The sequence below is a fragment of the Pedobacter sp. WC2423 genome (assembly GCF_040822065.1).
GTDB lineage: Bacteria > Bacteroidota > Bacteroidia > Sphingobacteriales > Sphingobacteriaceae > Pedobacter.
This window is the reverse complement of the sequence record NZ_CP162005.1, coordinates 3,055,307-3,112,977: the sequence shown is the minus strand read 5'-3', so window position 1 is coordinate 3,112,977 and position 57,671 is coordinate 3,055,307. Positions and strand designations below refer to the sequence as shown.

Annotated in this window: 56 protein-coding genes and 1 tRNA gene (2 of these 57 running past the window's edge); 34 read left to right on the top strand and 23 right to left on the bottom strand. The window is 38.6% G+C overall.

The window, feature by feature from the left end; translation table 11 throughout:
• The 6 genes from leuC to AB3G38_RS12760 all read right to left on the bottom strand — a co-directional run.
• A protein-coding gene (leuC, locus tag AB3G38_RS12785; RefSeq protein ID WP_367864294.1) for a 3-isopropylmalate dehydratase large subunit crosses the window boundary here: on the bottom strand, positions 1-465 show its 5' end (the start). 942 nt of this gene lie to the left of the window's left edge; the window shows 465 of its 1,407 coding nt (coding positions 1-465); it begins with the start codon at positions 463-465; its stop codon lies beyond the left edge, outside the window.
• Positions 466-522: 57 nt separating this feature from the next.
• Complete coding sequence (gene ilvC / locus AB3G38_RS12780) at positions 523-2,004, bottom strand: ketol-acid reductoisomerase (protein ID WP_367864293.1); 1,482 nt, start codon at positions 2,002-2,004, stop codon at positions 523-525.
• A 69-nt stretch (positions 2,005-2,073) separates the two neighbouring features.
• A complete protein-coding gene (gene ilvN, locus AB3G38_RS12775) occupies positions 2,074-2,694 on the bottom strand; it encodes an acetolactate synthase small subunit (RefSeq protein ID WP_068406727.1) in 621 nt (206 codons plus the stop codon).
• A gap of 9 nt (positions 2,695-2,703) precedes the next feature.
• A complete protein-coding gene (ilvB, locus tag AB3G38_RS12770; RefSeq protein WP_367864292.1) occupies positions 2,704-4,443 on the bottom strand; it encodes a biosynthetic-type acetolactate synthase large subunit in 1,740 nt (579 codons plus the stop codon).
• Positions 4,444-4,475: 32 nt separating this feature from the next.
• A complete protein-coding gene (gene ilvD, locus AB3G38_RS12765) occupies positions 4,476-6,176 on the bottom strand; it encodes a dihydroxy-acid dehydratase (protein ID WP_367864291.1) in 1,701 nt (566 codons plus the stop codon).
• Positions 6,177-6,193: 17 nt separating this feature from the next.
• Positions 6,194-7,084: a branched-chain amino acid transaminase gene (locus tag AB3G38_RS12760; protein WP_367864290.1), complete on the bottom strand. Its 891-nt coding sequence runs from the start codon at positions 7,082-7,084 to the stop codon at positions 6,194-6,196.
• 697 nt (positions 7,085-7,781) lie between these two features.
• Between AB3G38_RS12760 and AB3G38_RS12755 the strand changes: the two genes are divergently transcribed.
• Complete coding sequence (locus AB3G38_RS12755) at positions 7,782-10,160, top strand: ABC transporter permease (RefSeq protein WP_367864289.1); 2,379 nt, start codon at positions 7,782-7,784, stop codon at positions 10,158-10,160.
• 60 nt (positions 10,161-10,220) lie between these two features.
• Here AB3G38_RS12755 and atpC read toward each other — a convergent pair whose 3' ends face one another.
• Both atpC and atpD read right to left on the bottom strand, forming a co-directional pair.
• Positions 10,221-10,463: an ATP synthase F1 subunit epsilon gene (gene atpC / locus AB3G38_RS12750; protein ID WP_367864288.1), complete on the bottom strand. Its 243-nt coding sequence runs from the start codon at positions 10,461-10,463 to the stop codon at positions 10,221-10,223.
• A gap of 22 nt (positions 10,464-10,485) precedes the next feature.
• A complete protein-coding gene (atpD, locus tag AB3G38_RS12745; protein WP_183884431.1) occupies positions 10,486-11,991 on the bottom strand; it encodes a F0F1 ATP synthase subunit beta in 1,506 nt (501 codons plus the stop codon).
• Positions 11,992-12,141: 150 nt separating this feature from the next.
• Between atpD and AB3G38_RS12740 the strand changes: the two genes are divergently transcribed.
• The 3 genes from AB3G38_RS12740 to AB3G38_RS12730 all read left to right on the top strand — a co-directional run bounded on the left by AB3G38_RS12740 (position 12,142) and on the right by AB3G38_RS12730 (position 13,750).
• Positions 12,142-13,074, top strand: coding sequence for an NAD(P)-dependent oxidoreductase (locus AB3G38_RS12740; RefSeq protein WP_367864287.1), 933 nt, complete (start codon positions 12,142-12,144; stop codon positions 13,072-13,074).
• A 32-nt stretch (positions 13,075-13,106) separates the two neighbouring features.
• Positions 13,107-13,571 (top strand): redoxin domain-containing protein, encoded by a 465-nt coding sequence (locus AB3G38_RS12735; protein WP_068406752.1) that lies wholly within the window; start codon positions 13,107-13,109, stop codon positions 13,569-13,571.
• A 105-nt stretch (positions 13,572-13,676) separates the two neighbouring features.
• Positions 13,677-13,750 (top strand) — tRNA-Arg (locus AB3G38_RS12730).
• 162 nt (positions 13,751-13,912) lie between these two features.
• Here the strand turns inward: AB3G38_RS12730 and AB3G38_RS12725 are convergent.
• Positions 13,913-14,125 (bottom strand): hypothetical protein, encoded by a 213-nt coding sequence (locus AB3G38_RS12725; RefSeq protein ID WP_367864286.1) that lies wholly within the window; start codon positions 14,123-14,125, stop codon positions 13,913-13,915.
• Between the two features lie 737 nt (positions 14,126-14,862).
• Between AB3G38_RS12725 and AB3G38_RS12720 the strand changes: the two genes are divergently transcribed.
• The 4 genes from AB3G38_RS12720 to AB3G38_RS12705 all read left to right on the top strand — a co-directional run bounded on the left by AB3G38_RS12720 (position 14,863) and on the right by AB3G38_RS12705 (position 19,240).
• Entirely contained in the window at positions 14,863-16,311 is a 1,449-nt protein-coding gene (locus AB3G38_RS12720) for an ATP-binding protein (RefSeq protein WP_367864285.1), read from the top strand.
• Positions 16,312-16,791: 480 nt separating this feature from the next.
• Entirely contained in the window at positions 16,792-17,193 is a 402-nt protein-coding gene (locus AB3G38_RS12715; RefSeq protein WP_367864284.1) for a hypothetical protein, read from the top strand.
• 68 nt (positions 17,194-17,261) lie between these two features.
• Positions 17,262-17,426 (top strand): hypothetical protein, encoded by a 165-nt coding sequence (locus AB3G38_RS12710; RefSeq protein ID WP_367864283.1) that lies wholly within the window; start codon positions 17,262-17,264, stop codon positions 17,424-17,426.
• 107 nt (positions 17,427-17,533) lie between these two features.
• Positions 17,534-19,240, top strand: coding sequence for a hypothetical protein (locus AB3G38_RS12705; protein ID WP_367864282.1), 1,707 nt, complete (start codon positions 17,534-17,536; stop codon positions 19,238-19,240).
• A gap of 312 nt (positions 19,241-19,552) precedes the next feature.
• Here the strand turns inward: AB3G38_RS12705 and AB3G38_RS12700 are convergent, their stop codons facing one another.
• Complete coding sequence (locus AB3G38_RS12700; protein WP_367864281.1) at positions 19,553-19,966, bottom strand: DUF1348 family protein; 414 nt, start codon at positions 19,964-19,966, stop codon at positions 19,553-19,555.
• A gap of 115 nt (positions 19,967-20,081) precedes the next feature.
• Complete coding sequence (locus AB3G38_RS12695; protein ID WP_367864280.1) at positions 20,082-20,624, bottom strand: TetR/AcrR family transcriptional regulator; 543 nt, start codon at positions 20,622-20,624, stop codon at positions 20,082-20,084.
• A 138-nt stretch (positions 20,625-20,762) separates the two neighbouring features.
• On the opposite strand from AB3G38_RS12695, the gene AB3G38_RS12690 reads away from it, so the two are divergent.
• The 6 genes from AB3G38_RS12690 to AB3G38_RS12665 all read left to right on the top strand — a co-directional run bounded on the left by AB3G38_RS12690 (position 20,763) and on the right by AB3G38_RS12665 (position 27,579).
• Positions 20,763-21,320, top strand: coding sequence for a TetR/AcrR family transcriptional regulator (locus tag AB3G38_RS12690; protein WP_367864279.1), 558 nt, complete (start codon positions 20,763-20,765; stop codon positions 21,318-21,320).
• A gap of 46 nt (positions 21,321-21,366) precedes the next feature.
• Positions 21,367-22,602, top strand: a complete 1,236-nt coding sequence (locus AB3G38_RS12685) for an MFS transporter (protein WP_367864278.1) — start codon at positions 21,367-21,369, stop codon at positions 22,600-22,602.
• Between the two features lie 348 nt (positions 22,603-22,950).
• Positions 22,951-23,520, top strand: coding sequence for an adenylate kinase (locus AB3G38_RS12680; protein ID WP_367864277.1), 570 nt, complete (start codon positions 22,951-22,953; stop codon positions 23,518-23,520).
• 77 nt (positions 23,521-23,597) lie between these two features.
• Positions 23,598-24,620, top strand: a complete 1,023-nt coding sequence (gene obgE, locus AB3G38_RS12675) for a GTPase ObgE (protein ID WP_183868759.1) — start codon at positions 23,598-23,600, stop codon at positions 24,618-24,620.
• 486 nt (positions 24,621-25,106) lie between these two features.
• Complete coding sequence (locus AB3G38_RS12670) at positions 25,107-26,645, top strand: SulP family inorganic anion transporter (protein WP_367864276.1); 1,539 nt, start codon at positions 25,107-25,109, stop codon at positions 26,643-26,645.
• 19 nt (positions 26,646-26,664) lie between these two features.
• The gene (locus AB3G38_RS12665; protein ID WP_367864275.1) at positions 26,665-27,579 is read left to right on the top strand and encodes a bestrophin family protein; all 915 of its coding nucleotides are present in this window, start codon (positions 26,665-26,667) and stop codon (positions 27,577-27,579) included.
• 1,028 nt (positions 27,580-28,607) lie between these two features.
• On the opposite strand, the gene AB3G38_RS12660 is transcribed toward AB3G38_RS12665, so the two are convergent.
• From AB3G38_RS12660 to AB3G38_RS12650, 3 genes are all read right to left on the bottom strand, one after another.
• Positions 28,608-29,057, bottom strand: a complete 450-nt coding sequence (locus tag AB3G38_RS12660; protein WP_367864274.1) for a hypothetical protein — start codon at positions 29,055-29,057, stop codon at positions 28,608-28,610.
• A 137-nt stretch (positions 29,058-29,194) separates the two neighbouring features.
• On the bottom strand, positions 29,195-29,953 hold the full coding sequence (gene map, locus AB3G38_RS12655; RefSeq protein WP_367864273.1) for a type I methionyl aminopeptidase: 759 nt from the start codon (positions 29,951-29,953) through the stop codon (positions 29,195-29,197).
• A 112-nt stretch (positions 29,954-30,065) separates the two neighbouring features.
• Positions 30,066-30,752 carry an XRE family transcriptional regulator gene (locus tag AB3G38_RS12650; protein WP_367864272.1) on the bottom strand — a complete coding sequence of 229 codons (687 nt, stop codon included), beginning with the start codon at positions 30,750-30,752 and terminating at the stop codon, positions 30,066-30,068.
• Positions 30,753-31,017: 265 nt separating this feature from the next.
• Here AB3G38_RS12650 and kbl point away from each other — a divergent pair, with 265 nt between their 5' ends.
• The 7 genes from kbl to AB3G38_RS12615 all read left to right on the top strand — a co-directional run bounded on the left by kbl (position 31,018) and on the right by AB3G38_RS12615 (position 36,573).
• Positions 31,018-32,208: a glycine C-acetyltransferase gene (gene kbl, locus AB3G38_RS12645; RefSeq protein ID WP_367864271.1), complete on the top strand. Its 1,191-nt coding sequence runs from the start codon at positions 31,018-31,020 to the stop codon at positions 32,206-32,208.
• Positions 32,209-32,339: 131 nt separating this feature from the next.
• Positions 32,340-33,377 (top strand): phenylalanine--tRNA ligase subunit alpha, encoded by a 1,038-nt coding sequence (gene pheS, locus AB3G38_RS12640; RefSeq protein WP_367864270.1) that lies wholly within the window; start codon positions 32,340-32,342, stop codon positions 33,375-33,377.
• Positions 33,378-33,386: 9 nt separating this feature from the next.
• The gene (locus AB3G38_RS12635) at positions 33,387-33,812 is read left to right on the top strand and encodes a hypothetical protein (protein ID WP_367864269.1); all 426 of its coding nucleotides are present in this window, start codon (positions 33,387-33,389) and stop codon (positions 33,810-33,812) included.
• A complete protein-coding gene (locus tag AB3G38_RS12630; RefSeq protein WP_068406893.1) occupies positions 33,812-34,387 on the top strand; it encodes a TetR/AcrR family transcriptional regulator in 576 nt (191 codons plus the stop codon). The genes AB3G38_RS12635 and AB3G38_RS12630 overlap by 1 nt, the downstream gene beginning before the upstream one ends.
• Before the next feature lie 102 nt (positions 34,388-34,489).
• Positions 34,490-34,606: a phenylalanyl-tRNA synthetase subunit alpha gene (locus AB3G38_RS12625; RefSeq protein ID WP_354302931.1), complete on the top strand. Its 117-nt coding sequence runs from the start codon at positions 34,490-34,492 to the stop codon at positions 34,604-34,606.
• Positions 34,607-34,753: 147 nt separating this feature from the next.
• The gene (gene rlmD, locus AB3G38_RS12620; RefSeq protein ID WP_367864268.1) at positions 34,754-36,169 is read left to right on the top strand and encodes a 23S rRNA (uracil(1939)-C(5))-methyltransferase RlmD; all 1,416 of its coding nucleotides are present in this window, start codon (positions 34,754-34,756) and stop codon (positions 36,167-36,169) included.
• Positions 36,170-36,174: 5 nt separating this feature from the next.
• Positions 36,175-36,573, top strand: coding sequence for a hypothetical protein (locus AB3G38_RS12615; RefSeq protein ID WP_367864267.1), 399 nt, complete (start codon positions 36,175-36,177; stop codon positions 36,571-36,573).
• A 58-nt stretch (positions 36,574-36,631) separates the two neighbouring features.
• Here AB3G38_RS12615 and AB3G38_RS12610 read toward each other — a convergent pair whose 3' ends face one another.
• Positions 36,632-37,345, bottom strand: coding sequence for a head GIN domain-containing protein (locus AB3G38_RS12610; protein WP_367864266.1), 714 nt, complete (start codon positions 37,343-37,345; stop codon positions 36,632-36,634).
• Between the two features lie 132 nt (positions 37,346-37,477).
• On the opposite strand from AB3G38_RS12610, the gene AB3G38_RS12605 reads away from it, so the two are divergent.
• The 4 genes from AB3G38_RS12605 to hemH all read left to right on the top strand — a co-directional run bounded on the left by AB3G38_RS12605 (position 37,478) and on the right by hemH (position 41,088).
• Positions 37,478-37,987, top strand: a complete 510-nt coding sequence (locus tag AB3G38_RS12605) for a phosphoribosyltransferase family protein (protein ID WP_367864265.1) — start codon at positions 37,478-37,480, stop codon at positions 37,985-37,987.
• 1 nt (position 37,988) lies between these two features.
• The gene (locus AB3G38_RS12600) at positions 37,989-39,029 is read left to right on the top strand and encodes a glycosyltransferase family 2 protein (RefSeq protein WP_367864264.1); all 1,041 of its coding nucleotides are present in this window, start codon (positions 37,989-37,991) and stop codon (positions 39,027-39,029) included.
• Between the two features lie 60 nt (positions 39,030-39,089).
• Positions 39,090-39,938: a 4-hydroxy-3-methylbut-2-enyl diphosphate reductase gene (locus tag AB3G38_RS12595; protein ID WP_367864263.1), complete on the top strand. Its 849-nt coding sequence runs from the start codon at positions 39,090-39,092 to the stop codon at positions 39,936-39,938.
• A gap of 124 nt (positions 39,939-40,062) precedes the next feature.
• Positions 40,063-41,088, top strand: a complete 1,026-nt coding sequence (hemH, locus tag AB3G38_RS12590; RefSeq protein WP_367864262.1) for a ferrochelatase — start codon at positions 40,063-40,065, stop codon at positions 41,086-41,088.
• A gap of 1 nt (position 41,089) precedes the next feature.
• Here hemH and AB3G38_RS12585 read toward each other — a convergent pair whose 3' ends face one another.
• Entirely contained in the window at positions 41,090-42,310 is a 1,221-nt protein-coding gene (locus AB3G38_RS12585; protein WP_367864261.1) for a 3-deoxy-D-manno-octulosonic acid transferase, read from the bottom strand.
• A 179-nt stretch (positions 42,311-42,489) separates the two neighbouring features.
• Here AB3G38_RS12585 and AB3G38_RS12580 point away from each other — a divergent pair, with 179 nt between their 5' ends.
• The 6 genes from AB3G38_RS12580 (at position 42,490) to AB3G38_RS12555 (ending at position 48,891) form a co-directional block, all read left to right on the top strand.
• Positions 42,490-43,800 carry a UDP-glucose/GDP-mannose dehydrogenase family protein gene (locus tag AB3G38_RS12580; protein ID WP_367864260.1) on the top strand — a complete coding sequence of 437 codons (1,311 nt, stop codon included), beginning with the start codon at positions 42,490-42,492 and terminating at the stop codon, positions 43,798-43,800.
• A complete protein-coding gene (locus AB3G38_RS12575; RefSeq protein WP_367864259.1) occupies positions 43,800-44,789 on the top strand; it encodes a UDP-glucuronic acid decarboxylase family protein in 990 nt (329 codons plus the stop codon). The genes AB3G38_RS12580 and AB3G38_RS12575 overlap by 1 nt, the downstream gene beginning before the upstream one ends.
• Before the next feature lie 6 nt (positions 44,790-44,795).
• Positions 44,796-45,818 carry a UDP-glucose 4-epimerase GalE gene (gene galE, locus AB3G38_RS12570; protein ID WP_367864258.1) on the top strand — a complete coding sequence of 341 codons (1,023 nt, stop codon included), beginning with the start codon at positions 44,796-44,798 and terminating at the stop codon, positions 45,816-45,818.
• Positions 45,819-46,385 carry a hypothetical protein gene (locus tag AB3G38_RS12565; RefSeq protein ID WP_367864257.1) on the top strand — a complete coding sequence of 189 codons (567 nt, stop codon included), beginning with the start codon at positions 45,819-45,821 and terminating at the stop codon, positions 46,383-46,385.
• Positions 46,386-46,421: 36 nt separating this feature from the next.
• Entirely contained in the window at positions 46,422-47,471 is a 1,050-nt protein-coding gene (rfbB, locus tag AB3G38_RS12560) for a dTDP-glucose 4,6-dehydratase (RefSeq protein WP_367864256.1), read from the top strand.
• Positions 47,472-48,105: 634 nt separating this feature from the next.
• Positions 48,106-48,891 (top strand): DUF1963 domain-containing protein, encoded by a 786-nt coding sequence (locus AB3G38_RS12555; RefSeq protein WP_367864255.1) that lies wholly within the window; start codon positions 48,106-48,108, stop codon positions 48,889-48,891.
• A 565-nt stretch (positions 48,892-49,456) separates the two neighbouring features.
• On the opposite strand, the gene AB3G38_RS12550 is transcribed toward AB3G38_RS12555, so the two are convergent.
• Together AB3G38_RS12550 and AB3G38_RS12545 are read right to left on the bottom strand one after the other, a co-directional pair.
• Positions 49,457-50,689 carry an ABC transporter permease gene (locus AB3G38_RS12550; RefSeq protein WP_367864254.1) on the bottom strand — a complete coding sequence of 411 codons (1,233 nt, stop codon included), beginning with the start codon at positions 50,687-50,689 and terminating at the stop codon, positions 49,457-49,459.
• A 93-nt stretch (positions 50,690-50,782) separates the two neighbouring features.
• Complete coding sequence (locus AB3G38_RS12545) at positions 50,783-51,133, bottom strand: iron-sulfur cluster assembly accessory protein (RefSeq protein ID WP_068406949.1); 351 nt, start codon at positions 51,131-51,133, stop codon at positions 50,783-50,785.
• A 233-nt stretch (positions 51,134-51,366) separates the two neighbouring features.
• On the opposite strand from AB3G38_RS12545, the gene AB3G38_RS12540 reads away from it, so the two are divergent.
• The 3 genes from AB3G38_RS12540 (at position 51,367) to dnaA (ending at position 55,070) form a co-directional block, all read left to right on the top strand.
• On the top strand, positions 51,367-51,897 hold the full coding sequence (locus tag AB3G38_RS12540; protein ID WP_367864253.1) for a hypothetical protein: 531 nt from the start codon (positions 51,367-51,369) through the stop codon (positions 51,895-51,897).
• Position 51,898: 1 nt separating this feature from the next.
• Positions 51,899-53,446 (top strand): methylmalonyl-CoA mutase, encoded by a 1,548-nt coding sequence (locus AB3G38_RS12535; RefSeq protein ID WP_367864252.1) that lies wholly within the window; start codon positions 51,899-51,901, stop codon positions 53,444-53,446.
• Positions 53,447-53,639: 193 nt separating this feature from the next.
• Positions 53,640-55,070 (top strand): chromosomal replication initiator protein DnaA, encoded by a 1,431-nt coding sequence (gene dnaA / locus AB3G38_RS12530; protein ID WP_367864251.1) that lies wholly within the window; start codon positions 53,640-53,642, stop codon positions 55,068-55,070.
• Positions 55,071-55,152: 82 nt separating this feature from the next.
• Here the strand turns inward: dnaA and AB3G38_RS12525 are convergent, their stop codons facing one another.
• The 5 genes from AB3G38_RS12525 to AB3G38_RS12505 all read right to left on the bottom strand — a co-directional run.
• Entirely contained in the window at positions 55,153-55,704 is a 552-nt protein-coding gene (locus tag AB3G38_RS12525; RefSeq protein ID WP_367864250.1) for an NUDIX hydrolase, read from the bottom strand.
• Positions 55,705-55,718: 14 nt separating this feature from the next.
• Positions 55,719-56,123 (bottom strand): hypothetical protein, encoded by a 405-nt coding sequence (locus AB3G38_RS12520; protein ID WP_367864249.1) that lies wholly within the window; start codon positions 56,121-56,123, stop codon positions 55,719-55,721.
• Between the two features lie 15 nt (positions 56,124-56,138).
• Complete coding sequence (locus AB3G38_RS12515; RefSeq protein WP_367864248.1) at positions 56,139-56,912, bottom strand: YgcG family protein; 774 nt, start codon at positions 56,910-56,912, stop codon at positions 56,139-56,141.
• Positions 56,913-56,922: 10 nt separating this feature from the next.
• Positions 56,923-57,366 (bottom strand): TPM domain-containing protein, encoded by a 444-nt coding sequence (locus AB3G38_RS12510; protein WP_367864247.1) that lies wholly within the window; start codon positions 57,364-57,366, stop codon positions 56,923-56,925.
• Positions 57,367-57,447: 81 nt separating this feature from the next.
• Positions 57,448-57,671: the end of a LemA family protein gene (locus AB3G38_RS12505; protein WP_068406961.1), read on the bottom strand. Its footprint extends 358 nt past the window's final position; 224 of the gene's 582 nt are visible here — the last part of the coding sequence; the start codon falls outside the window, past its right edge; the stop codon is at positions 57,448-57,450.

The following is a 57,671-nucleotide window of genomic DNA, read 5'->3' as shown; positions in this document are numbered from 1 at the left end:
TGTTGCAAAAACCTGTTCTACTTGTGAGGTACCTATACCGAATGCAATGGCACCAAAAGCACCGTGTGTAGAAGTATGACTATCCCCGCAAACCATTGTTTTTCCTGGAAGCGTAATTCCAAGTTCAGGGCCGATTACGTGAACGATTCCCTGAAATGGGTGTCCCAGACCATACAGTTCGATACCGAATTCTGCACAGTTTTTGGTCAGCATATCAACCTGGTAACGTGATAATTCTTCTTTGATTGGCAGCAGCTGATCGATAGTGGGTACATTATGGTCGGCAGTAGCCACAGTTTGCTGCGGACGGAAAACGGGTAAGCCTCTTTTGCGTAAGCCATCAAAAGCTTGCGGCGAGGTTACTTCATGGATTAAGTGCGTATCAATATATAGAATATCGGGAAATCCTGATTCGCTTTTTACAACGTGTGCATCCCATATTTTTTCTACTAATGTTTTTGACATCTTTTGCTTGTTTTATAAACCTCTCAGGCTATTAACCTGAGAGATCTTCTATTATTCTTATGCTGTTTTAATTGATTTCATTGCCGTCATTGCTTTTCTCAGTTCTGCACCGATAGTTTCAACCTGATGTGAACGGATAACTTCGTTCACTGCAATCAGTGCTCTGTTATCTACTGAACCGTCTTTGCCTTCGTTAAAGTTTTTACCAATCAGATCAGTATCTACTTGTTTCATGAAATCTGCCAGCAAAGGTTTACAGGCATGGTCAAATAAATAACAACCATATTCTGCGGTATCAGAGATTACCCTGTTCATTTCAAATAATTTTTTACGCGCAATGGTATTGGCAATCAGCGGAGTTTCATGTAAAGACTCATAGTAGGCAGATTCATGCTTAATTCCTGCTTCTACCATAGTTTCAAAGGCTAATTCAACACCTGCTCTGATAAAAGCAACCATTAATAAAGCGTTGTCAAAGTATTCTTGTTCTCCGATTTTAACGTTACCAGCTGGTGTTTTTTCAAATGCTGTTTCGCCAGTAGCTGCACGCCATGCCAATAAGTTTTTGTCTCCTGCTGCCCAGTCTTCCATCATGGTACGGCTAAATTCCCCACTCATGATATCATCCTGATGCTTTTGGAACAATGGACGCATAATTGTTTTCAATTCTTCTGAGATTTCAAAAGCTTTGATTTTTGCCACGTTACTTAATCTGTCCATCATGGCAGTGATTCCACCTTGTTTTAAGGCTTCAGTGATCACTTCAACACCGTATTGAACAAGTTTAGAAGCGTAACCTGCATCTACTCCTTTTTCAACCATTTTATCGAAAGAGAGGATAGAGCCTGTTTGCAATAATCCGCAAAGGATAGTTTGCTCACCCATTAAATCTGATTTTACTTCGGCAACGAAAGATGATTTTAATACACCAGCTCTGTGTCCGCCTGTTCCAACGCAGTATGCTTTTGCCTGTACCAGGCCTTTTCCTTCAGGGTCATTTTCAGGGTGTACAGCGATCAGGGTCGGAACACCGAAACCTCTTACATATTCTGCTCTTACTTCACTTCCCGGACATTTAGGGGCTACCATGATTACCGTAATATCTTTACGGATCTGCATGCCTTCTTCTACAATGTTAAAACCGTGTGAGTATAATAAAGTAGCACCTTTTTTCATTAATGGCATAATTGCAGTAACTACCGCAGTATGTTGTTTATCCGGAGTCAGGTTGATGACAACATCAGCTTCAGGAATTAATTCTTCGTAAGTGCCTACAGTGAAATTGTTCTCTGTCGCATTTTTCCAGGAATCTCTTTTACCTTCAATAGCTTCTTTACGCAAGGTATAAGAAACATTTAAACCACTATCTCTTAAGTTTAAACCCTGGTTTAGTCCTTGTGCGCCACAGCCTACAATAACTAGTTTTTTCCCTTTTAATGCGTTTACATCATCCAGGAATTCTGAACTGTCCATGAAATCGCAAACACCTAATTGGTTTAATTTTTCTCTAAGAGGAAGTGTGTTAAAATAATTTGACATCGTTTATTGTTTTTGATTTTTAAGGTTCTTTGAATTGTTTATTGGTTAATTTTTCAGGTTCACAATGGATTACATTGTAAATACGTTCTTTTCTTTGTCAAGGAATTCGTTTTCTATGACCTCCTGACCTGGTTCACGACGTTCAAATTCTCTCAGCTTGCTATTGAAGCCTTCGCTGTCTTTGATAATGGCAACGCGTGCACTGCGGACAAATTCAATCAGTCCGTAAGGTTGCAATACTTCGATTAGTTTATCTGTTTCGGTACGGTGACCTGTAGTTTCAAATACCGTGTAATCTTTACGGATCACCACAGCTCTTGCACCATTTTCACGAAGTAAACGTTCTACGACTACTTTCTCTACAATGGTATCAGTAGGTACTTTATACAAGGCTAATTCCTGCCAGATAATATCCTCATTTGTATTAAAGTATACTTTGAGGACTTCTACTTGTTTTTCAATCTGTCTGGCCAGTTTACTAACGACCTCTTCAGTTTCAGTAATTAAAATATTGAAACGGTGGATGTGTTCAATTTCAGAAGGGGAAACATTCAAACTTTCAATATTGATCTTCCGTCTTGAAAATATAATCGCAATACGGTTAAGTATACCGATCTGATTTTCAGTATATACCGTAATGGTAAATTCTTGTTTAGCATTGGCTAACTCTATGTCCTGAGAATTGCTCATAATCGTTAATTATTTAAGTCTGATTTCACTTACACTACAGCCCTGAGGAACCATAGGGAATACATTATGTTCTTTACTTACCATTACTTCTAAAAGGAATGATCCCGGATGCTGCAGCATTTGTTCTAATGAACCAACCAGATCAGCACGTTCAGTAACTTTTTTGCCGGCGATATAATAGGATTCAGCAAGTTTGACGAAATCAGGACTGGTAATGTCTACGAATGAGTAACGTTTCTCATTAAATAATTGCTGCCATTGACGAACCATACCCAGGAACTGGTTATTCAGGATCAGAATTTTCACATCTACACCGAATTGCATAATCGTGCCTAATTCCTGTAGTGTCATTTGAAATCCTCCGTCACCAATTACCGCAACAACTGTACGGTTTGGCGCGCCGAATTTAGCACCTATAGCTGCTGGTAAACCAAAGCCCATAGTGCCTAACCCACCACTGGTTACGGTAAGGCGGGTTGCATTCAGTTTCCCGTATCTGCAAGCTACCATCTGGTGCTGGCCTACATCACTTACAATGACTGCTTCGCCTTTAGTGAGCAGGTTCAATTGATGAATAACTTCACCCATAGTCAACTCTCCGCTTTGCGGATTTAATTCTGGCTGGATCAGTTCTTCTTTTTCAATTTTTTCGTAAGCCTTGAATTCTGCTAACCAGCCTGCATGTGTTTTTTCAGTAATCAGCTTTGTTAATAAAGGAAGGGTCTCTTTACAATCTCCCCAAACAGGTACATCTGCTTTTACATTTTTATCAATTTCTGCAGGGTCAATATCTAAATGGACAACTTTTGCCTGTTTTGCATATTTATCCAGACGGCCGGTTACACGGTCATCAAAACGCATTCCGATGGCAATTAATACATCACATGAATTGGTTTGTACGTTAGGACCATAATTACCGTGCATGCCCAGCATTCCTACGTTCAGCGGGTGATCTGTTGGAATGGCTCCGGCGCCCAAAATAGTCCAGGCAGCCGGGATGCCACTTTTTTCTACAAAAGCTTTAAATTCTTCTTCTGCATTACCTAGTGATACGCCTTGTCCAAAAAGGATAAATGGTTTTTTAGCACTGTTGATTAAAGCAGCTGCCTGCTCAATGTATTCATTTCTGATAATTGGTTTCGGACGATAGCTGCGGATATGATTACAAGGAACATAACCTTCGTAATCAAATAATTGCATCTGCGCATTTTTGGTGATATCAATTAATACCGGTCCTGGTCTTCCGCTTCTGGCAATGTAAAATGCTTTGGCCAGTGCAGCAGGAATTTCACTGGCATCTGTTACCTGGTAGTTCCATTTGGTAACGGGCGTAGTAATATTGATTACATCAGTTTCCTGAAATGCGTCAGTTCCTAAAAGGTGTGCAAACACTTGTCCTGTAATACAAACTAAAGGCGTACTGTCTATTTGTGCATCGGCTAATCCGGTAACCAGGTTGGTAGCCCCCGGGCCGCTGGTGGCAAAAACTACGCCGACTTTACCCGAAGTACGGGCAAAACCCTGAGCGGCGTGTGTAGCGCCTTGCTCATGTCTTACTAATATGTGGTTTAACTTTTCTTTATAATCATAAATTGCATCATAGATAGGCATGATTGCTCCGCCTGGATAACCGAAAATAGTTTCGGTTCCTTCAGCAATTAATCCTTCGAGTAAGGCTACCGAGCCTGTTACCTGCGTGGTCTTTTTAGGTTCTGCCAGCTTGGTCGTTGCCTCTTGTGTAGTGTCCATTTTGTTCGCGTTTAAATTGGGGCTTAGGTTAATTAATCAGTGTAAGCATCTGTAACACAGCCTTCGCTCGCATTACTTACTTGTTTCAGGTATTTGTAAAGGACGCCGCTTTTGACGGGTGGTGGTAACTGTTTCCATTCGGACCTTCTTTGTGCAAGCTCCTCATCAGATATATTTAATTGCAGCGTATTGTTTACTGCATCTATAGTGATCATATCGTTATCTCTGACTAGTCCGATGTTTCCTCCATCCCAGGCTTCTGGTGTAATATGGCCAACTACAAAGCCATGTGTACCCCCCGAAAAACGTCCGTCTGTAATTAATGCCACTGATTTACCTAAACCTGCACCAATAATTGCAGAAGTTGGTTTGAGCATTTCCGGCATTCCCGGAGCTCCTTTTGGACCAACATTGGTAATGACAACAACATCACCGCGTTGTACTTTGCCACTTTGTATTCCTGCGATCAGTTTCTGCTCTCCTTCGAATACACGGGCAGGGCCTTCAAATTTCTCTCCTTCTTTACCGCTGATTTTGGCTACTGCACCTTTTTCGGCCAGGTTTCCATAAAGCATTTGTAAGTGACCAGTAGCTTTTAACGGACTGGTTACCGGAAAAATGATTTTCTGCTTGTCGAAATCAAGGTCTGCTGCTCCGGCCACATTTTCTGCTATGGTCTGACCCGTAACAGTTATACAATCTCCGTGGATCAACCCAACTTTTAACAGATATTTTAAAACTGCTGGTATGCCGCCTATTTCATGGACATCTTCCATTAAATACTGACCGCTGGGTTTTAGATCGGCTAAAACAGGTGTATTGTCACTGATATGCTGGAAGTCTTCTAATTTTAAGCTTAAGCCTACAGATTTTGCCATAGCGATTAAATGCAGTACTGCATTTGTAGATCCGCCTAACACCATTACAGTTACAATGGCATTGTGAAATGCTTTGTCAGTCATAATATCTGAAGGAAGAATGTTGCGCTCCAACAGGACTCTGATTGCTTTTCCTGCGCGGAAACATTCATCTTTCTTCTCGTCACTTAGTGCCGGGTAAGATGAACTGTAAGGCAAGCTCATTCCTAAAGCTTCAATTGCCGAGGCCATTGTATTTGCGGTATACATCCCGCCACAAGCCCCCGCACCGGGACAGGTATGGCGGATGATACCCTGATAATCTTCTTCTGATAAGTTACCGGCTAATTTTTCTCCTAATGCTTCAAAAGCAGAGACTATATTTAGTGATTTCCCTTTGTATTTTCCTGAATGAATACTACCACCATAAACCATAATAGAAGGTCTGTTCAAGCGTCCCATAGCCATGATTGAACCTGGCATGTTTTTATCACAGCCGGGAATAGTAATCAGGCCGTCGTAGTATTGTCCGCCACAGATTGTTTCAATAGAGTCTGCAATCACATCTCTGGAAACCAGTGAGTAGCGCATGCCATCTGTACCGTTTGACATCCCGTCACTGACACCAATTGTACCGAAAGTTAAGCCGACCATATCATTTTTCCACACGCCGTCTTTAACAATTTTAGCCAAATCGTTTAAGTGCATATTACAGGTGTTTCCATCATATCCCATGCTGGCAATACCCACCTGTGCTTTTTGCATATCTTCTGTGGTCAAACCAATACCATACAACATTGCTTGTGCGCCTGGTTGGGTAGGATCTTGTGTGAAAACTTTGCTGTAGCGGTTCAATTCTGGTGATTCTTGTGACATCTTATCTTTTTATAGGTTTATATGATTACTTCGTAGTTTTGTTTTTCTAATACTAATGCTTTATAGGTGCGCTGTATAGTTGCGCCCAGGGTTTCTGTCCATGTTGCAGTGAAAGCTGCTTCATCCACAGAGGCGATACCAATAACTTCAGCTGCTGTTCCGCAGAAGAAAGCACTATCTGCATTTTTCAGGTCATCCACCGATAAGTGTTTTTCAATACATTCGATATCAAGTGTTTTACATAACCGGATAACGGTTGCCCTGGTAATTCCTGCAAGGATATTTCCCAGTGGAGGAGTATATAGTCTGCCATTTTTCTCAATGAAAATATTTGCTCCCGGTGCCTCAGCGATGTTGTTGTTCATATCCAGTAAAATAGCCTCATCAAAGCCTTTGCTTTTTGCTTCGGTAGTGGCCAATATTGAATTGATGTAGTGTCCGCTGGCTTTAGCTTCTACGTGTGTAGATTTAGGATTTGGTCGCTGGTAGCTGGAAATGCAAACTTTTTGTAATTGTGTTCCAAGATATGCTCCCCATTCCCAGGCACAGATCATGATTGAAACTTCTGTTGCCGGTGATAAGGTCATGTTGGGCGCGCAATACACTAAAGGACGGATGTAAGCGTCTTTTAATTTATTCTTTTCCAGTAGTTTGTAGGTTTGTTTGATCAGGTCGTTGACATCAAACGGAAATGGAATATGCATCAGTTCGGCAGAGCGCTTTAAGCGTTCATAGTGTTCTTTAGCTTTAAATATTCTGGTTCCATTGTGTGTATTGTACGCACGGATCCCTTCAAACACTGCATAGCCATAATGTAAAGATTGACTATACAAGCTCGTTTTGGCCTCCGGGGCTTTGATAAACTTCCCGTTTAGGTAAAGTACTGTGGCTGAATCGTAGTATTGCATTTTTTCTTGGTTTCGGTGGTTTGGTTTTGCTCTTACTAAAAAAGCGCCTCTGTTGGGAGGCGCTTTCGGATATTTTTTTAGGTTAAATATTCATTTACAGCGCCTTACTCTCCTGAAGAATCAGCAGAACAATCAGGTTAATAATGACATTAATTTGCGCTTTGAATAAACCTTGCATTTTCTTGTATTTTATGTTTGCTTTATATAAATACAATTTAGTTTTTGGTTTACATACTGTCAATAGCAGAATGAAAATAAATGAAAAAAAATATAATATATAAAAACTGTAATTATTCAATATAAAATTTGGTGTAAAATAGGATTAGCATTTCTAAAACTGGTGTGTACTATACCAAATATGATATCGGTATTCGGTATAAGTTTTATGCTTGCATTATAATTTTGGAGAAATTCTGCTTAAAATCTGAAAAAGTGCTGAGGAATTTATAAAAATGTACCAGATTACCGGGGTTGAAAAATGGATTTATGATGGTTTCACAGGAAGAATAATCTGGTGTTGTCAAGGCTGGATTTTAAAATACCGTTCGTTTCCGTACAGCAGGTTGTTCAATATCGTACTCATATTAAATGTATAGGCACTAAATCGGTGTCTGATAGCATGTTTTGCTTGTTTTTGTTATGGCATAAAGTTAGTGTCTGTGGTTTTTAACTGGTATCTTAACCCTGACAAACCGACATGTATAAACTTACGCTAAAAATCGCCTGGCGGAATCTTTGGAAGAACAAAGTCTTTTCGCTGATCAATATTGGCGGACTGGCCATCGGGCTCGCCAGTTGTTTGCTGTTATTGCTGTATGTGAATTACGAATGGAGCTTCGATAAGCAGTTTAAGAATATTGACAGGATATATTCTGTGTATGAAAATGACCGGATGAGTGATAAGGTGACCACGAATCGTGCATATGGTACACCCAGCCAGCTTGCGGCTACTGCAATGCAAACCATACCAGGAATTGAATATACGTGTCGTTTAGCTGAGAGCGGCGGGCTTTTCAGGTATAAGGAGAACAGCTTCAATAAAAAAATCATCTATACTGATGCTTCTTTTCTCCAGCTATTCAATTACGAATTTATCAAAGGAAATCCTGCAACCGCTTTAACAGTACCTTCTTCTGTAGTGATTACGGAAGAGACGGCAAGAATATTTTTCGGAGATGACGAGCCTGTAGGCAAGACTTTAAAATTCGATAACCGTATTCCGCTAGTTGTTACTGCGGTCATTAAGAAATCAGCGAATCAAAGCTATCAGTTTGATATGCTGATGACCTGGTCTTTGCTCGAAAAGGAACAGCCTTACTTTACACGCATGGATTGGAGTGATGGTGCTTTAAATACGCTGATCCAGCTGAAAGATGCAAGTTCTTTTGCAGCAGCAGATGCGCAAATGCGAAAGATTTTTATGCAAAAACAAAATGGGGAGAAATACATTGAGTTTTTTCTTTTCCCGTTCAGGAAAAATCATTTATATACCTCATTTGAAAATGGAAAGCTGGTAGGAGGGGGAATTGATCAGGTGAGGCTGTATCTGATGCTGGCTGGCTGCGTTTTATTTATTGGCTGTATAAATTACATGAACCTTTCTACTGCACGTTCTGAAAAAAGGGCCAGAGAGGTGGGCGTTCGTAAAACTCTGGGGTCATCCAGGAAGGCAATAGTATGGCAGTTTTTAACGGAATCCTTATTGTTATCTTTCCTGGCGATGCTATTTGCATTTATACTGCTGGAAGTTTCATTGCCCTGGTTTAATGATCTTTTGGGTATTCATATCGTCATCGATTACCATTCCTATGGTATCTGGGTGACACTGTTGCTGCTGATTATCATTACAGGCTTGCTTGCAGGAAGCTATCCTTCATTTTATTTGTCTTCATTTATTCCTGTTAAAGTATTGAAAGGATTCAGAGGAGCAGGTAAGACTTCCTTACCTATACGTAAAGTATTGGTAGTTCTTCAGTTTGTGTTTTCTATAGGGATGATTATATGTGCAATAGTTGTTTACAATCAGATGCAGTACATGAACACCAAACCTTTAGGTTTTAATAAAGATAACCTGGTTCAGTTGTGGAGATCCGGATCTTTGAGGGATAAATATAAACTGGATCTTTTTAAAGCTGAATTAATGAAATCAGGCGCCATAGTCGCGGCGACAGAAACAGCAAACGGAGTAACAAATAATTCGGTAAGCACGGAGAAAATAGGATGGCCTGGTCAACAGAAAAACGAACAGATAAAGATGCAGCTTCATTTTTCTGGTTATGATTTTACGTATACTATTGGTTCTAAAATGCTTTTGGGGCGTGATTTTAACCGTGCTTTTGCTACTGATTCTTTAGCTGTTGTACTGAATGAGACCGCGGTGAAAACAATGAATCTTAAAAATCCAATTGGTGCTCAAATCAGGAATGGTGACTGGGGGCAGACTTTTACAGTTATTGGTGTAATTAAGGATTATATCTATTCCTCTTTAGGAGCAAAGGTAGAGCCTGTATTATATTTTTATACAGAAAAAGATAATGCTAATGTGCTTGTGCTCCGTCTTAATCCAGCGGTCAATATAACTCAGTCTATAGAAAAGATAAAGGCATTGAGTCAGAAACTTAATCCTGACTATCCTTTTGAAATGACTTTTGTGAGTCAGCAGATGGCGGAAAAGGTTCATGAGGAAAAAGTTTTAAGTACGCTTTCTAATATATTCGGTGGTTTTGCCATCTTCATTTCCTGTCTTGGCTTACTTGGCTTAGCATTATATATGGCAGAACAGCGAAGTAAAGAAATCAGTATCCGTAAAGTGCTGGGGGCAGATATGAAAAGTATACTGGTTCTTTTGAATAAGGATTTTATTAAACTGGTGATGATCTCCAATTTAATTTCTATTCCTGTGGCCTATATTTTAGCTTTCAAATGGCTGCAGAAATATGATTATAAGATAGAGATTAGCTGCTGGCCATTTTTAGCAGCATTGTTGTTATCTGTATTCATTGCCATAGTTTCTGTTAGCCTGCAAACTTTTAAGGTGGCGAGAGCAAATCCTGTGGATGCTTTAAAGTATGAATAGCGCATAAAAAAAGAGAGTATCCTTTTGGAGTACTCTCTTTTAATAATTTAGGATTAAATATTAAGCTACACCCTCAGCTAAAACAATAATCTTGTTTTTTAAAACTTCTACAACACCACCTTTAATAATAAAGATTTGTTCGTCAGCTTTGCTTTTAATAATTACTGGTCCATCTTCTAAAGTTGAAATAATAGGAGCATGGTCTCTCAAAATCTGAAAAGATCCCATCGTACCTGGTACAGTAACTGCTGTAACTTCGCCTTCGAAGACTTTTTTATCTGGTGTTAATATTTCTAATGTCATATGTTGAGTGTATACGCTTTAATTAAGCGTTTGCTTCAGCTAATAGTTTCTTTCCTTTTTCAATTGCATCATCGATGCCACCTACTAAGTTAAATGCAGCTTCAGGGTATTCATCAACTTCACCATCCATAATCATATTGAATGCTTTGATGGTTTCTTTAATGTCAACCAATACACCTTTTAAGCCTGTAAATTGCTCAGCTACGTGGAAAGGTTGTGACAAGAAACGTTGAACACGACGTGCACGGTGAACGATTAATTTATCTTCTTCAGATAACTCGTCCATACCTAAAATCGCAATGATATCCTGTAACTCTTTGTAACGTTGTAAAATTTCTTTCACACGTTGTGCAGTGTTATAGTGCTCGTCTCCTAAAATAGCCGGAGAAAGGATACGTGATGTAGAATCCAGTGGATCTACAGCAGGATAGATACCCAGCTCAGAAATTTTACGTGATAATACTGTTGTTGCATCTAAGTGGGCAAACGTTGTAGCCGGAGCCGGGTCAGTTAAATCATCCGCAGGTACATAAACTGCTTGTACGGAAGTAATTGATCCACGTTTAGTTGAAGTAATACGTTCTTGCATTAATCCCATTTCTGTTGCCAGAGTTGGTTGGTAACCTACCGCAGAAGGCATACGACCTAAAAGTGCTGATACTTCAGAACCAGCCTGAGTGAAACGGAAGATATTATCAACGAAGAAAAGGATATCTTTTCCAGCGCCTTCTCCATCACCATCACGGAAGTATTCAGCTACAGTTAATCCTGATAAAGCTACACGTGCACGTGCTCCAGGAGGCTCGTTCATTTGACCGAACACCAATGTTGCTTTAGATTCTTTTAATTTCTCTGTATCAACTTTGCTTAAGTCCCATCCACCTTTTTCCATGGAATGCAGGAATTCATCACCATAGTTAATTACACCAGACTCAATGAACTCACGTAAAAGGTCATTTCCTTCACGTGTACGCTCACCAACACCAGCGAATACTGATAAACCAGCATATGCTTTCGCAATGTTGTTTACCAATTCCATGATTAATACAGTTTTACCTACACCTGCACCACCAAATAATCCGATTTTACCACCTTTAACGTAAGGCTCTAATAAATCGATTACTTTGATACCTGTATAAAGTACTTCTGATTCTGTTGACAGTTCGTCGAAACGTGGAGGGGCGTTGTGAATAGATTTACCACCAGTTTTATCAACTGTGTTAATTCCATCGATAGCTTCACCTACAACATTGAATAAACGACCCTTGATTTGATCACCAATAGGCATTTTGATAGGAGAGCCAGTATCTACTGCGGCCATTCCACGTACTAAACCATCAGTCGAGTCCATTGCAATTGCACGGACACGGTCTTCACCAAGATGTTGTTGAACTTCTAAAACGATTTTCTGTCCGTTTTCTTTTTCAATCTCTAATGCAGAGAAGATTTGAGGTAAATGAGCATCGTCAGCAAAACTCACGTCTACTACCGGTCCTATAATCTGCGCTATTTTTCCAATGTTAGGCATATATTGTTTTTGGTAAAATTATAAATATCAAATTGTTAAAGGCCGTTTTAAAGGCTTCAATTCGGTTTGCAAAGCTAAGGATTTTCGATATAATTTTTGTATATAAATAAAAAGTTTTTCCACAGTTTTTTTATCAATAATTTAGCAGGCATGAAAACAGTATTAGTTACGGGCAGTAACGGGCTTCTCGGACAGAAAATTACCGCAGCAATATTGTCGGGGAAGCAATTTAATCTGGTCGCTACCTCGAAAGGAGAAAACCGTTTTAAAATCAAGCAAGGCTATGCGTATGCGGAAATGGATATTCTTGATCCTGCGAATGTGAGAGAAGTTCTGGAGCGTTACAGGCCCGATGCGATCATCCATACGGCTGCACTAACAAATGTTGATAAATGTGAGATGGAAAAAGAACTGGCTTATGCACTGAATGTGGAAGCAGTAAAAACATTGATCACGATCTGCGAAGAATACGATATACAATTGGTTCATTTGTCTACGGATTTTATTTTTGACGGTTTGAACGGCCCATATCTTGAATCGGATGTTCCGAATCCTTTAAGCTATTATGGAAAGACAAAATTAGAAGCGGAAGAATTGATAAAGAGTGCTACTGGTAAGTGGGCTATTCTGCGTACTATTATTGTATATGGAATTATCAGTGATGAAAGCAGAAGTAACATTGTATTGTGGGCTAAGGGCGTGTTGGAGAAAGGAACTCCTATTCGTGTAGTCAATGATCAGTGGCGGATGCCGACTCTGGCAGAGGATCTGGCAGATGCCTGTTTTTTAGTTGTAGAGAAGGATGCGCATGGTGTATTTAATATTTCAGGAAGAGATATGATGAGTATTTCAGAATTGGTATTTAAGGTTGCTGATTTTTGGAACTTAAATAAAGAACTCATTACAGAGATTAGTGCGGCTTCTCTTAATCAGCCGGCGGCCAGACCGGTGAAGACTGGTTTTATATTAGATAAGGCGATTCATGAACTTGGTTATGCGCCACGTAGTTTTGAGCAGGGACTGGCTTTGCTGGATGAACAATTGAAAGAAAGAGAAAGGCTGACTGAACAGGAAGCGAAATAGATAATTATATAAACAACTAACATATATTCAAAATGGGATTACAAATAGGCGATCAGGCTCCGGATTTTAAATTATTCAGCTCAGATTTAAAAGAGACATCATTAGCTGATTTCAAAGGAAAGAAATTAGTGTTACAGTTTTTCCCAATGGCTTTTACTGGTACGTGCACTACTCAGCTTTGTACAATGAGAGATAGTTTTGGTTTTTACCAGGGAATGAATGCTGAAGTATTAGGTATTTCTGTGGATTCACCTTTTACCCTGGCTAAATTTAAAGAAGAACAGTTCTATCAGTTCCCTTTATTATCGGATTTTAACAAAGAAACATCGACGGCTTACCAGTCAATTTATGAAGAATTTGTCTATAATTTGAAAGGTGTATCCAAAAGAGCTGCTTTTGTGATCGATGAAGAAGGAAAAATTATTTATGCTGAAGTTTTAGAATCGGCTGGTGATCTTCCTGATTTCGATGCAATTAAGAAAGTTGTAGAGGGATAGTAGGGGAAGACGCTTTATTTATTTGAATATTTATTTGAAAAAAGTTTTGAATTTCAAATAGAAATACTACTTTTGCAATCCCAAAGCGATACAGAATTGGGAAATGCATTTGTAGCTCAATTGGATAGAGCATCTCACTACGGATGAGAAGGTTTGGGGTTCGAATCCCTACAAGTGCACTGAAAGCCTTAGAGAAATCTAAGGCTTTTCTTATTTATGGTATTTGATATTTTTTGAGTTCAAAGCAGATGGTTACGATTCTTTAATCAACTAATTACTTCCTGATTTATAGTTCAATTTATCCTTATTAAACGCTCCTGAATACTTTGATAAGAGATCGGTCAACGCTTCAGCGGAATTCTCAAGGGGAGGAAAGATCCTGATTTTTCCAGGCTGGCTACTTTGACGAAAGTGCTCTGATGCCTTTGGGCTTCCATTGTTTGTTTCCTTTTGCCCGGTACAGAACTTTTGAAATAACCTGTACTCCAAACTGCTGCTTTAAAAATGAAATCGCCCAGGATTCCCTTTGAAAATTTACCCGTTAAACTTCCCATAATAAATAAATGCCTTTCCACCAATGTAAGCTATTAGCGTTAAAGATTATCCTGATGCGTAAAAAATGTCCGTAATTGTCCGCAGCTGTCTGCAATTGTCCGCAGCTGTCTGCAATTGTCCGCAGTTGTCCGTGAGTTAGTCAAAGGGAAAATTATAATTTCATTAATCTTCAACTAGTTATGGTTTGGTTGTGCCTGAGTGGTGGTCGGGGTGACACCAGGTTGTAAACGGGCTGTAAGCATGGCAGGTCTAAGTCATTTCAACTAGTTGTTTTGACTTAGAGTTGCCATGCTCTCGCGTTACTTTAGCACTGCTCTTACCCTAACGAGTACCCGACCAGTACCCGGACAGTACCCGGCCGATATAGCTTTATGATTTAGCTATTTTGAATTTATTTACGAACAGCCCGGCCTTATTTTCCCTGAACCATTCCCATGCAAATTGAAAGCTTTCAGCGCAACTTCCAGAGGCATAAGAGCATCCGTGACAGCAAAGACTTTCTGTTTAGCGTGTCAAAATTTATGCTTAAAAAAGAGCCTGCTCTCCGAGTTTATGACTTGATCCATTTAAAAGGTGTATGGAATATACTTCGTATTCAATTTCAGCGATTTTTTATCAATTTCAATTAAATAAGAAAATTTAAGTAGTTATATTTTCTTATTTGCTCATTAATACTAAAAATAGATAGTTTCGAATCTGCTTATTTTTGTTTTTTTTTGGTTAAATAAATGTTTTTATGAAAGTTTCTAGCTTTATTCCTTCGGAGAAAATTATAGAACGGTTACATTATGAAAATCCCTGGTGGGTTTCTAAACAAGTGCATTCTGTCTATAAATCGATGCAAAAACGGCTTTATTTTGATTTGTTTTATCCTTTTGTAAAAGAAAAAGATATTCGTAGAGCAGTTGTTCTAATGGGACCAAGGCGTGTAGGGAAAACTGTATTGATGTTTCATGCTATTGATGAGCTGATAAAAGAAGGAGTAAATCCTCAAAAAATATTTTTTGTTGGTATCGATAACCCAATTTATTTGAGTTTGAGTTTGGAAGATTTACTTTTCTTAGGGAGAGATGCTGTTAAACTTCAAAATTTGGATGGATGTTATGTGTTTTTTGATGAAGTACAATACTTAAAAGATTGGGAACGTCATTTGAAGGTATTGGTAGATTCTTATCCCAATACTAAATTTATAGTTTCGGGTTCAGCAGCAGCAGCATTAAGGTGGCATAGTACAGAAAGTGGTGCCGGGAGATTTACTGATTTTATGCTGCCCCCTTTAACATTTCAGGAATACATCTACCTGAAAAATATGGATCACCTGGTATCTGAAGGAGAAATTGAATATGGAAGACGCAAGGTTCCATACACCTTGACACACGATATCAAAGCTTTAAATCATGAGTTTATTAATTATTTGAATTTTGGAGGTTATCCTGAAGTGGTTTTATCAGAAAAGATTCAAGGTGATATGGGACGATATATTAAAAATGACATCGTAGATAAAGTACTTTTAAGAGACTTACCAAGTCTTTATGGTATTAAAGATGTACAGGAACTCAATCGTTTTTTTACATATATAGCCTATAATACTGGTAACGAATTTTCTTATGAAACTATGTCCAGAGAAAGTGGAATACCTAAAGATACGTTGAAAAAATACCTGGAATATCTGGAGTCTGCTTTTTTAATTAAAGTTTTAAATAAAGTAGATATCACTGCAAAGCGTCTAAAAAGAGTAACAAGTTTTAAAGTATATCTGACTAATCCATCGTTAAGAACAGCTCTATTTTCTCCTATAACTGAAACGGATGCCGAAATGGAAAATATGGTAGAAACGGCCATATTGTCTCAATGGATGCATAGGGACAATATGGATTTGAAGTATGCAAGATGGAAAGATAAAAAAGAAGGAGAAGTTGATCTTGTTCTTTTGGACGATAAGAAATTCAAACCACTTTGGGGTATGGAGATCAAATGGAGTAACCGTTATTTTGAAAAGCCTCAGGAATTGAATAGTCTAATTCAATTCTGTCAGGCAAATGACTTCAAAAGTGCATTAGTAACCTCTATTGATAAGCAAGGTGTTAAAGATATAGGTGATTTACATTTCACTTTTGTTCCCTCTTCTTTGTACGCATTTAATATTGGTGAAAATACGCTTAAAATGAAAAGTACTGCTTACTAATGAGTAAACAGAAAAGTATGATTTCATGTAACCTGTCAAACTCACAGTTTACTGTCAGATACATATAGTTACAAAAATATCCTTTAAGAAATTGTAACCCGTATTTATAGGGAATTCAGACTGTCATGAAAATTTAATACCGGTATAAGGGGTTCGATTGTAGCATTACGAGACTGAAAGCCTTAGAGAAATCTAAGGTGTTTTTGTTTTCAGGGGTTTTGGGAAATCCATAATATTTTCCTCGATTTGCTTAACCTTGCAGATAAGTCATCAATTTGGGTGAGTATATTCTTCTGATCACTTGTTAAATGTAGATTTTGTGAATTGTTTAGTTTGTAGGTAAAAAAATGTTGCAAAGATGTACGAACAAACGGGAACACCTAAAAAGGTTTTTGATGTCATTTGGACAGTGTTGTTAAAATTCGGGCGGAAGAATTGTCGTATATTGTACACGTTAATCTGCAATCCCAATACTTATAGATGAAGCACCTTTTAAAGGTCTGTTTGGCAGTATTTTTTATTTGTATTACCAAACAGAGCCCTGTATTGGGGCAAGAAACTAACGCGTATTACTTTCAGCAGTTTGATAACCGGAATGGTTTATCAAACAGTGCTGTTAATAGGGTATTTCAGGATAAAGATCAATTGTTATGCATCGGAACCTGGGACGGCTTGAATATGTATGATGGTACGGAGTTCCGGATCTTCAATCACAATACCGAAAATCACGGAAACGGAATTGGTAACAATGTAATCCAGGATATCAAAGAAGATAAAAATGCTAACATATGGATTAGTACGGTTGGTGGAATTACCCGTTTTGAAAAGGATACGGGTAAATTTTATCAATATTTTACAATCTCAATATCAAACGAAGCATAACCGAAAAGGAATATAAATTGGTTGTTTCAGGAGATGGAACTGCTTTCTGCTATAGTAAAACATATGGTTTGAGCAGGTTTGACAGGCAGACCAATCAGTTTAAGCAAATGAAATCTGCGGATGGGTTTAACGCAGTTGTCAAAATCGAAAGCGGAAAAGGCAATGTCATCTGGGCACTGCAAAATGATGGTCAACTGTCCTTATTTAAAGCAGGAAGTAGCGGTATAGATTAGATCCGGAGTATAAAAGCCAATATCCAGATCGATAACCGAAAGTTTGAGCAGTGTTATCAATCCAAATCATTCAGTAGTTTAGTAAATACATAAAATAACCCGATATTATGAAATTTAAACTGATATCCTTCTTTACCTTATTTTTATTTACGTTTTCCCAGGCTCAGGTTAAACAAGTTAATATCAGTCGTGTTGACGCAATGGCCAATCTGCCTCAACCGCTCCAAATTATAGATTGGAAAGCTATGGCGCTTAAATTTGACCGCACCGTATATGATTTCAACGCTAAAGGGAAATATTGGCCAATGGTTTGGATAGACAGTACTGGCAAAAACTTTAAGGAACCGACCTTAGGGATGTATACCGCTGTTGGAGATGTGAGACAAGGCTTACAGCATAATAAAGGCATGTTTCATGAAGCGCTGGCCAATATGGGCGGGGTTTTAGGCGCTACGCTGGTCGGAATCGATAAAAGCAAACAACAGGGTTTAAATTATGTGGGGATGCTGCGGAATTATTTCAATAAAGATACCGGATGGGATATTATGATGAACAATACCGCGCCTGAAGTTGCTTTATTGGGTGGTGGTTACGGTCGCGATTGGTGGTACGATGTGTATCCCAATGTGTTGTTTTATGCAGTTTATGACAAATACCCTGCAGAGCCTGGTTTTGAAATGATGGCCAGAAGCATCGCAGAGAAATTTTATAAGGCCGATTCCGTTTTGAACGGCAATTACAAATATTCCTATTTTGATTATGGAAAGATGAAACCCATGTCTACACATATCTGTGCCCAACCGGACGCAGCTGCCGGACATGCATACGTTTTGTATTCAGCCTATAAAAAGTTTGGTGATCCACGTTACTTGAAAGGTGCAATAAGTGCCATGAAGGCTCTGGAAAGTGAAAAGATCAATCCTACTTATGAACTGCTGATGCCTTTTGGTGCTTATGTAGCGGCCAGGATGAATGCAGAACAAGGAACTAATTTTGATATTGCCAAAATGCTGAACTGGACGTTTGACGGAACTGCAGTTTGCAGAGCGGGTTGGGGCTTTCTGGTCGGAAACTGGAATGGTTTTGACATTTCCGGAACCGTGGGCAGCACTGTAGATCATGGCGGGTACGCTTTTTTAATGAATACTTTTGATGCAGCATGGCCATTAGTATCTATGGTGAGGTATAAACCAGCGTATGCAGATGCCATTGGTAAATGGATGTTGAACGCAGTCAATGCATCCCGTCTTTTTTACCCTCAGTATATGCCTGAAGCGCATCAAACTTTACCTGGTTTAGCAGCAGTGACCAAAGGTGTAATTGCTTATGAAGGTTTTGCCAAAGCATCTACTTTTGATACCTTGTATCAGTCTTTGACAGCACCATTGGCACAAGGTGACGGGCCAAAGTGGGTTCCTGGTCAAAATCCAGAGGTTTCGCAGTTTAGTGTATATGGAAGTGGGCATGTTGGGATTTTTGGTAGCATTGTTAAAGAAACCGAGGTGAAAGGTATTTTAAGTTTGGATTTACTGGCTACCGATTTCTTTAAACAAGATGCCTATCCGACACATTTATTTTATAATCCTTACCCTGCATCTAAAAACATTTCGTTCAAAGTTGCCCAGGCGAAATCAGATGTTTACGATCTGGTAGCTCAACGCTATGTGGCGCGTAATGTGTCTAAAGCGGTTAATGTGACTATTCCAGCACTAAAATCAGTTGTTTTGGTAAGTGTTCCTGCTCAGGGTAAAATGCAGGTTAAAAATAAACGTTTAGTTATCAATGGCGTAATCGTTGATTACAATTACAAATAATTTCATTTTCTGATTAAAAAAAAGAGGATGTATTATTATTGAAATTGAAGTGAACCCCAAAAGTCACACAAAAACTTTTGGGGTTCAATCAAAAGATGAACATCCTCTTTTTTGTTTTCATGAATTTATTCTATTAAGATTTAGCATTGTAAAATTAGCCTCTTCTTAAGCCTTTGTCATTAGAGACCATCCATTAGAATTGCTTAAACATAATTTTCAGGATATAGCTGGTAATGCATAAAAATCGTTTTCTTTGAAAAAATAGCCCTGAATTTCTATAAAGCAATTGATGTATTGAATTTTTTAGTGCGTCTAAAATAACTTTCTGTCTTTCTCCTCAATTTGAATATTGTTGATAGCAGCAAACCTCTTCTGCATCAGGCCATCCGCATTGAATTCCCAGTTTTCATTGCCGTAAGCACGATACCATTGCCCTGATTCATCATTAAATTCATATTCAAATCTAACCGCAATTCTATTGTCTGTGAAAGCCCAGAGTTCCTTTTTAAGTTTATAATGCTGTTCTTTTTTCCATTTGTCTGTAAGGAAACTGACTACTTCCTGACGTCCATTTATGAATTGATCACGATTGCGCCATTCTGTATCTATTGTATAGGCCAGAGATACGCGTTCAGGATCTTTACTATTCCATGCATCTTCAGCATTTTGTACTTTAAGTATTGCTGTTTCCTGAGTGAATGGAGGTAATGGGAATTTCTTTTCCATGGTTTTATTGATTTAATACGTTTGAAGATAGACCGATCTGTCTGTGTTTGACAGTACAAATGTATGAGTATTATTCATAAAACAGACAGATCGGTCTATTTTGTTTTTATTACAATCAAAGCAATGTTTTTATAATTTTTTTTGACTGAATAACTGGCCATTGATCTCTGTAAAGATGGCTTTCCAGCATAGAGGATTCAAATAAAAGGTAAATGTGATCTTTTAACAATTGACCTTGTTCAGGAAATATGCCGGCCAGATAATCGCGTAAATTCTGTTTGTGGTGCTGAATAATAGTATAGATAGTTTGATCAGCCGGACTGATTTCCGAAAGTATATTCATAAAGGCACAACCTCTAAAGTCTTCCTGATCATTCATGCTGATCAGAAAATCAAATGCCGCCATCAATTTTTCTTCAGGATCAGTTAACTCTTCAGTGAATTTCATCAAGGCATCAAACCAGTACTTGTGACGGAAATTAAGGAAGGCAATGCATAGCTCTTCTTTAGATTGATAATGCATATACAAGCTTGCGCGTGCAACTTCAGCCTCCTTGATAATCTGATTGATACCAGTAGCATTATAACCTTGAGTATAGAAAAGTCTGGTTGCTGTTTCCAGTATCCTTGTTTTAGGGTCAGCTACTTTTTGTTTCATTTCACAAAACTAAAGCTTATAATTTAAAAAAGAACTGATAATTAGCATAAGCTATGGCTTCTTGAATGATTAAATGTATTAAAAATGGAATATATATTCCATTTTTAATACATTTGTAATCTCAATGAACAATTTTATATGAATAAAAGAGAGCAAATATTGAATGCCACGTTGAAATTAATAGTCCAGAAAGGTATTGAATCAACTCCTATGTCAGAAATAGCCAAAGCAGCAGACACAGGAATGGGGGCTATATATAATTACTTCCCTAATAAAGAATCTCTGGTCAATGAATTATACTTCTATTTAAAGACCAAAGAATCATCTATAATCGCTGAAGGATACGATGAAAATCTTTCAGTTAAACAAAGATTCGTTTATTTATGGAAGAAAATGATTACATATTTCCTGTCTGAGCCTTTAGATTTCATGTTTTTAGAGCAATTCTATTATTCCCCTGCAATTGATCCGAAAGCTAAGCATCATGGAAGTTTATACCTCAAAGACCTTGATCAGGTTTATCTCGATGGTCAAAAACAGCAACTCATGAAAGATGGAGACATTAAAGAATGGATAGGCTTTACAAGTGGATCTCTCGTGTCGCTGGTCAAACTGCACCATAGTAATTATATCGCACTCAGAGAAGAAACCATCGATAATTATATCCAGGCAGCCTGGGATGCGGTAAAAAACTAAATTCATTTAAAAGGAATGTTTATTCCATATTAAGTAGTTTATATCAATGAAAAATAAAATAGCTTATATCGGCTGTCTTAGCCTGATCGGCATGATTACAACTGAATTTGGGGTAATTGGAATACTTCCTCAGGTAGCTGATTATTATCAGATCAGTATTGATAAAGCGGGTATGTTATTAAGCGCCTATGCAATGATTGTTGCGCTGGCCGGCCCTTTTATGACGATGTTTGCATCTGGTTATAACCGTAAATATCTGATGGCTTTAACCATGTCTATATTCCTGTTTACCGGGGTCATATCATCCTTAGCACCTCCATTCTGGCTGTTAATGCTCGTGAGAGTTTTACCCGCCTTCCTTCACCCGGTATTAGTTTCAACTGCTGTTGCAGCAGCAACTACGCATGCAGACCGGAAAGACGCGCATAAAATGATGGCTATTGTAATAGGAGGGATCGGAATCGCTACGATTACTACTGTACCATTTGCAACTTATATTGCCGGATTGTTTAATAACTGGCAATCTTCCTTTATGGTACAGGCTGTGATTAGTTTAGCAGTACTTATGGCAATTATAGCGCTTCTTCCATCCATGCCGGTTGCGGAGAAAAAATCATATAGTTCACAGCTCCGGATCTTAAAAAAACCTGTTTTTATTGCCAGTTCCCTATTTGCATTTTTGATGATCGGATCAATTTTTAGTACCTACAGTTATTTTGCTGATTATCTAAGCAAAGTTAATGGAATGGATGAGCAGACAATTAGTCTGATGCTTTTACTATTCGGATTAACAGGTGTTCTGGGTAACTATATTGCAGGTAAATTATTAACAAAAAATATCACCCGGATAACCGCAATTTTTCTGATCGCATTAATCGTGATTACTGTACCCATCTATTTTTCAGGACCTATGTCTGTGGCTACAGTACTCCTTATAGCGGTGTGGGGATTCATACAAACTCCATGTTTTCTGACTTCCCAGGCCTACATGATAGAGACTGCGCCAGAAGCACCTGAATTTGCAAATAGTATATCAATTTCTTTTGGGAACCTCGGTATTTCAATTGGAACAGCTATCGGTGGATTTTCCATTGCTGCACATGGAATACATAGTACACCCTGGGTCATGCTTGCTTTTGGAGGAGCGGCTTTATTCATGATGCTGGTTAAAAGAATGCTGGAGCCTGCTGAGCCACAAAATCAGCTAATGATTCCTCATAAAGCAGAAGTTAGGGAAGATAATCAGAGGGCTAATACACAGCAGTATTTTGAAAAAAAGTAAGTATAGTAAATTAATAATTATATATTTGCAGCCTTGAAAAGATTTAAAGTTACTTGTAATAAAGAGGAGAAATTTTCTTTTTAATGGCACTGAATTCTTCTGAAGGAAAATAGTCAATTGGAACAAAAGGCTCGTCTTTTTGGCTAAGGCTGATTTATAACTTAAACCTTTTCTTGTTTGTTCAGTGCTTTTACTGAAGATATAGTCAGGGATTAATGTGATTTAAATTAACAAAAATAAATAAATTGTTTTCAGTGGTTAAATCTCTTTTTTTTAGAAGCTAATATAATCAACTGAAAAGCCTTAAGCAAATCGCGGAAAGGCTTTTAAATTTTAAAGACAACCCAAATGCTAAATTTTGTTCTCTTTGGCCCACCGGGTGCAGGTAAAGGCACTCAATCACAAAAATTGATTGATCGTTATCAATTGATACATATTTCTACAGGTGATCTTTTTAGAGCACATATCACTAATCAAAGCCAACTTGGTAAACAAGTAAGTGCGCTTATAGCAGACGGACAGCTTGTCCCGGATGAGATTACGATTGCTATGCTGGAAGAAGAAGTAGATAAGAATCCTGATGCTAAAGGATTTATCTTTGACGGTTTCCCGAGAACAGTAGCTCAGGCAGCAGCATTAGATGAATTTTTGGTAAGTAAAGGAAGTTCTATCGCAGTTGTAATTGCACTGGACGTTGACCAGGTTGAACTGACAAAACGGATTGCCGAACGTCAGAAGTTAACCAACAGAGTTGATGATCATGCAGACAAGTTACAAAAGCGTATTGATGAGTATTTCAGCAAAACAGTTCATGTTTTGCCATATTATGAAGCACAGAACAAATTAAGAAAAGTAAATGGCATAGGCCAGATCGATGAGATCTTTGCTGAACTATGCGAAGTGCTTGATAAATATTAATTAAAATAATATAATGAATAGCGGGACGGATGTAAGTTCTTCCCGCTATTTTTATTAGTAAGAAAAAATAAAAGGTTATGTCACAGGGTTCGAATTTTGTAGATTATGTTAAGATATGCTGCCGTTCAGGAAAAGGAGGGTCAGGATCTTCGCATTTACACCGTGATAAGATGACCTCAACAGGTGGTCCGGATGGTGGTGATGGTGGTAGAGGCGGACATATTATTCTGAGAGGAAACGCACAGTTCTGGACCCTTTTACACTTAAAATATCGCAAGCATATTCTTGCTACTGATGGCGGACCTGGTTCAAGTTCTACCAGTACAGGTAAATCTGGTAAAGATGAATACCTTGATGTTCCTCTGGGAACTATTGCTAAGGATGCTGAAACTGGAGAAGATCTTTTTGAAATTACCGAAGACGGACAAACTGAAATCCTGACAGCAGGAGGTAGAGGAGGTCTTGGAAACTGGCATTTTAAAACTTCTACACTGCAAACACCACGTTTCGCACAACCTGGAGAATCAGGTACCGAACAATGGGTGGTACTTGAATTAAAAGTTTTGGCTGACGTTGGTTTAGTTGGATTTCCTAATGCTGGAAAATCTACTTTACTTTCAGTCGTATCAGCTGCTAAACCTGAAATTGCTGATTATCCTTTTACAACGCTTGTCCCTAACTTAGGTATTGTATCTTACCGTGCGAATAAATCGTTCGTCATGGCTGACATTCCTGGTATTATTGAAGGTGCGTCAAAAGGAAAAGGTTTAGGATACCGTTTCTTGCGTCATATCGAACGTAACTCCGTTCTTTTATTTATGGTTCCTGCCGATACTAACAGAACGATCACAGAAGAGTACGAAATTCTTAAATCAGAATTGCTCGACTACAATCCTGAGTTAATGCAAAAACCTCATCTATTAGCTATCACTAAATCTGATATGCTGGATGAAGAGTTGGTTGCAGAAATTAAAAAAGATCTTCCTGCAAATATTCCTTCTGTATTTATTTCTTCAGTTGCACAAAAAGGGCTTGTTGAGTTAAAGGATATGATTTGGCAGGCGATTGATGCAGATCAGACCTCTCCTTTACCAAAATAAATTTTCTGATTTTTGTTGAATTATTTGTTATTATTCTTAATTATTTTTAAATTGGGGTTAACAATCAGTGCCTTACCATTTGCTCTTCTAATTCTTCCGCTTCTCATTCAGAATAGAATTTCTCCTGCAAATCAGAATAGGCACAGGTTTTGCACATCTTCAATTTAAATTTTTAATGTATGGATAAGAGATCATTTTATTTCCTTTTTACAGTATTAGCTGCTTCGATGCTTATTTTAGGAACTTACAAAGTTACCAAGAAAAAAAATCACAACCCGAATACACATAATGAGTCTGGTAAAGTTATAAAGTAAAACCTGCCATTAAAAAATAGCAGGTTTACTCCATAGCATAATATCGCTATTGAAGGACAAAAACTCATTTCTGAGCAATATAATTTGTCTTCTATAATTTCTCGTGCTTTTACTTAATCTTGAAGAGCTATTGGCTGATCATTTTAATTTTATTGATTAGCTTTGACCGATAATGATGTCAAAACTAAATCTTTTCGATTTTACCAAAAAGATTGATTATAAAGTAGAAATTCTTGCTGGTTTAACGGTCGCCATGACCATGATACCCGAATCCTTATCCTTTGCTATTCTTGGTGGATTTCCGCCCCTGGCAGGTTTATACGCTGCCTTTATCATGGGGTTGTTTACAGCTGTTTTTGGTGGCAGGCCAGGTATGGTTTCAGGAGGCGCTGGTGCTACAGTAATTGTATTGATTGCCCTGATGAAATCTCATGGAATAGAATACGTCTTTGCTGCGGTTGCATTGGCTGGAATATTTCAAATCCTGGTAGGAATCTTTAAGCTGGGTAAATTTATCAGGCTTGTTCCTCAGCCAGTAATGTTTGGATTTGTAAATGGCCTTGCCATCATCATCTTTATGTCGCAGATAGAACAGTTCAAAACTGTAATCAATGGACATCAGGCATGGCTTTCAGGTAATCCGCTTTGGATTATGCTTGGTTTGGTTACTTTGACTATAGCCATTGTTATTTTATTGCCTAAATTAACTAAAGCTGTTCCTTCTTCACTTGTTGCTATAATCGTTGTATTTATCATCGTATTAACCTTAGGCATTGATACTAAGATTGTAAGAAATATTGCTGCGGTAAGCGGTGGTTTTCCTCCCTTTCATATTCCTTCGGTACCCTTTAACCTGAATACGCTAAGTATTATCTTTCCATTTGCACTAATTATGGCAGGTGTAGGATTGACAGAAGGATTGCTTACACTGAACCTTGTAGATGAAATTACAGAAACAAAAGGAAACAGCAGTAAGGAATGTATCGCGCAAGGTGGTGCTAATATGCTGAACGGTTTCTTTTTTGGAATGGGAGGTTGCCCGATGATTGCGCAAACACTGGTTAATCTTTCAGCAGGATCAAGGGCCCGTTTGTCGGGAATCATTGCTGCCTTTACTATTCTGATCATCATTATCTGGGGCGCACCAATTATTGAAAGAGTACCCATGGCCGCATTGGTGGGGGTAATGATTATGGTTGCAATAGGTACTTTTGAGTGGATGAGTTTCAGGATTATAAACAAAATGCCTAAGCAGGATATTTTTGTAGGGATCATGGTTGCTGGAATTACAGTTTGGTTGCATAATCTGGCATTGGCCGTGTTGATTGGGGTGATTCTTTCAGCGCTCTTTTTTGCCTGGGATAATTCTAAACGTATACGTGTCAAAAAATATACAGATCAGTCAGGAGTGATGCATTACGAACTATTTGGCCCTTTATTTTTTGGATCAGTTACTACGTTCACTGAACTGTTTGATATTTCTTCAGATCCGGAGCATGTAGTTATAGACTTTAAAGAAAGCAGGATAGCTGATATGTCTGCCATAGATGCGATTCATAAATTAACAAAAAGGTATTTTGAAGCTCACAAGACTTTGCAATTGCGGCATCTGAGTGCAGATTGCAGGAACTTATTACAAGATGCAGCAACCGTAATTGAAGTTAATATTCTGGAGGATCCGAATTACTTCATTGCAACAGATAGAAAATAGAATATTAAAACCGGAACATATGATCATCAGGAAAAAGGAAAACTGGCTAAGAATGCTTTTCATCTGGAAAGGATCTGTGTTACCTCAGATTCTCTTTCGATTGTTGCTTTTATTATTCATCTCCATTGTCATCGTCTATTTCCGGGGTTCATTTTTTAATTATAAAATACAGCTGAATCCAGGACCATTTACACTTTTTGGAATTGCACTGGCTATCTTCTTTGGTTTCAGAAACAATGTTAGTTACGATAGGTTTTGGGAAGGCAGGAAGCTGTGGGGATCCTTATTGAATACCTCACGCTCTCTAACGCGGCAAGCACAGACTCTTGTTCAAACAGAGGATGCTAAAGAGGTCAATACTTTTGTAGACCTGCTGATTTCATTTACTTACGCACTAAAGCATCAATTACGCCATACAGATGCTACAAATGATATTGCTGAAATATCAGGTGAAAATTTGGCGGATAAATTGAAACCCGCAGTTTATAAACCTGCTATGCTGATCAAAGAAATGGGGCTCTGGGTAAAAAAGCAGAGATTAAAAGGTGAGTTCGATTCCATTCTAACTGTTAGTTTCGATCAGAATTTAAGTGAATTGTCCAATATTTTAGGGGGATGCGAGCGAATAGCGAGTACACCGATCCCATATACTTACAAAGTACTGCTCCATCGTACTGTTTATATCTACTGTTTCTTATTGCCATTCGGTTTTGTAGATAGCTTAGGCTGGATGATGCCAGTTATAGTTTCTTTTATAGCTTATACTTTTGTTGCTTTAGAAGCTGTAGCAGATGAGCTGGAAGATCCCTTTGGATCAGAGCCAAATGATCTTGCGCTGAATTCACTTTGCAGGGTAATAGAAAATACTTTACTGGAACTTTCTGACCGTGACCTTAAAACACCAACTCCTGAAAAGGATTATATATTGAATTAATGTCATTACGCGCTGTTTTTGTGTAATAATCATAATAATTGGTTTTGAGCAGCGTTTAATTTTAAGATTTCCTGTGGTAATTGCGATGTATTGTTAAAAATTGTTAATTAACAGAAGGAAACTGATTGTTTTTGCGATATTTGAGTAGTAAACAGGTCATTTTAGACCTCGTAATCATACGGATTCGTTCATAATCAGGTTAGTCAGTGGTTATTTCCCCTTTAATACAGAAGAAATAAGTGTTTTATTAAACTGGCTCAATTTTTATATAGATAATAATGTGTATCTGTTTCAGATACAGAAAAGAAAAACCCGTTCATACAGGTTTATATTTGGTTAGAAAAGGGATGTGTCTGGATGGAACATCCCTTTCTTGTTTTTAAGATATTTATATTGCTGTTTGTCTTATACCCTCGCGCTAAGTTTAGGAATGCTAATTATATATCAGTTTGTAACTTGTTCTCGATTACGAATTTTTTAGCATCTTCCATATTAGTTGGATAAGCAATTACTCTATAGTCCTTATAAACATGGTGAAAAAGGAATCCATGATCAACAAGGAACTTTGACAACTGCCATTGTTTTAAGTCATCACGTCTGGGAGGGCGGAATTTATGATTAAGAACTATTGTTTGCAACCCACACTCTGGGCAGGTCAGGTTTACATTTGCAGGCTCATACTCATATAGGCTAAAAGCTTTACGACACGAAAAGCAAACTTTTTTATGCCCCATGATCAACGTCTTTAAATTACAAAGTTAAACGAAAAGAGCCACACATCGCGGCTCTAATATATATGCATGATAATAATTTATAAACAAGTGACTAATCCATCTCTTTTAAGGTTTAAGCCGCTTTTCTGTGGAAGGGGTAATTTTGGAAATGCCATTATTTATTATAAGTAACAGTATTTAATACTGAATTTTATCCATTAGTTAATTGATGGTGTTCTTGGTTTTTATTTATACAAATTTCTACAGCTGCCAGCCTATAAGGAATTTTTCTGGATGGAACATACCTTTCTGTTTTTACTCCTCTTCTAAGCTAATACCCAATTTTCCTGCTATAGCTACAATATCTTCTTCACCCATATCTTCGCTGACCTCCTGATCTTTTTCAACAGCAATACTTTCTCCCTCATCAGTTATGATCTCGCCATCTTCGGTTAAGAAGATCCGGTGCTTATCTCCCTGGAAATAACTAAAACCATAACTTGCCGAAGCTGTCTGTATAGTAAATGTGTATACCGCAGTATCCAGTTCCTGTGACAGCTCTCCAATCAGATCGTCCTCGACTACATAAACCATTTCTTCGTCCGCGATTAAAGTCCAGTCATTTTCATACTTTGCTGTTGCTGATAATTCTTCCAGGACTTCCCGGTCATCTACCCCGTCAAAATAATTTAAAATAGCAGCTGCCTTTTCTAAATGATCAAGATGATTTCCTTTAATAGCGATTATTGCCTTTGAAAAACCCATAATTTTCTGATTAAATTCTTTCGTTATTTTTCTCTCAAGATAAAAGAAGTATTCTTAATTAATACTGAAAGTCCATAAAAAAAGGATGTATCCTTAAAGAATACATCCCTACATGTCTAAAGACCTGAATATTGTAATTATATTTTATTGGCGCTGGTCAGAATTTCAGGAACTCCGTCTGTTACTAATATCGTATGCTCATGCTGTGCTACAAAGCCACCTTTATTTCCTTTCAATGTCCAGCCATCAGCCTGTTCAATGGCCATGCTTGAAGTTGTAGCGATAAAAGTTTCTATGGCAACCGTTGAATTTTTCTTAAATCTTTGCGTATTGTATTTATCGTAGCAGTTCAAAATACAATCAGGAGCTTCATGCAGACTGCGTCCAACCCCATGACCAGCTAAATTACGGATCACAGTAAAACCATGTTTCCTCGCTTCAGTTTCTATTAACCTGCCAATATCGGCAATCTTAACACCACCCTTAATTTTGCTGATTGCTTTGTAAAGGATATCTCTCGAAGCATCTACTAACGGCTGATGATTATTTATATCTTCTCCCAATACAAAAGAGCCACCATTGTCGGCCCAGAAGCCATCAAGTTCGGCAGATACATCTATATTGATCAGATCACCATTCGCAAGTATTTTTTCTTCCGATGGAATACCATGAGCAGCCTCATTATTAATACTGATACAGGTCCATCCCGGAAATCCATAAGTTAATTTTGGAGCTGAATCTGCACCATAACCAGCTAATATTTTTCCTCCGAATTCATCCAGCTCTTTGGTTGACATCCCTGGCTGAGCGAATTCACGCATTTGTCTGAGTGTATTTGCAACCGCATCACTTACCCGTTGCATTCCTAATAATTCATCTGCTGATGTGATTGACATATAGTCGTATATTTTAGTTAACAGTATACCGATGCCTGCAAAGATACAATAATTCTCTGCGAAGACCAGAGGGGCAATTGTCCCATAAACAGCCGCAGCAACAAATCATAGCTTACAACTGATTTCTGGTGATTTTTCCTTTAACAATGAATAAGCGGTTAATCGCTTGTTTATCCAGGATTGTATCTCCTTTATAAGCCTCGTTGGCTGCACGCAGTATAATCTTACCTGGTGTATCATGCTCAAATAACAATTTTACAGTAGTAATGTTGTTCGCACTTTCGTCTGCCATAATTAAATAAGCTTCTCCCCATTGGATAATGTCTTTGTTGACGACTTCTCTGATGGCAATTATTTCTCCGCTTGAATATTTTGGGACCATACTGTCACCATAGACAGGCAGATAGGCATCACAATCATTAAAAGGGCGGAAATTTACATAATACTCCGGCTTTTCTTTTAAAAAGTTAAGCTCTCCGGATGAGAAATCTGAAGGATTAACATTAATATAAGGCACACCTTCCTCAGGTTCCGCATTTAAATTGTTTGTCTCTTTGAGCAGCTCATCTATTGAATATATTTTTCCCACACCAGTGGCCAGCCAGCTTTCATTGATATGATAATACCTGATCACATCTTCTGATAGCCTTTTACCTATCATTCTCGAGCCATTTTCTATAGGCGAAAAGTTGTTTACGTGTTTAGCTATCGGGCTATAGAATTCCTGAAGCGTCATTTTCTTTGCTAACCGGATTTCTTTCAATCTGGGTCCGAAATGTTGTCTTTGATTATCAGTCATTTATCTAATTGGGATAATTAATTTTTAATTTATTGCAGATTGTAAAGTTAAGATAAATTATCCTTACTTTATAATTTATTGCAAGATAAGAAATAAAATTCTTTTAAAGTATGCTATCTGAATTATTATTTAAACATTATTGTTAATTTAACCACGAAACAGTTCTTATTCCGGTTTTTAATAGCAAACAGGGGAGAAGACTAAAATTAAACGGCTTCTAAATTGATATTTTTATAACTTTGGATGCATCAAATAACTAGCATATATGTATAAAACACTGCAACCTGTTCTTCAGCAGGAATTAGAACAAATAGAAAAAGACGGATTATACAAACGGGAAAGAGTAATCATCACTCCTCAGGGAGCCGATATCAAAGTAAGTACTGGTCAGGAAGTGGTGAATTTTTGCGCCAATAACTACCTGGGATTGTCTTCAGATCCAAGAGTAACTGCTGCTGCGAAAGCTGCAATTGATAAATATGGTTATGGAATGTCTTCTGTCCGCTTTATCTGTGGAACTCAGGATGTACATAAAGAATTAGAGCAAAAACTATCTGAATTCTTAGGTACTGAAGATACTATATTATATGCAGCAGCTTTTGATGCGAATGGAGGAGTCTTTGAACCTTTGTTTAACGATCAGGATGCGATTATCTCTGACGAACTGAATCACGCTTCTATTATTGACGGTGTGCGTTTATGTAAAGCAAAACGTTTCCGTTATAAACATAGTGATATGGCAGACCTGGAAGAGCAGTTAAAAGCAGCAGCTTCCTGCCGTCACCGTATTATCGTTACAGATGGTGCATTCTCGATGGATGGAACCATTGCACAATTAGATAAGATTTGTGATTTAGCAGATAAATATGAAGCGCTGGTGATGATTGATGAGTCTCACTGTTCCGGATTTATGGGGAAAACGGGAAGAGGAACTCATGAACACTGTGGCGTAATCGATAGAATAGATATTATTACAGGTACTTTAGGTAAAGCACTGGGTGGTGCTTCAGGAGGTTTTACAGCAGGGAAAAAAGAAATTATTGATATGCTCCGTCAGCGTTCAAGACCTTATTTATTCTCTAATACGCTGGCTCCTGCAATTGCAGGTGCTTCAGTTGCGGTATTGGAGCTGTTAAATGAAAGTACAGCACTAAGAGATAAATTAGAGCACAATACACTTTATTTCCGTCAGAAAATGACAGAAGCAGGGTTTGATATCAAAGAAGGTATTCACCCGATTGTGCCGGTAATGTTATATGATGCTAAACTTGCACAAGAATTTGCAGCAAAAATGCTGGAAGAAGGAATTTATGTAATTGGATTCTACTATCCTGTTGTTCCACAGGGTAAAGCGCGTATCAGAGTACAGCTTTCTGCCGGACATGAACAACACCATTTAGACAAAGCAATTGCTGCTTTTATTAAAGTAGGTAAAGAATTAAAAGTAATCTCTTAGTCTATTCTATATTAACTAAAGATCAGCCGCCATTCCTGTTCATGGAATGGCGGTTTCTTGTTTTAGCGTCAAAAATAATTCGCATCTGCCCGTTATTAAGATATTAATGAAATAGCTGTATATTTGGCATTATGTTGCAAGCTAAGATTACAGAATATACTACGGAAATAAATGCTTTTTCTACAGAAAACGCAGACGAATTAGAACAGTTCAGAATAAAATTCCTTGGAACAAAAGGAATTATTAAAGATATTTTTGATGAATTTAAGGCTGTTTCTCCTGAAGAGAAGAGAACGCTCGGAAAGGTACTAAACGAGTTCAAACAACTTGCAGAAGCAAAGTACCAGACACTTAAAGAACAGGACGCTGCAGAACTGACCAGAAAAGATGCTGGCTTGGATCTGACACTTCCTGGTGCAGGCTTTGAAGTTGGTGCCCGTCACCCGCTGGCCTTAGTCAGAAGAGAGATTGTTGATATTTTCAGCAGACTTGGATTTGTGGTGGCCGAGGGGCCTGAAATAGAAGATGACTGGCATAATTTTTCTGCCTTAAATTTTCCTGAAGAACACCCCGCAAGAGATATGCAGGATACCTTTTTTATCAAAAAAGGAGGAGAGCACGGAGATATCGCATTGAGAACACATACTTCTTCTGTACAGGTGAGAATGATGGAAGCTGGGAAACCGCCTTTCAGAGCATTAATGCCAGGTCGTGTTTACCGTAATGAAGCTATCTCTGCCAGAGCACATTGTTTCTTCCACCAGGTAGAAGGATTGTACGTAGATGAGAATGTATCATTCGCAGATTTAAAACAAACCCTGTTCTATTTTGTACAGGAATTATATGGGGAAGGTACTCAAGTACGTTTCCGCCCTTCTTATTTCCCTTTTACAGAACCTTCTGCGGAGATGGACATTTCTTGTACCATTTGTAAAGGAGCAGGCTGTCAATTGTGTAAATATAGCGGTTGGGTAGAGATATTGGGTTGTGGTATGGTAGATCCTAATGTATTGGAAAACTGTGGTATTGACAGTAAAAAATATAGCGGTTTCGCATTCGGTATGGGTATCGAACGTATTGCAAACTTAAAATTTGAGATCAAAGATTTACGCTTATTCTCAGAAAACGATCAGCGCTTCCTGAAACAATTTAAAACTTCGTTGATTTAAGACCTATCTATGAGAAAAATTGCAGGCCTTCTTTTAGTGCTTTTTTTATTTTCCGCGTGTGGAAAGCAAACCAATCTGGTGCCTAATGTAGGTGTTGATATTATTGGTTTCTTTACCCCGTCGCAGTTATCAGAGCTGAAAGCAAAGGGTGCAATTTTAATTGATGGTGGGGTTGCAGGGGTGATTATCGCCTACAATGTAAGTCTTGATGGTAGTGGAAGCTATAGTTATAAAGCCTATGACCGTTGCAGTACTGTAAATCCTGAAAACAGATGCGCAGTGACCATAGAAAATCCCTATAATGTAGTCGATGCATGCTCAGGTGCAAAATTCTCGCTGATAGACGGTACCCCAACAAAAGCACCTGCTAAAGCAGCATTGAGAACATATAATATAACCATTTCAGGAAATAACAGTTACCGAGTCACTAATTGATGGAACCAGAAAAAATTAAAGAGAGCATCATTAGAGCTGCCAAAGAACTATTCAGGAAATATGGTTATCATAAGACCAGCGTAAATGAGATTGCAAAAAAGGCAAGAATAGCCAAAGCAACCATTTATAAATATTTTGAAAGTAAGGAACAAGTATTAGATGCTATTCTGATGGATTATCTTGACCTTAATTTACATGAAATATTAAAAAACAAAGCACAGTTTGTTGACGAAGAAGAACACCTGAAGGCATTGGTTATGAAAACCTGCCGGCTTACCTATACCGTTTGCAACGAATTTATCGGGTGGGATTTTGTCAGGGAAAATGCCAATTCACAAGAATTCCTGAAACATCTTTCAGACCAGCTGGAATCCTTACTGCTTTCCGCCTACCTGGGCCTGGATCATTTCAAAAATAATCCATCCAGAAGAGAAGGGCTTGCATTTTTATTGAAAGCAAGTAAAAGTATAGTCTTCTCTTTCGCCTTTACCTCTGTAAGCGACTCAGATGTTCGTAAAAACTTTGTCAGCTTCCAAAAAGAAATGCTGCCCTTTCTGGTTAAGGCCGCGCTTTAGACCCACTGTATAAATTGTTGACAATTTGTTAATATCAATCGTGTATACCAATTTGGTTTTCGGTATATAAACCTCTATATTTACTTTGTAACATCATTTACAATGAGCAAAGAGGTTTTAGAAATTACCATTCTGGTAGAAGAGAAATTCGATGTCAGCTTTAACCTTGACGGAGGCCTTTTAGGAATTATCCTGAAGGTTTTCGGAATTGGGAGCTGAACAGTCAATTTCACCACGCTGATGGGTATAATTATATCCAGATAAAATCCCTGTGCCCTGATTATCCATTGTAAATTTATCATCTTACTATTCAGGAAGCTAAAAAAAATAGGAACTGTTAAATACAAGTTTTAGCTTTGCAGCAGAATGAGTAGAAATAGAAAAGCTGGAACGGTTACCATCCTGCCCAATTTAAGTATAATTGATATTGCTGAAGAAGGCAAAGGAGTAGCCAAAGCAGATGAATTAGTTGTGTTTGTAGATAAAGCCGTACCAGGTGATATCGTTGATGTCAAAATCGTAAAAAAGAAAAAGAATTTTGCAGAAGCAGTCATTGAAACACTGCATACCGCTTCAGACCTGCGGACAGATCCATTTTGCGAGCATTTTGGTACTTGTGGAGGCTGTAAATGGCAACACATGCAATATGATGCACAACTGCACTTCAAACAAAAAAACGTTGAAGCAGCACTACAGCGTCTTGCAAAAGTAGATACTTCTTCAATGGAACCAATTTTAGGCTCTGCTGAAAACAAATATTACCGGAATAAGCTTGAATATACTTTCTCCAACAAACGCTGGTTAAATGCACAGGATATGACAGATCGTGACGATCTGGAAATGAATGCACTCGGTTTCCACGTTCCGTTACGTTTTGATAAAATTCTTGACATTCAGCACTGCTATCTGCAGGCAGAACCATCCAATACCTTAAGAAATGAAGTAAGAGCCTATGCCCTTAAAAATGACTTAAGCTTTTATGACCTCCGTAACCACGAAGGAAGCCTGAGAAACCTGATTATCCGTACCTCTTCTACAGGCGAAGTGATGGTTGTGGTTGTTTTTGCCTATGCAGAACCAGCGCAGGTGAACGGATTAATGGAGCACCTGAAAGTTAATTTCCCTGAAATAACTTCCCTGCTTTACATTCTTAATCAGAAAAAGAACGATACTATATTTGATCAGGATGTGATCACTTATGCAGGAAGAGACTATATCTTCGAAGAAATGAACGGCCTTAAATTTAAGATCGGAGCGAAATCATTTTACCAGACCAACTCACTGCAGGCACACGAACTTTATAAAATCACTAAAGAATTTGCAGGCTTTAAAGGCGATGAATTAGTTTATGACCTTTACACAGGAGCAGGAACAATCGCTAACTTTATTGCAGGCAGTGTAAAACAGGTTATCGGTATAGAATATGTACCAACAGCTATAGAAGATGCCAAATTCAACTCAGAATTGAATGGTATCGAAAACACTGTTTTCTATGCAGGTGACATGAAAGATATTCTGACTACAGACTTTATTACAGCACACGGTAAACCAGATGTGGTAATTACTGATCCGCCACGCGCAGGAATGCATACCGATGTAGTAGAAAGATTACTGGAAATGGAAGCAGAGAAAATTGTTTATGTAAGCTGTAACGCAGCCACACAGGCAAGAGATCTGGCTTTACTGAAAGAGAAATATGAAGTAAGCCGTATTAAACCGGTTGACATGTTCCCGCATACACAACACGTGGAGAACGTAGTTTTATTAAATCTGATCAAATAAATAACATGGATATAGAAGAGTTATTGCCTCAACAGCCTGAAGAAGGGAAAACTGAGAAAAAGGTTAGCCCGCTGGTTAGCCTGGAAAAGGATCTGGAACTTTATGCAGATTCTATCAGGGAGATTGCATTGGAGATTATTGCTGAAGGCGTATCTCTGAATCCGATATTTGTAGCCCACCAGCACACCGTATCCATAGGAGAGATGATCTTAAACAAAGAAGAACTGAATACCAATTGGAATATCCAGGCTTCGATGGTCGAAGAATTTATAGAAAAAGGCATCATCAAACCTGAGCTTAAAGAGCTCTTCCTGAAGAATTATAAAAAGCCAGAAGACTTTATGTGTGTATTTGTCATTGTTCCCGAAGGAGCTAATTTCATATACTACCCTTATAAAAAGTAATAAAAAACCCCTGGCCAATGGCAATAGGTCAGGGGTTTTGCTTTTAAAAACTCAAAAATTAATTTATCCTGTTCACATTACCACTTCTGGAAGAGTTGTTTTTTAAACTTGCCCCTCCTTTATAATTGATACTACCACCACTGCTTGAAGTAGTTTCCAATGCTTTTGCCACATTGATTTCAATATCCCCACCAGAACTTGCCGTAGCATTTGCATAGTCAGTTTTTAGCTCTAAAGCTTTCACATTAGCGCCAGAACTTGCTTTAACATCCAGATTGGACGCTGTTCCGGAAAAAGAAGAGGAAGCCCCGCTGCTCACTTTGAGCTGAAGATCTTTACAAACAATACTTGCAGTCATACTTGCACCCGAAGAAACCTTAGCATCAAGCGAACCAGTTTTTAAAGTGTTTTCAGTCTTTAAAGAGCTTCCGCTGCTTGCAGCAATGCTATTTAGTGTTTTATAAGTGATGTAGACCTTAGCGCTTTTATTTTTCATGAAATTTGAACCATGATTTTCTTTCCAGGTCACTTTTACATTTCCCCCGTTGTTTTCTACAACGACTTCGTTGATAAAATCTCTGTTGGCTACAATTTTAGCAGATTCCGTATTGCCCTGGGTAATAAATAAGTCAATTCCTGCATGGACACTTACCCCTGAAACATTACTTAAAGCTATGTTTTTAGTATCCTGAGCTTTTAAAGTAAATGCACTGAAAGAAGCAGTGATCAGTAAAAGCAGTGTTGGTTTGAGTAAAAAATTCGACTTCATCATCTTAGTTTTATTAGTTTATACAAATTAGACGCACAGACCTTGTAAACGTTGCACCATTTTGAAATTATTTTTCTGATATTTGGTTGAGATAATAAATCCTTCTTTTTGTCCCTTAAAACAATCATAATTTAGATGGCCGATTCACAATTACTTATTCTGGATAAAAAACAGATTCAGCAGAAAATTAACCGTATAGCTTATCAGATCCTGGAGGACAATTTAAACGAGAAGGAAATTGTACTTGCAGGCATATGGGACAGAGGCTATAAACTTGCCCTCAGACTAAAGACAGTTTTGCAGGAAATCTCTGACCTGACTGTCACTATGCTTAGAATTGACCTGGAAAAAGAGAACAGCTGCCTGAAAGCAACAACTGATCTGGAACCAGCTAAAGTGAAAAATAAAGTGATCATCCTGGTTGATGATGTGTTAAATAGCGGTAAAACCCTGGCCTATGGATTTGGTGTATTCCTGAATACCCCGCACAAAAAGATCCGTACCGTAGTGCTGGTAGACAGAAGTCATAAAATATACCCTGTAGCGACAGATTTTGTAGGTTTGCAGATGGCTACTGTGTTAAAAGAGCATGTAGATGTAGTTCTTGATGTAGCAGGGCAGGAGGATGGTGTTTATTTAAGCTAGTATGCTTATAATCAGCACAATCTATATCATTCTTGTTTTCCTTGTCCTTCGGTTCTGTGTAACCTTATTTAATTTCCTGTCTAACCCTAAACTTGGAATTTACGGCAGGCATTTCGATGACAAGGTGTCGGTATTGATTGAGGCTGCACCCGATACCGCAGGTTTGCTGGAACTGCTCCATACACTTAAAGCACAAGACTATTACAACATCGAAGTCATTATCCAGCACCATGAAAATGCAGCTCAATCTGCAGAACTCATCAATTTCTGTGCAGCAGACCGTCGCTTTAACCTCAGAAAGCAGAAAAACGGTGCAGCTGAAGATGAAGCCACCGGCGATTATTTCTTATTCTTAGGTACTCATACCATCATTTGTGATGGATTGATCAATAGTTTGATCTATCGGGCTAAAGTTTTTAACCTGACGCTGTTAAACATCATTCCTACCCAATCTATTAGCGGGCTCTTCAATTACTGTTTGCTGCCGCTAAATAATTTTGTACTGCTGAATTTAATCCCACTAAGGCTCATCCGTCTCTTTTCCAGTCCTGCATTTTCCGCAGGAACAAACCAATGCATGTTTTTTGATGCCGCTATCTATAAAAAATACGAATGGCACCGCCGGCTAAAAGGGGAGATACCCGAAGCCATGGAAATTGTTAAGGCCGTTAAACAAGAGAAATTTAAAGCAGAAACTCTGCTTGGAAATAAATTGATCTATAGCTATGTGTCAGCACACCAAAACGATTTAATGCAGAAAACCGGTCAGCGTCTGCTAAGGAATTTCGGAAATAATAGCTTCGTAGCCCTTTTATACCTGCTATTGATCATAGGAGGCCCCCTTTATATCCTGGCCGATTATGACTATCGGTTACTGATCCTTCCGGTCGGGCTTATTTTCCTGAGCAGGATTATGATTTCTTTTCTATCCGGACAAAACGCCATCTGGAATGTCTTACTTCATCCCGTCCAGATGTTTTTTCTTGTCATTTCTTTACTGCAGGCAATTTCGATCAGGATCTTTCAGCCACGCAAAAAATAACTGACATTGATATGAAACTCTTTTTGCGTAATTTTGTAGTATCAATTGAAAACAACTCCTATGAAATATGATTTAGCCGTTACGATAGATAAAGCCTCAGGATTTTGTTTCGGGGTAGTATATGCTATAGAAATGGCTGAAGATATTTTAGCTGAAGAAGACTACTTATACTGCCTTGGTGATATCGTACACAATGATGAAGAAGTAAAGCGCTTAACCGATAAAGGCCTGAGGATTATTGACCACGAACAATTACAGCAGCTACGCGATGAAAAAGTACTGATCAGAGCTCACGGAGAAGCGCCTTCTACCTATCAGCTGGCACTGGAAAATAACCTGATTTTAATTGATGCTTCCTGTCCGGTTGTTTTAAAACTGCAAAACAGGATTAAAAACTCCTATGACGATAAAGAGCAAATCTTAATCTTTGGAAAACACGGTCATGCAGAAGTGATCGGATTACAAGGGCAGACAGATGGTAACGCTATCGTTTTTCAGGATCTTGCAGAACTTGATCACGTAGATTTGCCCGGTAAATTTACCCTTTACAGTCAGACTACTAAAAGCACAGATAAATTCTATCACATCAAAGAGCAGTTATTAAGCCGCGGATATGAAGTGAAAGCAAACGATACGATTTGCAGGCAGGTTTCTAACCGTTATGAAGACCTGGAGAACTTTGTGGTCAACTATGACAGGATAATTTTTGTATCCGGTAAAAAATCATCTAACGGAAAAGTCCTTTATGATGTTTGTAAAAAATTCAATGAACACTCTTATTTCATCTCCAATATAGAAGAACTGGACCTGAACTGGTTTAGTGTAAACGATAAAATTGGTATTTGCGGAGCGACTTCTACACCAATGTGGCTGATGGAAAAAGTCAAAGCCAAACTGGAGTCTTTTTAGCTGAAAATTTGTTCATCATTAAAAAGTAATTATTCAAAAGCCGTTCAAAGGCACATTAAGCATAATGTATATTTGCTGCTTAAATCAGCTCTGGTTAATACCAGTGTTGTTTTTTACATAAACTATGGGAAAAAAGGGTGTATTATTAGTGAATTTAGGAACTCCGGATAGTCCGGAAGTAAAAGATGTGCGTAAATATCTTGATCAGTTTTTGATGGATGAGCGCGTAATTGACATCAGTACATTAAGCAGGACACTACTGGTCAAAGGAATTATTGTGCCTTTCCGTAGTCCTAAAACTGCTAAACTTTATAAAGAAATCTGGGATGAAAATGGCTCACCCCTTTTATATTACAGTAAAATACAAGCTGCATTAGTACAGGAACAACTGGGCTCAGACTATCATGTTGAGCTGGCTATGCGTTATCAGAGCCCTTCCATTGAAGCTGCATTGGATAGAATGAAAGCAGGACTGGTTGAGAGTATTCAGGTTATTCCATTATTCCCTCAATACGCTTCAGCAAGTACAGGATCAGTAATTCAGAAAGTCATGGAGATTGTCGGTAAATGGCAAACTATTCCGCCAGTATCTTTCGTGAACTCTTTTCACGATAACGAAATGATGATTAGTACATTTGCTGATAATGCTAAAAAATATCAGCCGGAAACCTACGATCAGATCCTGTTCAGCTTCCACGGTTTACCAGAACGTCAGCTTAAAAAATGTGATCACTCCGGTCAGCACTGCCTTAAAACTACCGATTGCTGCGCTACATTAACAGACGTGAATAAATTCTGTTACTCCGCACAATGCCATGATACTGCAAGGCTGATTGCAGCCGAACTGAATATCCCGGCTACGAAATACTCCGTATGTTTCCAATCCAGATTAGGAAAAGAACCATGGGTACAACCTTATACCTCAGATACCCTTAAAGAATTAGCCGCAAAAGGCAAAAAAAGACTATTGGTATTCTGTCCTGCTTTCGTTGCAGATTGTCTGGAGACACTTTACGAAGTAACAGTTGAATACGGTGAAGAATTCAAAAAATTAGGAGGAGAAGAAGTGCAGTTGGTTTCCAGCTTAAACGATCATCCTCAATGGATTGCTGCCTTAGTGAAAATGGTTAAAGACCATCATACTAAATAAATTAAATATACTGTTCCAGATAGCTTAAAATCTGTTGGGTAGAACCAGTTTTATCCTGCACATATTTTTTTGCTGCAGGCCCTGCATTTGTATCTTTCTGCAGCTTTTCAAAAGCTGCAGAAAGTTCAGCCATAGACTTGATGGTAATTGCAGCATTTAAACGCAGCAAATCTTTTGCTTCCTGAAACTTATCATACTTAGGGCCGAAGATCACCGGTAAACCAAAAGCTGCAGCTTCCAGCGTATTGTGGATACTCACACCAAAACCACCCCCGATATAAACAATCTTCCCATACTGGTAAATTGAAGAAAGCAAGCCGATATTATCAATCACCATTACCTGGCTGTCAGGTGGAGAAAACTGTTCAGTTAACTTTGTATAACGCAGCGCGCCCGGCACTAACTTTAATAACTGTTCTATATGCGGAGTATCAATCTCATGCGGTGCAATAATGAATTTCCATTGTGGATATGCTGAAATCAAAGCAGCTACTAATTGCTCATCCTGTGGCCAGGTGCTGCCTGCAATAAAAACAGGTGCCTGTCCGCAAAATTGTTCAATCAAGGGTAAAGGTTTTACCGTTACTACATTTTCCGCTACCCTGTCAAAGCGCGTATCGCCACTCAGGCTTACATTATCATAATTCAGCCCGCTCAGCAATTCCACACTTTCGGTATTCTGTACAAAAAAGTGAGTTACACAATCAAGCATGCTGCGGTAAAAACCACCATACCATTTAAAAAATAACTGATCAGGCCTGAATATTCCTGAAATAATCAGCAGTGGTACTTTTCTTTCATGGAGCAATTGAAAATAATGGTACCAGAACTCATACTTTGTGAAAATTGCAATCTCAGGCTGAATAAGCGCTATAAACTGTTTTGCATTTTTTTTAGTATCCAGTGGCAGATAAAAAACACCAGCTGCCAATGCATAATTTTTACGGATTTCATAACCTGAAGGAGAGAAGAAAGTAACGATGATTTTTTTACCGGGATAGTTTTTCTTCAGCTGCTCTAAAACAGTTCTTCCCTGTTCGAATTCACCCAGCGATGCAAAATGGAACCAGACATGTTTCTGTTTTCCATCTACCTTGGTTCCGATAAAACTAAAGATGTTTTCTCTGCCTTTCCGAAATAATCCGGCCTTCTGGTTAAAGAAAGAAGCGATGAAAATAATCACCCTGTAAAGCGCGATACCAAAATTATAAAGCAAAAGCATTTTGTTGTTTATTTATTATCTTAGCCGAAGATACTTGATTAAAATTTAAAATTTTCTGAATATATGTTAAGTCGTTAGGCTTTAGTGTGATGTATCTGAGGGCCTGTTGAAATTTGGATGACCGAATGAACCAGGGCGTTATTAATTTAAACGAGTTAAAAATATTTTAAAATATATATATGAAAATTGCCGTAATCGGAACAGGGTATGTAGGGCTTGTAACAGGGACTTGTCTTGCTGAAACAGGTAATACTGTAATTTGTGTTGACATCAATGAAGCAAAGGTCCTGAAAATGCAAAATGGGGAAATACCTATTTACGAACCAGGGCTGGATGTATTATTCCTTAGAAATATTGAGCAGAAAAGATTAACCTTTACCACTGATCTTGCGGTGGCAGTAGCTTCTGCACAGATTATTTTTATGGCTTTGCCTACGCCTCCCGGGGGAGATGGTGCAGCAGATCTTTCCTATATTCTGGGTGCAGCAAAAGATATTGCCAAACTGGTAACCGAATACAAAGTTATTGTCAATAAATCTACCGTTCCGGTTGGAACAGCAGATAAAGTACAGGCTGTATTCGCTGAACACACTTCAATCCGGATCGATGTGGTTTCTAATCCGGAATTTCTGCGTGAAGGCGTGGCAGTTGAAGACTTTATGAAGCCTGACCGTGTGGTGATTGGTACAAGAAGTGAACGCGCACAAAAGCTGATGGCCGAATTATACGGACCTTATGTACGTCAGGGAAATCCGATTTTATTTATGGATGAACGTTCTTCAGAACTGACTAAATATGCAGCGAACTCATTCCTGGCTACAAAGATCACTTTCATGAATGAAGTCGCTAACCTTTGTGAACTGGTAGGTGCTGATGTGGATGCTGTGCGTAAAGGAATAGGCTCTGACGGCAGGATTGGTAAACGTTTCCTGTTTCCGGGTATTGGATACGGAGGCTCCTGCTTTCCGAAAGATGTGCAGGCGCTGGCTAAATCGGCCGAAGAAAATCAATATGATTTCCAAATTCTGAAAGCAGTCATGGAAATTAATGAAAAGCAAAAAACTGTACTGGTTGATAAACTATTACGTTATTATAAAGCGGATTTAAAAGGTAAACACTTTGCACTGTGGGGGCTTGCTTTTAAACCGGAAACCGATGATATCCGTGAGGCACCAGCTTTGTACATTATTGACGAACTGATCAAACACGGTGCTACAGTTACTGTTTTTGATCCTGAAGGAATGGAAAATGTAAGAGGCCAGATCGGTGACAAAGTGAAGTATGCACCAAACCAATATGAAGCATTGGAAGGTGCAGATGCCCTGCTGATTGCTACAGAATGGTCGGTTTTCCGTAATCCGGATTTTGAGCGGATGGAAGAGAAATTAGCGAATAAAGTTATTTTTGATGGCCGTAACTTATACGACTTGCAGAAGATGATTGATTTGGGATATTATTACAACAGCATAGGCCGTAAATTAGTAGATTAATGGAGCGTAAAAGAGTATTGATTACCGGGGCAGCCGGATTTCTGGGTTCGCATTTGTGTGACCGGTTTATTAAAGAAGACTATCATGTGATTGCGATGGATAACCTGATTACAGGTGACCTTCAGAACATAGAACACCTGTTTGCTTTAGAGAATTTCGAGTTCTCTCATCATGATGTTTCTAAATTCGTATATGTACCCGGCAAACTGGATTATATCCTTCATTTTGCTTCTCCTGCAAGTCCGATAGATTACCTTAAAATTCCTATACAGACCCTGAAGGTCGGTTCATTGGGCACACATAATCTGCTGGGGCTGGCAAAGAACAAAAAAGCAAGGATGATTATTGCGTCTACTTCAGAAGTATATGGTGATCCGAATGTGAATCCTCAGCCTGAAGAATACTGGGGAAATGTAAATCCTGTAGGCCCGAGAGGTGTATACGATGAAGCTAAACGTTTTCAGGAAGCGATGACTATGGCTTACCATACCTTTCATGGACTGGAAACACGCATCGTCCGTATCTTTAATACTTACGGGCCAAGAATGCGTCTGAATGACGGTCGTGTATTGCCGGCTTTTATTGGCCAGGCTTTAAGAGGAGAAGATCTTACTGTTTTCGGTGATGGTTCACAAACCCGTTCTTTCTGCTACGTGGACGATCTTGTTGAAGGAATTTACCGTTTACTCTTAAGCGATTACGCACAACCCGTAAACATTGGAAACCCGGATGAAATTACGATCAGCCAGTTTGCTGAAGAAATTATCAAGCTTACCGGAACTACCCAGAAAGTTATTTACAAAGACTTGCCGGTAGATGATCCTAAACAACGCAGACCAGATATTACTAAAGCGAGGGCCTTATTAAACTGGGAGCCTAAAGTAAGCCGTGCAGAAGGTTTAAAAATTACTTATGCCTACTTCAAAAGCCTGCCAGCTGAAGCATTGGTGAACAAAGAACATAAAGATTTTACAACATACAACCGCTAATTACAAATGGGAAAAATATTAGTTACAGGAGGAACAGGATTTATAGGTTCTCACACTGCAGTAGAATTGATTAATGCAGGTTATGAAATAATTCTGGTAGATAATTTTTCTAACTCCAGCCCGAGGATTCTGACACAACTGGAAACTATTCTTGGTCAGCGACCTGAATTTGCAGAGCTTGATCTTTGTGATGAAGCAAAAGTAAAAGAGTTTGCTGCAAAACATCCTGATATTACAGGCGTGATTCACTTTGCTGCCTATAAAGCAGTAGGGGAATCCGTGCAACAGCCACTTAAATACTACAGAAACAATTTCTATTCACTGATCAATCTGATTAATGCTTTTGATAGTAAAATAGACCTGGTATTCTCTTCCTCGTGCACTGTATACGGACAGCCGGATCAATTACCCGTAACCGAAGATGCTCCTGTTAAAAGAGCAGAATCACCTTATGGAAATACCAAACAGATTGCAGAAGAAATTCTGGCTGAAACCTGTGCCGTTAACCCAGGCTTAAAAGTAACTTCTTTGCGTTACTTTAATCCGGTTGGTGCGCATGAGACAGCGCTGATTGGTGAATTGCCGATAGGCGTACCTCAAAACCTGATTCCATTTATTACGCAATCTGCCATCGGTAAACGCGGACCGATTACCGTTTACGGAAATGATTACAATACCCCTGATGGAAGTGCAATCAGAGATTATATCCATGTAGTGGATCTTGCCAAAGCACACGTTGCAGCAATTAAGCGCATGGAAAGTGGTCGGGCAAAAACTAACTATGAAGTATTCAACCTTGGAACAGGAAAAGGTACTTCAGTACTGGAAATCATCGGTGCTTTTGAAAAATCTACCGGCACTCAGTTAAACTATACGATAGGCGAAAGAAGAGAAGGTGATATTGAACAAGTATGGGGAGATGTGACTAAATCTGCTGAACAGCTGGGCTGGAAAGCGGAACTTGATATTAATCAAATGATGTCATCAGCATGGGCCTGGGAAAATTACATCAAAGATAACCCGTTTTAAATGTTATTAAAAGATCATAAAGACCTTAAAGCAGCAATAACAGCTATCCCTGATAAAGAAAAGGATAAGTTATTGCTTCGTCTGATCGCAAAAGATAAAGTACTGACAGAGCATCTCCATTTTAAACTACTGGAAGATGGAGCTGATCTGGAAGAAAGACATCAATTACTTAAAGAGGAAATTGATGAATCCGTAGCCTGGCTGAATGCGCTGAGGAAAGCAACTTCTAAAGATGCACTGATCATTCTCCGGAAGCTGAATGGCAGGGTGAACCATCATTATAAAGTGACCAAAGACCTCAATACAGAAGCAGAACTGAGGTTATACTTACTAAAGACTATACCAGCGGGATATAATGAAAGTATACTTTCGCCAATGGCCAAATTTAATGACCGGTTGAAAACATACTTTTTAAGAACAACACTGGCCTTGTACAAAAAATACGTGAAGCTGCACGAAGATTTACAATATGACCTGAAGGAAGAATTCAACAGCGTATTGAAAAAACTTGAACAGTACGATTTAACAAAGGCTGCTTCAGCGCTTGGACTGCCAAAAGAATTATAACGATACCTATAAAAAAAGAAGATAAAAATAAGAATAATGAAGAAGATTTTAATAACAGGTGGTGCAGGGTTTATCGGTTCTCACGTAGTGAGAAGGTTCGTTAATAAGTATCCTGATTATCAGATCGTAAATCTGGATAAATTAACTTATGCAGGTAATCTGGCTAACTTAACAGATATTGAAGCCAATCCAAATTACAGCTTTGTAAAGGCTGATATTACTGATGCAGAAGAGATCAATGCTTTATTCCAGAAGGAAAACTTTGATGCTGTGATTCACCTTGCCGCAGAATCTCATGTGGACAGATCAATCACTGATCCTACAGCATTTGTAATGACTAATGTAATCGGGACTGTTAACTTGTTAAATGCTGCCAGAGAATACTGGAAGGGCGATTACCAGACGAAACGTTTTTATCATGTATCGACAGATGAAGTGTATGGTGCATTAGGTGATACAGGTATGTTTACTGAAAGCACTGGCTATGATCCTCATAGCCCTTATTCTGCTTCGAAAGCTTCTTCAGATCACTTTGTAAGAGCTTATCATGATACTTATGGCATTGATATCGTAATTTCAAACTGTTCAAATAACTATGGCTCTCATCATTTTCCTGAGAAACTGATTCCATTGGCTATTAACAATATTAAAAATAACCTTCCTGTACCCGTATATGGTAAAGGTGAAAATATTCGTGACTGGTTATGGGTAGAGGACCATGCACGTGCAATTGATGTTATTTTCCATGAGGCTAAAACAGGAGAAACTTATAATATCGGCGGACATAATGAGTGGAAGAATATCGATTTGATTCATTTGTTGTGCAAAATTATGGATGAGAAGTTAGGCAGGGCAGAAGGGGAGTCAGCAAAACTGATTACGTTTGTGACGGATCGCGCAGGACATGATTTGAGATATGCTATCGATTCTACGAAGTTACAGGAGAAATTGAACTGGGTACCAAGTTTGCAGTTTGAAGAGGGGTTAGAGAAAACGGTGGAGTGGTATTTGGCTAATGAAAAGTGGTTGGGGGATGTTACTTCAGGAAACTATCAAAAGTACTATCAAACTCAGTATAACAGGTAGGTACAGGGAAACAGGGTACAAAAAAAAGCAACGACTTTTCCGGTCGACGATCCCCAAACGGGATCAATGCCCGGAAAAGTCGTTGCTTTTTTTTGTACTCCACGAGTTCCCCCATACATAGCCTGTTTTATACCGGGATGATAAAGCTTTGAGGTTCCCCTCTGTACATTTTGGGTGTTCCTGGAAGACGGGATAAATTATATGATGCAAAAAAAGTTATAACCTTGTAAATGCTTGTCAGATTGGAAAACAGAGAAATTAAGTGTAAAAACGATATTTATAACGTTTTAAAGGTTTCTCTTGGGTTAGAAAACAGGAGGAATAATAAAGTGCAAAACGATATTTATAACCTTTTAAAGGTTTCTCTTGGGTTAGAAAACAGGAGGAATAATTAAGTGTAAAAACGATATTTATAACGTTTTAAAGGTTTTCTAGGATTTCAAAACAGGGGAAATAATTAAGTGTAAAAACGATATTTATAACCTTTTAAAGGTTCTCTTTGATTGCAAAACAGAAGAAATAATAAAGTACAAAAAGATATTTATGGCCTTTTAAATGTTTTCTAGGATTTCAAAACAGGAGAAATAATTAAGTACAAAAGCTGGAGTTATAAAGGGTAAAAAGAAAAAGACAAATGAATTCGCATTTTGATAAGTATAGGGAAGAATTAAGTAAGGACAATCTGACTTCGTTTGAAGATTTGGAAGATCTGATTAAACCATTAATCAGGTCGGCGACAAAAATAGAGGTTTCAAAACCTTCAAAATTAAAATCAAAAGAAAATACACAATTGATTTCTCATTTTGGTGGGCAGCCTTATTTTGAGAAGGAGGAAGAATGGCCGAAAACAAAAGATGGTCGGGAATTAGACTTTATTTTTCAGGTTTTTAATAATGGTGAAATTAACCTGCCGGATAATATTCAGTTGATTCAGTTTTTTTATGATTGGGAGGAATCTCCGTGGGATACTGAAAATGATGGCTGGCTGGTGAAAATATATAAAAGTATAAATATTGACCAGGTTTTAAAACTTAATAAATCAACTGAATCAGAAGGTACTAAATTTTGTGAAGTAACATTTAAATCAGTACAATCATTACCGGATTGGGAGGGTATTGATATATATAGCAGAAATGCTTCGAAATTATCTTGTGTCCTGAATGAAGATCAACCATGGGAGAGTTATCAGAAAGCGGCTGAAAAATTGGCGGGTGAGCAGATGTACAGAAGTCAGATTGGTGGTTATCCTAATTGGGTCCAGGGAGAGAGCACACCAGATAAGGGTACTGAACCGATGAAACTATTGTTTCAAATTGATTCGGAAGAATATGCGGGACTCATGTGGGGTGATGTTGGATTGATCTATGTGTTTTATGACGAAGCTTCTGAAAAAATAGAATTCACTTTACAGTGTCACTAACGGATATATAGTTAGTGACCTTTTTTACCAGATCAATAATACTTCAGCATAAAAACCTGGTATTAAACAGACTTAATTACCACTTAATCTAACCATCCTGACAACTAACAATTAGCAACTAACATTAGCAACTAACAATTAATAACTAACAATTGGCATCTAACAATTGGCATCTAACAATTGGCAACTAACATTAGCAACTAACAATTAGCAACTAACAATTGGCATCTAACAATTAATAACTAACAATTGGCATCTAACAATTAATAACTAACAATTGGCAACTAACATTAGCATCTAACAATTGGCATCTAACAATTAGTAACTAACAATTAGTAACTAACAATTAACAACTAACAATTAGCAACTAACAATTAGCAACTAACAATTATTACCCTCTAACAAACTATGTAATCCCAATAACAGCTAGCCACCAACCAGGCCGTGGAGTGCCCCATTGGATTCAAAAACACCCTGTTGCTACATTGCTGGCCTTGGCCCCTTTTCAGGGGGCGCCGACAGCAATGTAGCAACAGGGTGTTTTTGAACTTTGAAAAACGAAACTCTATTCATAGCGTAAAGCCTCAACAGGATCCAGTTTCGAAGCCTTTTTCGCCGGATAATAACCCGATGCAACCCCTACAAGCACACACAACACAAACCCTCCGAAAATAAAGAACCACGGAATAATAAAAGCACCACCCATCATCAGGGAAATTGCATTCCCCAGCAACACGCCGAACAAGATTCCCATCGCTCCACCCATCAAACAAATGATGATGGCCTCAATCAGAAACTGCTTCCTGATGACAGAAGGATTCGCGCCAATAGCTTTTCTGATTCCAATCTCACGTGTACGCTCGGTCACCGAAACCAGCATGATGTTCATTAAACCAATAGAAGCACCTATTAAAGTAATCACACCAATCGCAATACCACCTACCGCAATCATCGCCAGATCCTTAAACAAAGTCTGTGCAAGTGCATCACTCTTGGTGATCTCGAAATCATTCGGCTCCTTAATCTTAATTTTCCTGATATTTCTGAACTCAGCGGTAGCCTCTCCAATTACATTCTCCATCTGTTCCGGCTTCAGCACCATCACACTGATTGTATACGAAGGATTCGGGGACGTATTGATCACCTTAGCCTTATAAAGCGGAATAAATATCGCTCTGTCTGTACTAAAACCCATGCCTGAACCCTTGGACACTAATACACCAATCACCTTTAACCTGTTGCCTCCAGCATTTATAAATTTATCAACAGGAGATTCTTTTTTGAATAAAGTAGTTGCAATCTCACTACCAAGAATACAAATATTTGCACCCTGATCGGACTCTTCGGGCGTGAAATTACGGCCATTTGAAATATCAGCACCCAACGACTTCAGTCCATTTTCATCAACACCCCTGATGTTGATATTCGGATTCGTTTTCTGCTGCGCATATTTAGCCGTTGCAGCACTGGACGCGATTACACTCACTGTGACTGTAGCTGGTCCAACAAACTGTTTCTTTAAAGCAATTGCATCCTCATAACGGATAGCCTTCGAAGACTTTGCCTCCTGACCGGGGCCACCGAAACGGATTCCCGTACCCTTATTCCTAATGGTAAAAGAATTGGCACCCATGCTCGAAAAAGCATCAGTCATACTTGTTTTTACTGCATCCAGAGTTGTTAAAATCCCAACCAATGCCGATAAACCAATCGCAATAATTAATGCAGTCAGCATCGTGCGCAAACGGTTACTCCTTATAGATTGCAGGGCCAGCCTTATATTTTCTGTATAGGTCATTTCTCTGAGATGTAATTTGAGGGAGCTTAAAAATAAAAAGTCCCGCTGTTAGGACAACGGGACTTTTAAAATGTTACAAAGAAAATGTTTTAATTATACTGAAAAGCTGGTTCCGCAACCGCAGGTGCTTTCTGCATTCGGATTACTGAAAGTAAAGCCTCTTGAGTTTAAACCATCCTGCCAATCTACCTGCATACCAAGCAAGTACATCTGATGTGCCTTATTCATGAAAATTTTCATTCCATTGATTATAAATTCCTGGTCACCATCTTTTTTCTGGTCAAAACCCAGCAAATAGCTCATGCCTGAACATCCGCCACCTTCAACACCAACACGCAAACCAAAATCGTCAGCAATTTCCTGCTGATCTTTTAATTTCAAAAGTTCTTTTAAAGCCGTTTCAGTAAAAGAAACTGGTGCAAACGCTGTATCTACTGTACTCATGATATTTCTAATTTGGAATAACAAATATATCCTTATGGTGCTCAGTCCAAAATCAGGATTGTTCTTGCAAAGATAATAACAAATGGTTTATACTGTATAACATAAAACAATAAGACCGTCAATTTGACGTCAAGAATTTAGATTGTTTCTAAAAAGCCCGCTAAACACAAATGAATAAATTGCAAGATTTATAGAAATAAAAATACATTTTTGCTGAAGACAATTACAACCAAATGAACATACCATACTTTTTGACACTAGTGGCCGTTCTGGCTATAGGAGGCAGCATTACCGTAGCTTTTGCCTGGTACCTGATCAGGAATGAAGTACATAAATATTTCAATTTGAAATCTTTTGAAGCCAGAAAAGAAGAACGCATCCATTTACTGCCGCTGCGGTTACAAGCTTACGAAAGGATGATCGTTTTTATCGAACGCATTAATCCTGCGAACCTGTTAGTCAGACTGCATCAGCAGGGAATCTCTGCAAAAGACCTGCAGGCAGTTATTTTGAATGAAATCAGAACAGAATATCAACATAATGTAACCCAGCAGCTCTATGTAAATCCTGCTGGCTGGAATGTATTGCGTAAACTAAAAGAAGATACTATCGCTATGCTCAATAATGCGGTAGCAGGGTTACCTGTGGATGCAAGCGGCATAGACCTGAGCAGAAAAGTACTGGAACATATGGCAACAATTGCTGAAAATCCATATGACCTTAGTTTGGAATTGATTCAAAAAGACATTCACCAGTTATTTTAATATGGAAGATAAAAAATTTGTGACCAGCTCCGGGATTGAAATCAAAGCGACTTATACCCTCGCCCAGCCGATGGATGAAAAACCAGGTCAGTTTCCCTACACCCGGGGGATTCAAAAAGATATGTACCGCGGCAGACTATGGACGATGCGTCAATATGCCGGTTTCAGTACAGCCGAAGAATCCAATAAACGTTATCACTACCTGTTAAAACAGGGTACAATGGGATTGTCGGTCGCATTCGATCTCCCTACTCAGATTGGTTATGACTCTGATCATGAAATGGCCGAAGGAGAAGTCGGAAAAGTAGGTGTGGCCATTGACTCCCTCAAAGATATCGAAACGCTGTTTGACGGAATTGAACTGGAGAAAATTACAACTTCGATGACCATCAATGCCACAGCTTCCATCTTACTGGCCATGTATATCGCCCTGGCTAAAAAACAAGGCGCAGATATCAGGCAGATTTCAGGGACGATACAGAATGATATTCTAAAAGAATACGCTGCAAGAGGCACCTATATCTATCCACCTAAATCATCCATGCGGATCATTACTGATATTTTTGAATACTGCAGTAAAGAAGTACCTAAATGGAATACCATTTCTATTTCTGGCTATCACATCCGTGAAGCAGGCTCTACCGCTGTACAGGAATTAGCTTTTACACTCGCCAATGGAAAGGCTTATCTGAATGCCGCACTGGAAAAGGGGCTTGACATTAACATTTTTGCTAAACGTTTATCCTTCTTTTTCAATTGCCATAATAATTTCTTTGAAGAGATCGCAAAATTCCGCGCAGCAAGGAGAATGTGGGCAAATATTACCAAAACTCTGGGGGCTACAGATGAGAAGGCACAGATGCTGCGGTTTCACACCCAAACGGGCGGCTCTACGCTAACCGCGCAGCAACCTATGAACAATATTGTCAGAGTGACTAATCAAGCCATGGCGGCCGTCCTTGGCGGTACACAGTCATTGCATACCAACGGTTTTGATGAGGCACTGTCCTTACCCACAGAAGCGGCAGCTAAAATTGCTTTGCGCACCCAGCAGGTTATTGCTTTTGAAAGCGGAGTCACTGAAACTGTAGATCCATTAGCGGGTTCTTTCTTTGTGGAAAATCTGACCAATGAAATTGAAGCAGCAGCTCAGCTATACATTGATAAGATTGATGCCATGGGCGGCTCTGTCAATGCGATAGAAAACGGATACATTCAGAATGAAATTGCGGATGCAGCTTATGCCTACCAGGTAGAAGTTGAAGAAGCCACCAGGGTGATTGTTGGCGTGAATAAATTTACACAGGAAAAAGAAGGGATCACAGATACCTTAAGAATTGATGAATCGATAAGAACTATCCAGACTGATAAAATTAATCAACTAAAAAAAGAAAGAAATAATGAAGATGTTGCGATCGCTTTAGCTAACTTGAAGAAAGGAGCAGAGTCAACAGAAAATCTGATGCCGCTTATCCTGACCGCAGTTGAAGCTTATGCCACTTTAGGGGAGATTGCCGATGTATTACGCAGTGTTTTCGGAGAGTATTAATTGAATGTTAAAAAATAGTTATCCACATAAAAAATTTAGGTTAACTATGGTATTACTCTGCTGATTAGGTACTTACTAAATAAATGAAATTTTAGTTTTTTTTGTTGATAATTTTTTGAATCTTCGATGTCTCGGAACGTCAGTTTTCGCAGGCTGTATTCTTCGGGAAAATCATTAATATATTTAGGACACTATGGAAAAAACTTGTACAGAAGTATGGAAAAACTGTCTTCAAATTATTAAGGATAATATCCCGGGCCAAAGTTTTAAAACCTGGTTCGAACCGATTTCTGCCCTTAAACTTGACGGCAAAGTTTTGACAATACAGGTACCTAGTTTATTTTTCTATGAATGGTTAGAAGAACATTATGTGGGGCTGCTGCGCAAGACTGTTAAGAAGCAGCTTGGAGATGAAGGCAGACTGGAATATAACATTGTGGTAGATAAATCTTCCAATAGCGGCTCACCTTATACCACCAACATGCCCTCTAACGGGAATGGGGCAGAAGCTAAAATGCAATCTATGCCAATACCTGTTTCTATAAACAAGGACATTAAGAATCCTTTTATAATACCAGGGCTGAAAAAGCTGAATGTAGACCCTCAGCTGAACTCAAATTATACTTTCGAAAACTATATTGAAGGCGACTGTAACCGTCTGGCCCGTTCGGCAGGTTATGCTGTTGCAGCAAAACCGGGAGGTACTTCATTCAATCCTTTAATGATTTATGGCGGAGTGGGCCTGGGAAAGACCCATCTTGGTCAGGCTATAGGTAATGAAATTAAACGGACGATGCCCGATAAACTGGTCATTTATGTTTCCTGCGAGAAATTCTGCCAGCAATTTGTAGACTCCCTGAAAAATAATACCATCAATGATTTTGTGAATTTCTACCAGGCAATGGACGTCATCATCATGGATGATGTACATAATTTCGCCGGAAAAGAAAAAACACAGGATATCTTCTTTCATATTTTTAACCACCTGCACCAATCTGGCAAACAAGTTATCCTGACTTCAGATAAAGCACCTAAAGACCTGGCAGGACTGGAAGAGAGGCTGCTCAGCAGGTTTAAATGGGGGCTTTCAGCAGATTTGCAAATTCCTGATCTGGAAACAAGAATCGCTATCCTGAGAAAGAAAATGTACGCAGACGGCATTGAGCTTCCGCAGGAAGTTGTCGAATATGTAGCCAATAATATTGATAATAATGTCAGAGAGCTGGAAGGAGCAATGGTTTCTTTACTTGCCCAGTCTACTTTGAATAAAAAAGATATTGATCTTTCTTTAGCGAAACAAATGCTGAAGAATTTTATCAAAAATACCACTAAAGAGATTTCCATGGAATACATACAGAAACTGGTATGTGAGTACTTTGAAGTCCCGGTAGATATGGTCAAATCGCCTACCCGTAAAAGAGAAATCGTACAAGCCCGGCAGATTTCCATGTACCTGTCCAAAAGCCACACTAAATCTTCCCTGAAAACTATTGGAGCTTTCTTTGGAGGCCGTGATCACTCTACTGTAATCTATGCCTGCCAGACCGTTGAAGATCTGATCGATACAGATAAGAAATTTAAAGGTTATGTACACGATATTCAGAAGAAACTGAAAATGGGTTAATCAGAATCATCAGGTGTCTTACCCATACAAACGGGCTGCCTTGATGCAAGACAGCCCGTTTATTATTTGATATTATTTTTCTTTATTTAATCGCCTCCAATTTCATCAATCCATAAAATAAGGCTGAAGCATGTAAAGACTGCTCTATTTTATTGTCAAGAAGGAGTTGTTTAACTTCTTCAATCGTATATTCTTCCACATTTAAGATCTCATGTTCATCCAGATCCTGTTCCTGTGTTTGAATACCACCGGTTAGCAGGTAAGTAAATGTCCTGTTATCGGATGTCGCCGGATTAGGATAAAGTGTTGCGATCAACTCACAGCTTTCGAAAGAATAGCCGGTTTCTTCCAGTAACTCTCTTTTGACACCAGCTTCCGGATCTTCTCCCGGCTCAATAACACCACCAGGTATCTCTAATGAAATAATATCTGCTGCATGGCGGTACTGACGCACCATAATCAATTTATTATCTTTCGTTAATGCAACCGCATTGGCCCAATCAGGATATTCCAATACAAAATAATCATCTTTTACAGCACCGTTCTGTAATTTACAGGTATCTACACGCAGCGTCGCCCATTTTTCCTGAACCAGGTACCTGGAGGAAAGTTTTTCCCATTTTTTAATCTCCATTCGTTTGTATTGTATCAGGCGTGCTGTTTTAGAAAATCTGTGACTGTTTTTTGACGGCTTAGATTGTTCATATTGACTACATGATGTTTCACTTCCAAGGTCTGATAAGTCAGCTGCAATTTTTCTGCAACGGACTTATTTTCTTCAGTCAGCACTGCTGTATTGAATTTGAGGTAAAGCACTTGTGAAAGAATTTCCAGCTTTTCTGAAGGAAAATTTTTCTCCGTCAGAAAAGCCATGAAATCTGTTGCATCACAAGCTACCAGGTCTGAAAACAGGATTCCAAAATCAGATTCCAGCATTTCATTTAAACCATTGTCAGTCTCTTCCAGTCTGCCTTCCTGTTTTAATCCCAGGATTCTTGCTATTGCTTGTCCGAGTTTTTGAATTTCGGCAGTTATTAAATCTCTTTTATACATATTTACCAGCTTCTTTTACCAGCTTCCACTACTACCGCCACCACCGAAACTACCTCCGCCGAAGCCACCAAATCCGCCGCCGCCACTACTGCTGCCGCCGCCACCGCCCCAGCCACCGCCAGAGCTTCTGCCGCTGCCTAATAACGCGCCCCAGAATAAAGCTTCTCCAACACCACGGCCGCCAATTACCTGGCCACCATTTCCGCCACCACCTTTTCTGATGATAATAATGATCACAACAACGATGATAATAATAGCTAATATTCCACCAGAGCCACCACCTTTTTTGGCTGCTCTTGGGTTATCATTTTTGTATTCACCTTTAGTATATTTGATAATAGCAGTCGTACCCGCATCCAGTCCGGCATAATAATCGCCAGCTTTAAATGCAGGTTTAATTTCATTGTCGATAATCCGCTTGGTAATAATATCGGGTAATACACCCTCTACACCATAACCAGTCTGCATGGCGATTTTGCGGTCACCTAAAGCAACAACAATCATGACACCATTGCTGTTTTTTGCGCCCCCAACACCCCAGTTTCTGCCCAGGCCCAATGCATATTCGTTGATATCGTATTCACCCACACTTTTTACAATTGCAATCGCAATTTGTGTAGAAGTAGAGTCGTCAAATGCTACAAGTTTACTTTCAAGCTGTTGTTTCTGAGATTCAGACAGCGTGCCCGTATAGTCATTAACCAGTGTATTTGGTTTGGCAGGATAATCCTGCGCAAATGCACCTGTATAGAGTACGGTCAGAAATAATGCGATTAATATTTTCTTCATCCGGGCTTATCTAATTTGCTTGCTGCTTATCCATAAAAATAATATTATTCGGTAATTCATTAATATCTCCGCTGCGGTAAGGAAAATGTATCGCTAACTTTTCACCGATCAGTCCAATACCCGCAATCAGGCCGCTTGCAATATTTCCACCCGCAAAATGAGCCTGCATAGCTATTTGTGTAGTTTCCCAGAAATCTTCAGGTACTAATTTATGAATCCCTCTGTCGCCGATAACGGCAAATTTTTTGTCCATATGAGCAAGATAAATTAAGACACCATTTTGTTGTGAAGTTTTATCCATACCCAATTTAGAGAAATAGGCAGTAGCTCTTTCAAAAGCTTCGCCTTTACAATGTTTTTCTACAGCAATTCTAATTTCGCCTGAAGTCAGCTTTTCAGCTTCTCCAATTGCATTGGTAATCAGGTCTTGTTCTTGTTCTGTCAGAAATGGCATAATGATCAAAATTAAACAAATAAGGGTAATACGTAACTCATTAAAAGAACACGCATTACCCTTAAATATTATAAACGTTTACTAAAATTCTACTTTAGGCGTATTTTGTGCTCCGGCATCAGCCTTAAAACCAGCTCTTTGTTTGAAACCAAACATACCAGCTGTTAAATTATTAGGGAACGATCTTACTTTGACATTATAAGACTGAACAGCATCGTTGAAATCCTTACGGGCAACAGCAATTCTGTTTTCAGTACCTTCCAATTGTACCGAAAGATCGCTGAACTGTTGTGTCGCTTTCAATT

What these genes read in the sequence shown, in the direction of transcription:
- AB3G38_RS12650 (WP_367864272.1), bottom strand. Translation starts at nt 30,752, where the DNA reads ATGACTGATAATCAAAGACAACATTTCGGACCCAGATTGAAAGAAATC.
- AB3G38_RS12690 (WP_367864279.1), top strand. Translation starts at nt 20,763, where the DNA reads ATGAATAAAAGAGAGCAAATATTGAATGCCACGTTGAAATTAATAGTC.
- obgE (WP_183868759.1), top strand. Translation starts at nt 23,598, where the DNA reads ATGTCACAGGGTTCGAATTTTGTAGATTATGTTAAGATATGCTGCCGT.
- ilvN (WP_068406727.1), bottom strand. Translation starts at nt 2,694, where the DNA reads ATGAGCAATTCTCAGGACATAGAGTTAGCCAATGCTAAACAAGAATTT.
- AB3G38_RS12740 (WP_367864287.1), top strand. Translation starts at nt 12,142, where the DNA reads ATGAAAACAGTATTAGTTACGGGCAGTAACGGGCTTCTCGGACAGAAA.
- AB3G38_RS12535 (WP_367864252.1), top strand. Translation starts at nt 51,899, where the DNA reads ATGGAAGATAAAAAATTTGTGACCAGCTCCGGGATTGAAATCAAAGCG.
- AB3G38_RS12515 (WP_367864248.1), bottom strand. Translation starts at nt 56,912, where the DNA reads ATGAAGAAAATATTAATCGCATTATTTCTGACCGTACTCTATACAGGT.
- hemH (WP_367864262.1), top strand. Translation starts at nt 40,063, where the DNA reads ATGGGAAAAAAGGGTGTATTATTAGTGAATTTAGGAACTCCGGATAGT.
- ilvC (WP_367864293.1), bottom strand. Translation starts at nt 2,004, where the DNA reads ATGTCAAATTATTTTAACACACTTCCTCTTAGAGAAAAATTAAACCAA.
- AB3G38_RS12550 (WP_367864254.1), bottom strand. Translation starts at nt 50,689, where the DNA reads ATGACCTATACAGAAAATATAAGGCTGGCCCTGCAATCTATAAGGAGT.
- atpD (WP_183884431.1), bottom strand. Translation starts at nt 11,991, where the DNA reads ATGCCTAACATTGGAAAAATAGCGCAGATTATAGGACCGGTAGTAGAC.
- AB3G38_RS12605 (WP_367864265.1), top strand. Translation starts at nt 37,478, where the DNA reads ATGGCCGATTCACAATTACTTATTCTGGATAAAAAACAGATTCAGCAG.
- AB3G38_RS12695 (WP_367864280.1), bottom strand. Translation starts at nt 20,624, where the DNA reads ATGAAACAAAAAGTAGCTGACCCTAAAACAAGGATACTGGAAACAGCA.
- AB3G38_RS12660 (WP_367864274.1), bottom strand. Translation starts at nt 29,057, where the DNA reads ATGGGTTTTTCAAAGGCAATAATCGCTATTAAAGGAAATCATCTTGAT.
- ilvD (WP_367864291.1), bottom strand. Translation starts at nt 6,176, where the DNA reads ATGTCACAAGAATCACCAGAATTGAACCGCTACAGCAAAGTTTTCACA.
- AB3G38_RS12615 (WP_367864267.1), top strand. Translation starts at nt 36,175, where the DNA reads ATGGATATAGAAGAGTTATTGCCTCAACAGCCTGAAGAAGGGAAAACT.
- AB3G38_RS12725 (WP_367864286.1), bottom strand. Translation starts at nt 14,125, where the DNA reads ATGGGAAGTTTAACGGGTAAATTTTCAAAGGGAATCCTGGGCGATTTC.
- AB3G38_RS12525 (WP_367864250.1), bottom strand. Translation starts at nt 55,704, where the DNA reads ATGGAGATTAAAAAATGGGAAAAACTTTCCTCCAGGTACCTGGTTCAG.
- atpC (WP_367864288.1), bottom strand. Translation starts at nt 10,463, where the DNA reads ATGACATTAGAAATATTAACACCAGATAAAAAAGTCTTCGAAGGCGAA.
- AB3G38_RS12555 (WP_367864255.1), top strand. Translation starts at nt 48,106, where the DNA reads ATGAATTCGCATTTTGATAAGTATAGGGAAGAATTAAGTAAGGACAAT.
- AB3G38_RS12600 (WP_367864264.1), top strand. Translation starts at nt 37,989, where the DNA reads ATGCTTATAATCAGCACAATCTATATCATTCTTGTTTTCCTTGTCCTT.
- AB3G38_RS12540 (WP_367864253.1), top strand. Translation starts at nt 51,367, where the DNA reads ATGAACATACCATACTTTTTGACACTAGTGGCCGTTCTGGCTATAGGA.
- AB3G38_RS12610 (WP_367864266.1), bottom strand. Translation starts at nt 37,345, where the DNA reads ATGATGAAGTCGAATTTTTTACTCAAACCAACACTGCTTTTACTGATC.
- AB3G38_RS12580 (WP_367864260.1), top strand. Translation starts at nt 42,490, where the DNA reads ATGAAAATTGCCGTAATCGGAACAGGGTATGTAGGGCTTGTAACAGGG.
- dnaA (WP_367864251.1), top strand. Translation starts at nt 53,640, where the DNA reads ATGGAAAAAACTTGTACAGAAGTATGGAAAAACTGTCTTCAAATTATT.
- AB3G38_RS12510 (WP_367864247.1), bottom strand. Translation starts at nt 57,366, where the DNA reads ATGCCATTTCTGACAGAACAAGAACAAGACCTGATTACCAATGCAATT.
- AB3G38_RS12520 (WP_367864249.1), bottom strand. Translation starts at nt 56,123, where the DNA reads ATGTATAAAAGAGATTTAATAACTGCCGAAATTCAAAAACTCGGACAA.
- AB3G38_RS12635 (WP_367864269.1), top strand. Translation starts at nt 33,387, where the DNA reads ATGAGAAAAATTGCAGGCCTTCTTTTAGTGCTTTTTTTATTTTCCGCG.
- AB3G38_RS12680 (WP_367864277.1), top strand. Translation starts at nt 22,951, where the DNA reads ATGCTAAATTTTGTTCTCTTTGGCCCACCGGGTGCAGGTAAAGGCACT.
- AB3G38_RS12735 (WP_068406752.1), top strand. Translation starts at nt 13,107, where the DNA reads ATGGGATTACAAATAGGCGATCAGGCTCCGGATTTTAAATTATTCAGC.
- AB3G38_RS12565 (WP_367864257.1), top strand. Translation starts at nt 45,819, where the DNA reads ATGTTATTAAAAGATCATAAAGACCTTAAAGCAGCAATAACAGCTATC.
- kbl (WP_367864271.1), top strand. Translation starts at nt 31,018, where the DNA reads ATGTATAAAACACTGCAACCTGTTCTTCAGCAGGAATTAGAACAAATA.
- AB3G38_RS12755 (WP_367864289.1), top strand. Translation starts at nt 7,782, where the DNA reads ATGTATAAACTTACGCTAAAAATCGCCTGGCGGAATCTTTGGAAGAAC.
- AB3G38_RS12545 (WP_068406949.1), bottom strand. Translation starts at nt 51,133, where the DNA reads ATGAGTACAGTAGATACAGCGTTTGCACCAGTTTCTTTTACTGAAACG.
- AB3G38_RS12715 (WP_367864284.1), top strand. Translation starts at nt 16,792, where the DNA reads ATGAAGCACCTTTTAAAGGTCTGTTTGGCAGTATTTTTTATTTGTATT.
- galE (WP_367864258.1), top strand. Translation starts at nt 44,796, where the DNA reads ATGGGAAAAATATTAGTTACAGGAGGAACAGGATTTATAGGTTCTCAC.
- AB3G38_RS12595 (WP_367864263.1), top strand. Translation starts at nt 39,090, where the DNA reads ATGAAATATGATTTAGCCGTTACGATAGATAAAGCCTCAGGATTTTGT.
- AB3G38_RS12585 (WP_367864261.1), bottom strand. Translation starts at nt 42,310, where the DNA reads ATGCTTTTGCTTTATAATTTTGGTATCGCGCTTTACAGGGTGATTATT.
- rfbB (WP_367864256.1), top strand. Translation starts at nt 46,422, where the DNA reads ATGAAGAAGATTTTAATAACAGGTGGTGCAGGGTTTATCGGTTCTCAC.
- AB3G38_RS12575 (WP_367864259.1), top strand. Translation starts at nt 43,800, where the DNA reads ATGGAGCGTAAAAGAGTATTGATTACCGGGGCAGCCGGATTTCTGGGT.
- AB3G38_RS12705 (WP_367864282.1), top strand. Translation starts at nt 17,534, where the DNA reads ATGAAATTTAAACTGATATCCTTCTTTACCTTATTTTTATTTACGTTT.
- AB3G38_RS12630 (WP_068406893.1), top strand. Translation starts at nt 33,812, where the DNA reads ATGGAACCAGAAAAAATTAAAGAGAGCATCATTAGAGCTGCCAAAGAA.
- AB3G38_RS12685 (WP_367864278.1), top strand. Translation starts at nt 21,367, where the DNA reads ATGAAAAATAAAATAGCTTATATCGGCTGTCTTAGCCTGATCGGCATG.
- AB3G38_RS12665 (WP_367864275.1), top strand. Translation starts at nt 26,665, where the DNA reads ATGATCATCAGGAAAAAGGAAAACTGGCTAAGAATGCTTTTCATCTGG.
- rlmD (WP_367864268.1), top strand. Translation starts at nt 34,754, where the DNA reads ATGAGTAGAAATAGAAAAGCTGGAACGGTTACCATCCTGCCCAATTTA.
- AB3G38_RS12760 (WP_367864290.1), bottom strand. Translation starts at nt 7,084, where the DNA reads ATGCAATACTACGATTCAGCCACAGTACTTTACCTAAACGGGAAGTTT.
- AB3G38_RS12700 (WP_367864281.1), bottom strand. Translation starts at nt 19,966, where the DNA reads ATGGAAAAGAAATTCCCATTACCTCCATTCACTCAGGAAACAGCAATA.
- AB3G38_RS12625 (WP_354302931.1), top strand. Translation starts at nt 34,490, where the DNA reads ATGAGCAAAGAGGTTTTAGAAATTACCATTCTGGTAGAAGAGAAATTC.
- ilvB (WP_367864292.1), bottom strand. Translation starts at nt 4,443, where the DNA reads ATGGACACTACACAAGAGGCAACGACCAAGCTGGCAGAACCTAAAAAG.
- map (WP_367864273.1), bottom strand. Translation starts at nt 29,953, where the DNA reads ATGTCAATCACATCAGCAGATGAATTATTAGGAATGCAACGGGTAAGT.
- pheS (WP_367864270.1), top strand. Translation starts at nt 32,340, where the DNA reads ATGTTGCAAGCTAAGATTACAGAATATACTACGGAAATAAATGCTTTT.
- AB3G38_RS12720 (WP_367864285.1), top strand. Translation starts at nt 14,863, where the DNA reads ATGAAAGTTTCTAGCTTTATTCCTTCGGAGAAAATTATAGAACGGTTA.
- AB3G38_RS12670 (WP_367864276.1), top strand. Translation starts at nt 25,107, where the DNA reads ATGATGTCAAAACTAAATCTTTTCGATTTTACCAAAAAGATTGATTAT.